Genomic DNA, 57671 nt, shown 5'->3' with positions numbered 1-57671 from the left:
GAACCAGGGCTTCTACCTCGTGAGAAACGGACGAGAAATCGGCGGAGGCCTCTCCTTCGGCCTATTCACGCGACACGCCGATAAGAACTACTTCCGAGGGGAAATCGAGTTCCCCCCCGAACTGGACTACTACTTCGGCATCACGACGAACAAGAGCAAGTTCTCACTGAAGCAGGAGATGCGGGACAAGCTCAATGACTCGATCGACAACATCCCGAACCAGATACACAACCGAACCCGTAATCTCATCAGCGAACTCGAGGCGAAGGCAGAGAAGGAGTCGCGAGACCAGGACCAGACCCTGACGGAAGAGATTGCCGAGGACGCCGACAGGCTCCTGAAGAGCCGGGAGAAACTCGACGAGGACGAGGAGGAGGAGCTGGAGGAGGAACTGGAGAAAGAGAAAGAGGAGAAGATTCAGGAAATCGAGAACGACGATTCGCTCGACGACGAGGAGAAGGAGGAGGAGAAGGACCGAATCAAGAAGGAGTACAGGGGCTACATGGAATACCCCTTCAAGATTACCTACGACACCCTGCCGAGCGGTCAGTTCTACGAGGTGGAGAAGAAGGGGAAGCAGACAAGAGTCATACTGAACGACGGCCACGAGTTCTTCGACGTCTACGAGAAGGCGACGCAGAACTCCCAGGAGCGCATCCATCTTGATTTGCTCCTGATGTCCGCTGCCCACGCCGAGGACTACTACTCCGACAAGGAGGAGATGCAGCGCTACCTCAACGAGTGGCGGACTGAATGGTCGACCGCGCTTCGGGTGTTCCTCGATCAGACACCTGACACGGTTGACGAGGCGATGAAGGAGATTCGAGACCCGATTGCGGGTGACGATTAGGTATAAGAAGGACTGGAGTTTCCACTTATTGAAGGATTCGGACTGGTGGATTTCGACGAGCGAATTAGGGTCCGTCACCACGAGTGGGAACGGGTCCTTGCCACACTCGTTACGGAGCGAATCAATCACGAACAGAAGCCCCGGTCCTTGCAGAACGACCTTGCCGTGCAGCCATTGGACAGAGCGGGACAGATTTTCGATTCGGTGAACGAACGCAATCCGGGACAGAATCCGTCGTTCGACGAACTGAAAGAGCAGGTTGAGGATACACGGGAGAACAATCACCGCCTACCCATCTTCGGCGAAACTCCCCGAAGCGCGCAAATCCTCGAATACGAGAACCTAGTAAGCGAGGCGAATGAAATCGAGGGTGGGATGGAGAGGCTTCGGACAATCGATTGCAAGCGAAGGCATGAACTCCAAGATTCGATTCGGAAGCAGTCGAACTCCTATCGCTCGACACGCATCTCCAAGACTGCTGAGAAGCACGTGGTCGAGGTGGTCGAAGAAATCGAAGACGAGGCCGACACTGAAAGGTCATGATACTCTTATTCGAGTGTCTCGATTAACCGACGGAGTCGAGAGCTTGTCCGAACATACGACGTCGTGAAGAAGAGAGCCTAGCGCGAAGCCAACGATTCACTCACAACTAACAGTAGACAATAACGAGGCAGTCCAGTCGGTTAAGGTGTCATCTCTGAAGGAGATGCAGATATGGCTATGAAAACAATTTCCTCCTGCTACCTCCTACTACCTAGAGCACTCAGAACGACGGTTATGATGAGAGTCCATGATTTTAGTCACGATTCACCTACAGTTCTCTCAATCGGAGGTCCCTGGTCCAAAATGGCGGGGGTGATTCCCCATCATCGGGAGCCGGCCCTTCGAACGGGACGGTCATCTCACAGTGTTCAGGGAGCCATCTTGCCTTGATACGGGTTTCAGATTCGAGATCGACCTCGTCCCGTGCTAACCATTCCTCCTCCTCTAATAAATCGTCGATAGATTCTTCTCCCATCAGAATACCAATCAGCGAGGGAAGGGCAGCAGTCGGAATCATCGCGAGTGAATCTTCTCTCGCGAGACAGAATCCGATTGGTCTATTGCTGTCAGCATCTTCGACGACTAGCAGGTCGACGCCATCTTGGAGATATCCTGTCACCCCGGTCAATATATGGAAGATTTCGTGGCCCAGTGTCAGAATCGACCGGTCCTCTGGCTGAGAGCTAGCTTCGACATAATTCCCATCGGAGTCCTCGACAACCAACCGTCTCCCAGACCCGTCCTCCTCGAGTACAGCATCCGGCGCAATTCGGGCCAGTATCTGTATGAACTCCCTTCGAGTCTTCGTCGAAAGTGGTATCGAATCGTCCAGTGGGCCCCAAACTCTCTGGATGGCATCATGTTGGAGACTCTTACGAATCTCGCCTAGTTCCTCGAGGGCGTTTTCCGTATCCACCGCCTCTCCTGACCGACCTCTGGAAACCTGTGAACGAATCGCGTCACTCACGATGTCGGGTGATTGACCGACTGCGACATCGTACAGGTCCTTTCGCTCTGTCAAGCGAGTATACATCTTAGCTTCGACACTCTCGGGATACCAGAGATTGTAGATGAGGACCTCATCTGCGGATTGGCCAAGCCGAGCGATACGACCGATTCGTTGCTCCAGTTTCGCGGGGTTCCAAGGGACATCGATGTTTATCATAACCCTTGCTGCCTGAAGATTCAGGCCCTCGGCCGCTGCTTCTGAACAGAAGACTACCTTTATCTCTTCATCTTCGAGAGCGTTCTTCACGTCCTGTTTGGTCGCGTCGGTCCGCTTTCCTGCGACGGATATCCATGCTTCATCTCCGGTGTACATGCCGAACCCGACACCCGAATCGCACGGTTGTTTCTTTTTGAATGCATCCAGACAGGCGTCGATGGTGTCGGTGTACCTCGAGAATATCAAGATTCCATCAGCAGGGAGATGCTCCTTGAGAAGTCGAAGCATCGCATCTATTTTCGGATCTTGGATGTGATTCTGTTCGCTGGTCCCCTCCAACCGACCGAGCAGGTCCTTGATATATGTGGTTTCGATACTCTTCGCCCGTTCGAGTTTCCGCTTTTCAGTATCGATATCTTCCAATGACGATTCTTCATCCTCCTCGACATCGGGCTCCTCGAATTCCGAGGTGAGGATGTCCTCGTCGGCATCGTCTCCTGCGGCCATCTTCTCGATTTTCTCGAGGCGATTCTCCAGGCTCCGTATCGCAGAATTCAAACTCGAAGCCGTGCGCTGATGGTATGAACTTTTCGCGAACCCGAGACTGATTTCACTATCTGGGTCCGCGGCCTTCTCTACCTGTCCATACGCATCCCACAGGTACTCATGGAGCCCGTCGTAGAATCGTGCTACCGGCTCCGGGATATCGATAGCAGGTGATTCGAACCGACGCTCGGGAAATCGATATCCGCGTTCTACGAGTGACGTTCGACTATTTCGCAATGTAAGCATGTGCGCGGGATGGAGTAGAACGAGGAGCTGATACGCAGCCTGCCAATCTCCCAGTACCTTGTTCGCCTCGGTGAAGGAAGGATTGCCATCACAATCTTTGGCAATCGCCAGTATCTCCTCTTGGGCAGGTGTGAGGCCCGACGGCTCGTAGTCCATCTCGGTCGAACTCGACCCGATTAGCTTCAACATCCATTGCGCGTTCCGAAGAGAGCTTGCACCGTCTCCCTTGGATAGAATCTCTAGCGACCTTTTATACGCACCCAAATCCTGCCACGGTTCCGGAAGTCCCAGCAACTCGAGCAAAGCATGGTACTCCTCCAAGTTCGTCTGCAGAGGCGTCGCTGTCATCAATAGCAGATGGGGAATCTGGTCGACGATATCAGCGAGAGTCCGCCAGAGCCTCGTGGGTCGGAACGAACCGTCGAGCGTTGGGCGCACTCTTGCTGCATGCGCTTCGTCGACCATCAGAACCTCAGGTCTCCGGTCAGTATCTTGGAAGATGTGCCCCCTCTTCCTCGTTCCGCGGGCCAGCTGTGCCGATATCAAGACCTTCGACGGAGCCTGGGGCCCGACAGGACTGCCGTTCAGAGACCCCTCCCATCGATTACCCTCCGGTGATACATAGCACCGGTCGGTGGAGTCCCATCGCCAGAATTCGAGCCCGAAATGGACGGACAATTCTTCTTGCCACTGATTGAGGAGGTTCGCCGGAGCGAGGATGGTCACCTCATCGACTCCCCCATATTCGAGAAGGTAGGCCAGTATCGCGCCGGCTTCCAACGTCTTCCCGAGCCCTACCTCATCAGCAAGCAATGCACGGACAGGCCATCTGCTCAATGCCTCTACGAACACGCGCTCCTGGTGAGGATACAGTCCGACCCCTTCGAACGAAAGGATTGAGTACGCCGGACTTCTTTTCGCCGTCTCCAAGATGTCATCTACATCCACGACCGATACCTCTGGGATGGCTGCAGGTCTGTCCGGCGAACCGAGTCGGTTGAGAAGCTCGTCGGCGAAGGAATCATCGATATCGACGACCTCGATGTACTCTTGTCCGTTGTTCCAAATCGTATCGAAGCTCTCTACATGGCGCTCTACGAGGGGGCGTTGTCCCTCGTTCCAGTTCCTGAAGACCGTCAGTTCCTCGATGTTCTCCTGGAATCCAGCAGCAGTCTCGTTGGGACTACCGACCCCGACAAGGATGTTGTCCTCGCTATCTCGGAATATCAACCGCTTCTTGTGAAAGATGCCTTCATCCGGTAGTCTGTCATGTGCTACGGGACAAGCTACGCGAATCTGGAGCAATCCATCTTGCATCATCCACGCCAGCGTGGCGAGTCTATCCCGTTGGAACTCTTTGTCGATGGTCGATACTTCGTCGAGCAATCGATTCCTGACAGCCTCGATGACGCTCCCGACGTCGTCTTCGTCCAGCTGTCTGACCTTGAGAACGTCGGGAGGGATATCGTGGATTCCGATGACCAACCGCATCCGACCACCTTGACGCCAGAGTTTATCGATGCCTTCGGCTACCGCGAGCAAGGAGTGTAGCGTGAAGTAGCCGGTCAATCGATCGTACCTCTCAGAGCGACTCAGGGCAGGTTCGACGAACCGATTGCGCACATCCATCCCCCACCCTTCGTAAAGGACATCGAAATCGAAATCCTGTAGCGCCTCACCCGTTTTTTCAGACATCGGATATCACCAGCCAAGTGCATCCAGAACCTGATTGCAGATTTCCTGATCATCGTCTGGGGACTCTCGTTTGATGGCTCCCTGGTCAGCCATCTCCTCGAGGAGATCATGAGCCCAGTCCGCCTGTTTCGGGGACATCTCACCGTCGTTTGATCGCACCATCCCCATCTGGTAAAGGAACTTCCGTGCCTTCCCGGATAGCAATTCGTACTGCTTCGCCTTGGTCGAGAGATGGAAGAACACTTCACCCGGGAGCTCAGAGACTTGCTGCTCTGGTGTCGGTCCACGAACCTCGAGGACCGCGGTCTTCACCACGGAATGAGGCGACTCATCTTCTGACATCTCCTCGAGAGCATCCAATCCAGCCTCGATTTCGCCCACCGAAGCTCCCGCGAAGGTGAACCAAGTCGTCTTCGGTGGGACATCCTCTGCGAGGAGTTCTAGTGCCTCATCTTCCATCGTGGCTAGATTGAGCACAGCAGCCAGTTCGCCGGAACTAGTATCTAACAGCTTCGCAGCCGATTCGATACCAAATTCACTCTCGTAGTATGCTCTCGAAACCGATTGGACCCACTCGTCGAACGGTTCACGCGAAGAGTCCCAGGCATCGACAAGATTCAGCATGGAAGACCCCTCCTCGGCTTCTTGCCCTCTTGTCTCATCAGGTATATCGAAATTATCGTTCTCGCTCATCCTTCACTCACCCATCGTCCTGAAGAGCCACCGGTTACGGATACGACGTGCATCGGCGGGGTCGTACGCCATCTCATCGGTCAGGAATGCGGCGACACAGTCTGCCAAGGCTAACGTTCCCAGCATCTCGTGATCGGATGATTCACTCAGTAGTCGGGAACCAGTGTTGAGTATCGCCTGAAGTTCATCCGTCGAGTCATCATAGATGTAGTCCCATGGTAACTGCTCATCCGGTATCTCGGCCATCTCGTACGAGAGTTCGATTTCCTTTCCGTTCACCACGATGGTCTTGGCTTCGACCTGAATCTGTTCGTCATCTTCCCTGCTAGAACCCGCATCCTCATCGTCCACTCCACCATCTTCGTCCCCGGTGGATTCGTCGACATCTGAATCATCCTCGCCATCCGAGTTTTCTGCGACGTCTTCACTCGACCCCATCGCCTTCTGCAGTCCCCTTGCTGCCTTCCTGAACTTCTGAGGGTCTTTTCCCCGGCTCGCTTCCCGCGAAGCCTTGACGACCGGTTCGAGCACCCCTTCCATCTTCTTCGAGACCATCTTCCATTCATCAGATTGGTGCTCGAATCCACGCTTGTAGAAATTTGGGGGGACGAAATCAAGGTGAATCTCACCAATGATTCTGGACGTCATGAGGTGGACCTTGAACCATTCCTTGTTCCAGGCCTCGATGAGTTGTCCCTTCCGATAGAGGTTCAAACCGAAGTAATCATCATTGTGGGTTTGAGTATCTAGCGCGACCCATCCATAGATTCGGTGTTCCTCATCACCACAGGTGGTGTCAATCTCGACCTTGGACCCCTCGATGAAATCGTACTCAGGTGGCTGTGCCGGTTCACCGTTCACCTTGATTCGATCGCCAGACTCGATGTGACCCTTATATGCTCGTCCCAACTTGTCCAGCACCGGACCTGCCAATGGGTTGTAATCTCGTAGTTCCTTGATTACAATCGCGGTCCCGTGGTCCCGCCGCCCCAATACACCATCTTCATCCGGTTCCCGCTCCTCGATATCAATCGACCACTCGAAGTCGGGGTCACCAGCTCTATCCGACCATTCTTTGAGGTCGAATTCGATGAAGTACTCCTTATCCTCCTCGATTGGACGGGTCGTGACAGACCACCGTTGGCCCAGGCTCGCGCATGCCGTCTTCATTCCGAGCCCGAACATCCCCTTTCTGTCCTCGGATGAGCCATCCTCTTGGTCCATCTTGACTCCGAGGCGTACGGCTTGAGCAAGGACTTCGTCTGTCATTCCCTTCGCATCATCAAGGACTCTGATTTCCGAAGAATCGATGAAAATATCGATTTCGATATCCGATTCCTCTACCTTGGCGTCTATACTATTCGCGACAAGTTCGATGATGGCTTCAGCAACAGTGAAACTGGCCGCCCCGATGTCCTCCATCAATGTTGGGTCTGGACTAATAGATACTGTACGACGCTTAGGCATGTCATTCGATTTTTATCTCGGGCACATATAATTCTACCTTCCAATATCACACAGGTCGACTCGGTTCACGGACCGAATGACATCCTTCCTATCATGAAGAGCGGGGTTTTAGCCTTGGAACTTCCAACATTGTCCAATCATGGTCTTTGGATAGATGGTGAGCGAGCAGACCGGGAAGCCGATTGGGCCGCCCTGAACGACCCTCCCGAAGGCGAACCTCGTGCTGAGAAAACCTACGCGACGACGACTCCCCCACACCAGTTCAACATCGACACGCCGGGACTGACCAAGTGTTCACCATGAAGAAGCCTCACGACGAACTTGAGTGACTGTTCGGAGTCGGGAATTGTCGTGGGGATGGCCACGAGGTCGCCATTCGTCGCAGAATCTCTCGCAAATCACCTGAGGACGACACGCACCGCTCGAAGAATTTCGCCGTCCGAAGGAGTAGTCCTGGGAGGATTCGAACCTCCGTCGAAGCCCCCAGAAGGCTTCATGATTGGCCACTACACCACAGGACTTCACTCGAACGGAAGAGACTGGCTTACTAAATCCTGTCGTTTTCTCCTCCATCCGTCGGCGCATCGAGGTGCTCCTGACGGTGGCAGTTCGCACAGAGTATCTCGCACTTCTCGACCTCGTCTCGGACCGCCGATTCGGCATAGCTGTTCGCGATCATCGCCCCGACGCCGAGGGTCTTCTCCTCGACGTGGTGGAACTGGAGACAGCGCGGATCGTTTTCGTGGCAACGACTGCAGCCACGCTCCCGCTTGTACGCTCGGGTCCAGGCACGGAGGCGCTCCTCCTTCGTTCGTTGCTCTGCGGAGGGGTCGATTGCAGCAGTGTGTTCGCGAGCGTGGCAGTTCGCACAGAGGAGGACACACTTCTCGATTTCGGCGCGAATGTCGGCTTTCGAATACCCGGACGGCACCATCTTGTTCACGGCCATCTCCTTCTCGTGCTCCTCACGGTGGTGGAAGTCGAGGCAGAGGGGACTGGACACGTCACACCGATCACAGCCGTCACTCCCGCGTTTCATCTCGTGAATCCACCGACGGAGCGACGCACGGCGTTCGAGCGTCCGTTCGGTGTTCCACTCCCGATTCCGGTAGTGCCAGCGCTGGTCCACGGAGAGGGATTCCCAGGCTTCGTCGACGTCGTCGGGCAGATCGTCTGGCTTCGAGCCGACTCTCGTCCCGGACGAAGGATTCGTCTCCAGCCCGGCCGCCTCCTTCGCGTCGTTCCACCCGCCCATGGTTCGAATAATCGTCGCCGACGCGGGCCGGAGCCCCAGCTCTTCGTAGGCTGCTTTGGTCGGTGACTCTCCGAGCGTCGACGCTGCTTCACGCAGTGTTTCGATGCATTCTTTTTCGGTCGTCATCGGTCGTTCGTGCCGACGGATAAACTGGCCGTGGCCGCACGCGGTGATCCAGATGTGCTACAGAGACTCACACGTTCGAGGGTGTCGAAGTGGTCGTCGCCCGACCGCCTCCGTTAACGGAATGATAATCAGGGTGGACCACAAGGCACAGGGAGATGAGCACGGAACCGTTGACCGACAGTCTTCGAGAGACCCTCGAACTCTTCGACGGCCCAGAAGCGTGGACGCCCCGAACGACTAGCGAAGTCGCTGAACGTCTCGACCTGGGCAGACGAGCCACGTACGAGCGTCTCGAGCGTCTCGTCGATCGAGACTGTATTGAAACGAAGAAGGTCGGTGCTCGCGGTCGAGTCTGGTGGCGACCTCCGTCAACCGATGGGGGCGGCTACGACGACTCCGGACGCATGCTCTCGCGACTTGTCGACAACGTGCCGGGGATAGTGTACCGTCGCCGGAACGAGCCTGGCTGGTCGATGTCGTTCGTCAACGAGGCCGTCACCGATATCACGGGTTACGAACCGGATGAGGTGACGTCAGGTGAGGTTAGCTGGGGTACCGACATCGTTCACCCTGACGACCGGGACACGCTCCAGGAGGAGGTGGATACCCAACTCGACGAGGAGGGTCGGTTCACCGTGGAGTACCGCATCCAGGCCCCCGACGGAGAGATTCGCCGTGTTCGCGAACGCGGTTACGCGGTCGGCGAAGTGGGCGATACGAGCACTGTCTTGGAGGGTGTCATAACTGACATCACCGAGGCGGAGCAGGCGAAACGAGCGGCGATCGAACGGGAGCAGCAGTTCCGTTCGCTCGTCGAGGCGACCGAGAAGTGCGCAATCTTCATGCTCGACTCCGACGGGCACGTCCAGACCTGGAACAGAGGTGCGACACGGATCAAGGGCCACGAGTTCGAGGACATCGAGGGAGAGCACGTGTCGACGTTCTACACCGGCGAGGAACGTGCGGCCAACGTCCCCGAGGACCATCTCGCGACCGCCGCGGCCGAGGGCGTAGTCGAGGACGACGGGTGGCGCGTCCGGGCTGATGGCTCGACGTTCTGGGCGAACGTCACGATCACCGCTCTCTATGACGACCATGGAGACCTCCGGGGCTATGCAACGGTCGTCCGGGATATGACCGATCGCCGCGAGCACGAACAGCAACTCCGCCGCGAGCGGAATCTGATCGAGAGCGTTCTGGAGACAGCTCCCGTTGGTATTGGTGTACTCACGTCCGCTGGGGAACTCGTTCGTGCAAACGAACGTGCGACAGAAATCCTCGCTATCACCGATGACGAGAACAACCCCTCCGTGGCGGAGGAACGGCAGATATACGACCTCGACGGCAATCCGGTACCTCCAGCTGAACGGCCATATAGACAGGCGTTCGAGACCGGCGAAGCAGTGCTCGACTGGCAGTGTCAAATCCGGGGATCCGACGGCGAACGACGCTGGTTGTCGGTGAACGTCGCTCCGCTAGAAGGGGAGACAGGCGATATCGAGCGAGTCGTCACGGCCGGTGAGGATATCACCCAACTCAAAGAACAGGCCCGACGTCTCGAACGCCAGCGTGACGAACTCGAATCGGAACTCGAGGACGTGTTCGGCCGCATCTCCGACGGCTTCTACGGACTGGACGAGGCCCTCCGGTTCACCTACGTCAACGACCGTGCCGAGTCGCTCCTCGGGGTCGACGAGTCAGACGTGCTCGGGCAGGACGTTCACGAAGCAATCACCCTCACCGACCGTTTCGCTGCCGCGCTCCAGGAGGCCCTCGAGGGACAGGAACCGGTCTTCGTCGAGGACTACTACGGACCCCTGGATGCGTGGTTCGAGAACGCACTTTACCCCTCCGAGACGGGTCTGTCGGTCTACTTCCGTGACGTCACTGAGCGCAAGGAACGCGAGCGCGAACTCGAGCGGTACGAGACGATCGTCGAGACTGTCGACGACGGCATCTACGTCGTCGATCAGGACGGCTGCTTCACCGAGGTCAACGGGGCCTACGAATCGATGGTCGGGTTTACTCGCGAGGAACTCGTCGGCGACCACGTCTCGAAAGTCGTCGGCGAGGACGTCCTTCGGGAGGCACAGGGCCTCGAGGACGAGCTGGCGGCTAACCGGCGAGCGACGGCGTCCCTCGAAGCGGAGATCGGGACCGAAGACGGCGACTCACTGACTGGGGAGGCGACGTTCGCGCTGATGCCGACCGACGACGGGTACGAGCGCATCGGGGTCGTGCGCGACGTCACCGAGCGCAAGGAGCGTGAGCGCGAACTCGAACGCCAGCGCGAGCAACTGGTCGCACTCGACAACCTCAATGGGGTCGTCAGGAAAATCAACGAGGCGGTGATCGAGCAATCGACACGAGAAGAGATCGAGCAACTGGTCGTCGATGCGCTCGCAAACGCGGACTCCTACGAGTTCGCGTGGATCGGCGACATCGACCCCGTCACGGAGTCGGTCGAACTCAGATGTGAAGCCGGTGTGGAGGGGTACCTCGACGACGTGATCATCACCGTCGACTCTGACGATCCCCGGAGCGCGGGTCCCACCGGCCGGGCGCTCCAGACTGCTGAAATCCAGGTCTGCCAGAACGTTCGTACCGACCCGACGTACGAACCCTGGCACGACCACGCTCGTGAGCTGGGCTATCGGTCGTCTGCAGCGATTCCCATCGTTCACGAGGGCTCACTCTATGGCGTGCTCAACGTCTATGCTGCACGACCCGGTGGGTTCGCAACCGAGGAACGTGAGGTGATCGGCCAACTCGGCGAGATCGTCGGCCACGCGATCGCGTCAGTCGAGCGCAAGCAGGCGCTGATGAGCGACGAAGTCGTCGAGCTCGAGTTCCAGGTAACAGACATATTTGAGACGCTCGACCTGCCTGTCTCTGCGGACGGAACGGTTACACTCGACCGGACGATTCCGATCGGCGACGGATCGTACCTCGAGTACGGCACTGCCACGGGCGACGCAATGGCGACAGTCGAAGGGGTAGTCGACGCAGACTCGTTCCCCCACTGGGAGTCGGTGAACGTTCTCTGGACCGACGGTAACGAGACGCGCTTCGAGATCGAACTAACCGAGCCTCCCGTAATCTCGCTTGTGGCAGCCCGCGGCGGCTACGTCGACGAGGCGAGGCTCGAAGACGGCGACTTCTCCATGAAGATCCACCTTGCACCAAATACTGATGTCCGTCACGTCAGCGAGGCGATTCAGGAGTTGTACCCCGGACTCGAGCTGCTGACTCGGCGACAGAAACAGCGTTCTGGGGCATTAGCAATGCACCTCGAGCGAACGCTCGACGAGAAGTTCACGGATCGCCAGCGTACCGCAATCGAAACGGCGTACCGTGGGGGGTACTTCGAGTGGCCACGCGAGAGTTCCGGCGAGGAGGTAGCTGACTCCATTGGGGTCAGCTCGTCAACGTTCCATCAGCACCTCCGAAAAGCCCAGAACAAACTCCTCACAACCGTTTTTGACGAACAGAGCTAGAAAGCACCGACAAACCTGTCCACGGCACGTACCGACTTGCTTAGTCACAGCAAACGCGTCGAGAACTCCATCGATGGGCACGACGCTTCGAGGTATCGTCGCGACCGTCGTCGGCGGCGTGAGCTACCATCCGGTCAGCGGTCTCCGACTCGGTGTCCGCATTGTGGTTCACTTCACGCCAACTGTTGCCGCTATATCTCGAAGCAATCGTTGGTGTTTCGAAAGCTAATATCCAGTACTCACAACGGATTGTGTGGATTTATAACTATTAATTAACCCGAACCTGCCTATTTTGAGTCAATGTATTTCCAGATAGAATATCCACAGTCGGTCGATGGTCGACGAAGAGAACAACCAGACGGCAGGCGGACTGCAAACGAAACGACGGACGTTCATTCAGGGACTCGGCATGGTGTCGATGTCGGACTTCCTGCTGAACGAGGTAAGTGCGGCCGAGACCGAAGTAAGTGCGACCGAGCAGGACAGCATTAGCAGCACCAGCACCACCGGAACGGACCGCACGTTCACCGTCCACGCGATCGAGGTAGACATCGTCTACAACCGGTTCGATCTGCACCAGCCCAACGGCGCGATGTACGTCCTCGAGGAGAATCTCGAGGAAGCCAGAGCAGCGTCCGGGAAGACACCCGACGACGGGTTCGCGATGATCGAGGAGGGTGGGTCCAGCAGCTCCGCTGCGGGCGCCATCGAGCCGCTCGTGATCCGTGCGAACAGGGGCGACACCGTCGAGATCGAGTTCCACAACCACCTCGACGAACCCGCCTCGATGCACCAGACCGGCCTGCCCTACGACGTGCAGACGTCGGACGGCATGTCGGTCGGCTACAACGCGGACACGACGGCGGCTCCCGGCGAAACGGTCACCTACACCTGGGAAGCGGCCAACATCGGGACGCACTTCTTCTACGACGGCGCCAACCAGGCGCTCGACAGCGCACCCGGCGACGTCGACCAGGTGAACCTCCTCTCGCGAGGGCTGTTCGGCGCGATCGTCGTCGAACCGCCGGGCGCGACCTGGACCGACCCCGAGACGGGCGAGGAACTCCGCAGCGGCGTCCGGGCGGATATTCAGGACCCCGACGCCCTGGAGACGAGTTACCGCGAGTTCGTCGTCTTCTACCACTCGCCGTCTGGCCTGTATCCCGACATCACCTGGCCACACAGCGACACGGAACAGCATCCACACGCGATCAACTACCGCTCCGATCCCAGCGGGCAGCGAGTCAACGACAACTGTCCGGACTGCAACACCGAGAAGACGTTCTATCACTCCTGGACCCACGGCGACCCGGGAGGGGGTGACAACATCTACGACGTGTACAAGGGCGACCCCGTCAAGTTCTGCTTCGTCGGCGCCTCCCAGGAGGAAAACCACACTCACCACATCCACAACAGCCGCTGGAAGCAGGTGCCGCGAACTGATGCCGACACGATCGACGCCCAGACGATCGGCCTCGGCGACGCCTTCCAGTCGTACTTCGTCGCGGGTCACGGCCCGGGGTCGGTCCGACCGGACATGACCTTCGAAGAGGCGTTCGAGAACGGCGGGGGTGGCTACATGCACGAGGGCGCCGGAGACGTGCTCTTCCACTGTCACATGTTCCCTCACTACGCCGAGGGGATGTGGGGGACCATGCGCGTCCACGACAAGGAGCGGGACTTCCTCCAGCCGCTGCCCAACTCCAGCGAACTCATCTCGGCGGACTCGAACACGCCCGGCTTCCCCGAGTTCATCGGCGATGCGATCGAGAAGGTAAACGGCGTCGACGATCCGAAGGGCTACATCGCGCCCGAACCGCCACTACAGTCGGTCGACGACCCGCGACAGCCGACCGCGGCCGAGAAGGAGGCGCTCGGCGACGACATCGAACCCGGCGCCCCCTACACGAGTCCGGTTCCCGACGGTGAAACGCCGAACCGGGTCATCGAGTACACCATCGTCGCCATGTCGGCCCAGGTCGCGTACAACGACTCGGGCGAACACGACCCCGACGGGATCGTCTACGTTCTGGAAGAGGCGAACGTCCCGGGCGTGACAGACGGCCCCGTGACGGTCAACAACGCAGAACAGGTTCGTAACGGTGACCTCAACCCCGAGCCGCTCTTCCTGCGGGCCAACGTCGGCGACCTGATCAAAGTCAGGCTGAAGAACGAGGTCGACGGCGCCGGGGCGTCCATCCACCCGCACTTCGTCGGGTTCGACGTGCTCGGGTCGGATTCGCTCGGGAACTGCTACAACTACTACCAGGGAACCGACTACGGCGAGACGCACGAGTACCAGTGGTACGCCGACGAACGTGGAACGATCTACTTCCACGACCACATCATCGCGCTGAAGGAAGGCCAGCACGGGATGTTCAACGCCCTGCTGGTCGAACCCGAGGGGTCGGAGTGGGTCGATCCCTACTCGGGCGACCCGGCGTTCAGCGGCGCCCAGGCGAACATCATCACGCCCGACGACTCCGACGAGGACGACTTCCGCGAGCAGGCGCTCTTCCTCCACGACTTCGTCCCCCTGCGAAAGCCCGACGGCGAGTTCGTCGTCCAGGAAGAAGAGCACAACGTCAACGCCGGGACGATGGCGGTCAACCTCCGGAACGCGCCCTACTACAACCGCGACGACGCGGATCCCGCGTACGTCCACAGTTCGCAAACTCACGGCGACCCGCCGACGCCCGTACTGGAGACCTACGAGGGCGACCCGATCAAGTTCCGCGTCCTCCAGGGCGCCTACGAGGAGCTGCACAACTTCGCCGTCCACGGCCTCCGGATGGACCCCGAGGGATTCGCCCCGGACGACTACGTCTCCCACATGATCGGTCCCTCGCAGGCGTTCACCTTCGACGTCGACCCCGAGACCCTGCAGAACGACTTCGACAAGGTGCCGAACCCCGACGGCGTGCCGGTGCGGGATTACCGGTACGGCTCGACCATCGTCGACGACCTCTGGGCGGGCATGTGGGGGCTCGTTCGGACCTGGGGCGGTACGGTCAGCCACCTGAGGCCCCTGCCGGATCACGGCTCCCCGGCCGCCGCGGTCACCGACGACCAGCTCGAGGCGATGGGCCATCCCTCGCAGTTCTCGGACTTCGACTGGACCGAGGAGGGGCAGTGGGCGAAACACTACTACCACCCGGACGACACCGACCGGAAGACCCCGCCGGACAAGAACGCCCGGCAGAACTCGAACGTCGGCGGCGAACCGGCGCAGACGCCCGACGACCTGCTCGATCCGGGACTCGACGACCTGGTCGACAGCTCCGACGTGAGGGTGCGGGAATACGACGTCACCGCAATCGAGACGGAGATTCCCTACAACGACCACGGCGACCACGACCCGAAGGGCGTCGTCTTCGTCCTCGACCGGTACGTCGACGAGGTCCGCAACGGTGACCGCGACCCACAACCGCTGACGCTGCACGCCAACGAGGGCGACGTCGTCAGGGTGAACCTCACCAACGACCTGCCCTGGGACCTGAACAACGACGACGAGCACCCGCTGATGCGCGTGCGCCAGGACTGGAAGCGATCACACCGGATCTCGCTGCACCCGAACCAGGTCCGCTACGACACGAACACGTCCGACGGCTCCGCGGTCGGCTTCAACTACGACACGACCGTCGGCCGAGGCGAGACGGTCACCTACGAGTGGTACGCCGACGGCGACCTGGGGACGGTTCTGTTGACCGACGCGGCGGACATCCGGAGCAACCGCCACCACGGCGCCTTCGGCCAGTTGATCGTCAAGGAGAGAGACTCGATCGCGCTCGACGCCGTGACCGCGGAGCCCACGCCCGACGCGTTCACGAATCTGGTCAAGACCCAGGGGACCGAAGCGGACTACCGCCAGACATCACTACTATTCGCCGACTCGCAGTTCATCCTGAACCGTCACAACCCGGACCAGCCCATCGTGCCGCCGGGCGAGGACGGCAGTCTCGACGATCCGCCGAACCAGCTCGGCGAGGACGAGGACCACGGCTACGGCGCTATCAACTACCGCTCGGAGCCGTTCCGGTACCGCTTCGATGACGACGACGCCCAGCACAGGGTGTTCAGCTCCGACGTCCACGGCGACCCGAACACGCCGATCCTCGAAGCGTTCGCGAACGACCCCTCGCGCTTCCGGGTCGCCTGCGTCGCGGACAAGGCGCGGTCGGTCACGTTCCACCTCGCGGGCCACCAGTGGCAGCGCTACCAGGGCGTCGCGGAGTCGCCGATCACCGGCGTCGACGCGGACCTCACACCTGGCAAGTCCGAGACGTTCGACCTCCTCGGGGGGACCGCAGCAAACCCGGGCGACTACCTCTACGCCGACGCCAAGCAGCGGCGCAGGCTCGAGTCGGGGATGTGGGGGATGGTCCGCGTCACTGACGGCAACGACGACGATGCGGCCGATCCGCAACCGCTCCCGGACCGAGCCGACGACGTGCCGCTCCGGGACCGTCCCGGATACACCGTCGTCGAGGGGTACGTCACCACCAACGCGGAACTCGACACCGTCGTCGGCGTCTCGGCCAGCGCCATCGGCGCCGTCGGCGCCGGGGGCGTCTACCTGTTCACCGACACGACCGCCGACCAGGTCACCGACCTCTCGAACGCCGACGCGCAGCTACTCAACCAGTACGCCAACGAGGGCGCTGGAGCCGACGTCTCGCTGGTCAACGAGTCGACCCTGGCGATGTCCGACCTCGTCGTCCACACCGAGACCGACGTCAACATCGTCCTCGAGGGGACCGTCCTGGCGGACCTCCTCGAGCAGGAACCCGACTCCGAGCTCGCCGCGTTCGTCCGTTCGACGACCAACTCCCGGGCTAACAGGATCGCACCGCTGAGCGGTATCGGGAAACGGACCACGAAGACCCTGGCGCAGATCGTCGACGACCTGGGTGGCAGCCTGCTGTAACGGCCTCGACCGGCTCTCATCTCTTCGTTTCGCGGTTCAGGGGTGCATCCCAACACGGTCGTCATCGGTCGGTCGTGCCGACGGATAAACTGGCCTGCGCCAGAAGCTGGAAACGATTGGTGGCAAGCGAGGAGCCACCGGAGACAGTTCGCGGACTGGTCGAACGGACGACGTGGTTCACACCGACGAGGGGGAACCGACGGTACCACAGCGAACCCGGATCTTCATAATCGGTTTCAGTACTGCAGTTTCGGTGGTTCGGACGGACGCATCACGGCCAACCAGGGAACCGTGTCTAGCACCGAAGAACCACACGAGAGAGTCGACTGCCGCGGCGTCCGAAGACGTAAACTCGGGTGGGGGCGGTGGACGAGGGTCGACACGACACCGGATTCATAATCGGCCAGAACGGCTCTCACCCGCCGAAACACGCCGAGAGGCGCGCTAGACGACTCTCGACCGATTCATAATCTGAAAATCCTCCGGTAGTAGCTGCAACCACCCCGCACAGACACCGATATAGGACCATCGACGAGGGTAGCACTGGCCAGGTGGTGGGACTCACTCGGTAGGCAGTTCGACGGCATTACGTCGAGTACGTTCTATTGCAGAGTAAAACGACTTATTACGCTCTATTACAAAGTACAACACATGCCGATCAGTATCGACGAGTTCAACGAGCGGTCGGACGAGAGCCTCCAGATCACTGCGGGAACACAGATGGACGAGGTCCTCACGTTCCTCGGGAGTAACTCGGAGCAGGCGTTCACGCAGACGGAGATCGCGGAGGTAACGGGAATCAAGCGTGGGAGCGTCGGTGCAGTGCTGTCGCGACTCGAAGATCGAGATGCCGTCGAGCATAAGGGTCGGTACTGGGCGATTGCAGAAGATGATCGAGTGGCAGCGTATCGAGCAGGGGCGGATGCAGGATCAGCATCGGTCACTGACGACTACTACGGCGAGGACATATAGATGGGAGTGGAGCGTGGAAGCGTCGTCAAAGGTCCAGACTTGGTCGGTCCTCACTCTGCTCGTCCGTGGCTCGTTCTCAGTGACCAAACACACCCATTCGACCAGAACGAGTGCTTGGCCGCGGCAGTGACGACGACCCAGCGTCCGGAGGCAATCGAACTCTCTGCTGAAGACTTCGTCCGTGGCGGAGTTCCCAGAAAGAGCTACGTTTCTCCGTGGGTGGTTGTGACGGTAAACTACCCCACCCTACTCCCTCGGCGCGACGCGCCTCGGTCCTCGAGGGTGGGGCCGCCGATAGAGCGCTGCTCTATCGAGGCCTCGAAAGGCTTCGCCTTTCGGTGGCTTTGGTGTGGACTCCCGGCGATCAGTCGCCAGCAATCGGCCGGTGACTCTCGCCGTTCACCGTCCCACCATTCATACGCACGTCTACTGGTGCGTCTCCGCCCCCCGACTTGGGCGAGGAACGGAGTCTGTGTCGGCGCTTCTGGGCGTACCGTAGCCCGATGTTCTTCGCGCCGTTGTAATCCGCGTTCACCTCGTACCCGCACTTCTGGCACTCGAAGTGTTCCCCGTGACGGTTGTCCTCGTGCGTGGACCCACAGTCCGTCCGAGAACAGCGCTGGGACGTGTAGTTCGGCTCGACTTGCTCCACGGAGACACCACGTTCGGGGCCTTTGTACGAGACGTACTCGTAGAGGCGTCGGAACGCCCAGACGTGATGCCACGTCGCGTTCGGTAGCCGCTCTCGAATGTCGGTCAAGTCCTCGAACACGATACCGTCGCAGTCGTGCTCGACGGCTTCCGAAACGAGTTCGTTAGCGACGGTGTGGATGTACTGTTTCCGCCACGCGTCTTCGCGCTTGCCGAGCCGAAGCAGGGCGTTGTGGGCGGCCTGGGTGCCGCGCTGTTGCATCTCACCACGTCGCTTCTCGAACTCACGACACCAGTGGTCGTAGTCGTCCCCCTGCCAGAAGCGCCCGGTGGAGGAGACGGCGAGACTGTTGACGCCGAGGTCGATACCGAGGACTGTTTGGTGCCCGGTATCTGCCGAACCCTCTGGGTGGTCACCGCCGTCTCCTTCGGAGTCGTCCTTCCGTGTGGTGATGTGGAAGTAGAACTCGTCGTCCACTGCGTCGTACTGGAGCGTACTCGCCCGGAACTCGAACTCCTCGGATAGCACGTACCGTTCGTAGGGCGTCGGGCTGTCCGATGGGAGTTCGAAGTCACACTCGACGCGACCGTTGACAGTCGAGAGCGAGACTTCGTTCCGATAGAACGTGGCACTCCGTTTGTCGTAGAGCATACTCCAGGACGTGAACTCCGGTTGACTCACGCGCTTGCCGTTCTTCCACCGTTCGACGCACCCTTTGGTTGCGTGCACAGCGCGTCGGATGGCTTCCTGGACGAGGTTCGCGGTGAGGTTGGTTTCCTCGCGGAGGTCGTCGTACAGTGCGTCCCGTGCGGTCGTGTTGGATGTGACGCACTCGGTGTACGAGTCGTCGGACCAACAGAACTCTGCGGCACGGTTGGCGCAGTGAAGGAACTGCTGGGCAGATTCGTGGAGGTCGTCGCGGCGCTCGTCGGGAACGACGAGTTTGACGGGGGCGGTACGCCGGACCTCCATATTTTCATATGTGTTCTCGATGATTATTAAACATTCGGGAGTCGGGCCGTCGCAGTGTGCCGGTTGTGTCGTCCCATGTCGGGTTCCTCTCCGGCCTACTCGCTCCCTTCACTACGCTTCGGTCGCTCCGTGAGGCCGGAGGCTCCACCTCGAAAAATGCTGAAAACCGGCGAGACGCTCTTAAACCCTGTCTCTGGCCTTCGATGGGGCAAACCCCGATTATGAACCCGCTGTTCTCTCCCCAAACCAGCACCACAGGTCTGGTCGCCAGGATCTCGACCAGTCCGAGCGAGTGTAGTCCGGTCATCGTGACGGATACACGACCAATCTTCCACAACCGACGAGATCCAGTTTGGCCGCACGAGCGCGCTCCACGACACCGCTCGCGCGAGCTGTGCGGTTCCACAATCGGTGAAACCACCCGCAAGAGCGGCTGTGGACGAGTGTGAAGACCGATTGTGGACCCGAGAGGGAGCGACAAGCTGCGGAGCGACGAACTCGCGATTCGGCCGAAATACGCACAGAGAACATTCACAGGGGGCTAATCGAGGAGAGGAGCCTCTCGACGATTCCCGCTTGCCTGGGAATCGAGTCGACCCACCAATGTTCCACAATCGGCTCCCGTCGTGTGGTTTTGTTCTGCAGGACGTTCGCTGGTCGGCTTGCAGGTCGCACCGACGTCGGCCGAACGGTCGAAACCGGACGGGAGACACGTTCACGACGCAGTTCGGCACTCGAGGACTCGGCCCGATTCCGGGTTCGTTTGGCTTCCACAATCGGATACACACTCGGGTTACAGCCGTTCTTGCGGGTGATTTCACCGATTGTGGAACGACAGAGAAGGGTCGAGCGACTCGATGCGCCGCTGACGTGGCTTCGATGGGGTGAAATCTGAGTGTGGAACGGTGGGCTGAGGACTGCACGCTGAAACCTCCAGCTGGTGATCGGTATCTGAGCCTGTGCTGCATAGAGCGAGCGTAGTCAGCATGTGTCGGACGTCGCCTGGTGAAGACCCGCCAGAGCTCTGCTCCGGGCGCCTGATGGTGATCCGACTCAGCGTCGACGATCCAAGAGGTAGCCTGCTGCAATCGAGAGGCCGCCTACTGTACCGGCTCCGGCGAGGAGGCCAGGAACACCGACGTCCAGTACCCCGTCGTCGGAGCGCGGAGAACCGTCGCCATCTACATCTAATGCGTACAGGTTGTTGTCAAAACTCCCGACGAAGACGGTGCCGTCGGCCACCGTCGGCGACGAGTAGAGCAATTCGTCGGCTTCGAAGTGCCACCGTTCGTCGCCGGTTCCGGCGTCCAATGCGTACAGGTTCGTATCGAGACTTCCAACGAAGACGGGGCCATCGGCGGGGTAGATACCGACCACGTCCCGTGCCGAACGTCGCTGGTCGTACCGAATCCGTTCTCTGTATGCAGCACGCTGTTTCTCACATACCTTCCGCAGGTGATTTGAAGCGTGCAAGATACGCGGCGCGAGTCGCGTACGACGCTCCACCCTCCATCAGATCCTGTACACTACCCCGTCGTTCCCATAGGTTCATGCTGCTCAAACGCGTATAGTGGGTAGTCCTCGTCGTCGTCGACGAAGCTGGTGACAGTCATGTCCGGTAGAGAACACGGATCAGATGGATGGCAGTTAGCCGACAGTGGCCCCGAAGCATACGAACGCTACCTGGTTCCAGCACTCTTCGCCCCCTGGGCTGATCTCCTCGTCGAGTATGCGGATCTACATCCCGGCGAACGCGTGTTGGACGTCGGGTGTGGGACCGGTATCGTGGCGCGGCGCGCAGCGTCGCAGGTCCGTGATGACGGTGTCGTAGTCGGACTCGACATCAACGAAGCGATGCTCGACGTAGCCAGAGAAACTTCGAGTGAGGTTCGACCGGCAATCGAGTGGCGTCTAGGGGATGCGACCGACGTACCGTTCGGCGACGAATCGTTCGATGTCGTGTTCTGTCAACAGGCGTTACAGTTCGTCCCCGACCCCGCGGCCGCTCTACGTGAGATGCATCGAGTCCTCTCGCCGGGTGGACGACTGGTCGTGGGCGTCTTGCGCTCACTCGAGTTCAATCACCCGTACGTCGTGCTGGCGGATGCGCTCGCAACGCACGTGAGTGAAGAGGCGGCTGAAACGATGCGATCGCCCTTCCCGGACTGGGGTGCTACTGCGATTCGCGCGCTCATCGAAGACGCTGACTTTCGAGCGGTGACGATTCTGATCGACATTCGAAGCCTGCGGTATCCCTCGGCCGAGGAGTTTCTCCGACGTGAGGCTGCGAGTTCGCCGCTGGCCGGCCACCTGGCTGAAGCGACCTCGAGCGTCCGAAGTGCAATAATCGAGGACCTCGAAACGGAACTCGAGGAGTACACAGATGATCGTGGAATCGTTTTCCCGATCGAGACCTACGTAGCGATAGCCCGTCGTGAGCCGAGAGAAACCGCGCCTCGCTGAAATCCAGCACCCTCACGTCGAGGAAAGGGGTCGACTTCCTTCCTGCTGTTACCCTCTTTGTGATGGATTCATCCTCCGAGTCGGTCACCGCATTCCTGACCGGACCCGAGTCGTTCGGACGCCCCGTGTCGAACTTACAGTACGAATGCAGTGGGGTCCCGCTTCGATTCGAGAGTGGCAGGGTCCGCCCAGTACAGTCCTGTCTGCCTCGGCGATCGTGAACCGCCTCGGGGTCAAGTGGTTCGAGAGACCGTAGGTCTCTCGTCATCACGGAAGATCGAAGATCTTCCGCACGACCCCGAGGCACTCGGCCTGCTCCGCCTGTAGAGTAGCGTGTCCCATTGTTCGACGAGTGGTACTGTTTTTTAAAGAAAATGAACAGAAAAGTCACCGGATGAGAATACGACGCCGGGTTCATACTCGGCCAGAACGGCACTCAGCCGCCGAAAAGCACCGGTAACACAAAACCGCGTAGTGGACGCTCGTTTCCATCCTACTCTTCTTCTTCCTCGACGGAGATCACGGGGCAATTGACGGCCGCCCCCAGCGCCCGGATGTTCCCGAGGAGCGTGTTGATGGGCCCCTCCTCGGCGAAGCTGCTGATGTCGCCGTCGAGCACCAGGTCGATGATCTCCTCGTGGTCCTCCAGGATAGTCCGGTCCGCCTCGTCGACTTCCCACTGCAGTGGATGGAGGTCCCAGAGCGGACTGTAGAAGAGCGAACAGTCTGTCGGGTCGCTCGGGTCTGCACAGACCTGCTCGGACCGGGTGATGTTGTGGGGCCCGCCGTTGCCTTGAAGAGCCGACTGCAACCCCTGCCCCGGCGGGCCGTTCACGACCGGGAAGATGGCCTCGCGCGCGGAGCTCTCGAGGTCGCGGTCCCCCACAGCTGGTGCCTCGCTCAGGTTCGGTACCAGCGTGCCGCCCTCGAGCGCGGCCACCAGGCCGGGGTACGCGTCGGTGGTCAGGTAGAAGATCTCCCGGAACTCGTAGAAGCCCTGCACGAGCCGGAGGGTCACCGTCATCTCGTCGGTGTCCATCTCGAGGAGCTGGTCGTGCTCTCCGGTGCCGTTCGCCACGTGAGGAGCGTTGTAGACGACCTCTTCGTCCGACGTCGTGATGAACGGGCTGTAGGTGCCGTCACCCTCGGCGCCCGGGTCGGCCTCGTCGGGCGGGAAGCCGGTGTCCGGGTTGGGGACGACGTTGCGGGTCAGCGAGAAGTCGACCGTTCCCTCGAACTCGTTGTTGGGGTTGTTGGGGTTGAACTCGCCGGAGCTCCCGGTCGACACCTGCTGGACGGCGTCAGTTCCGATGACGTGCTTGAGTTTCGCGGCCCAGTTGAGACCGAACTGGTTCGCCTTGCCGATGTCGGAGGACTCCGTGAGGACGTAGTAGACGACCTCGTCGTCTGGCCCACGGCCGCGGAAGAGTGGGAGCGTGACCTCGAGAGCGTCCTCGTCAATCTCGATCGCACTCGGCAGTTCAGTGGGGATACCGGACTGGTGCCCGGGCGTCGCGTGTGCGGCGACGGGGCGACTCCCACCCAGCATGCCGAGGGCGGCGAGCCCGGTTCCAGCACCGATCGCTCCGAGAACCGTTCGGCGGTTCGTCCCCTCGAAGCGCTGTCTGGCTGTGTCGTTGCTTCTCGATTGGTCGACTGGTCCTTGTTCCGTCATTGTCATTCCGGCACTCGTTGAATCGGTCACCTCGATCGAAGGATACGACCCGCGTGACAGAAACCCGGGTACCTTGTGTGGGGATGTCTTACAGTCGCTTTGTTATTAACGAGTTACAGGTTCTGCGATCGGACCGTCTTCTACTAAGGCAACCGTACCGCTCGTGTCAGTCTTCCTGAACACCGGCCGTTAGGGTGGCGGCCTCTTTCGATAACGAGTGACGGACAACGGTAACTTCAAAAGTAATATAGAGAAAATTGGGACGCTTTGTACAGAAATACTAGAATGATGTGCAAATGATTTTGAAAAATCTATAATCTCCTGTCGGTTCTCCATGAAAGTGAGGTCTCTCGTACCAGGGTACGCAGATGAATCGAAACTATGCCCAGAGAATCGACTATCGCTCGTTTCGGGCTGCACTCCCGGACGTTGGCGAGTCCAGCGTTCGTATCGTATAACCTGAATGGGATGAAATGAGGGAGCAACTGTGGCACGTCATCGTCGGTACTAACGGCGGCAAGAAGCGGGCTCGGATCATCAAGATCTTGAACCGCCGTCCTTGCAGCACCAGCCAACTCGCCGACCGCCTCGACGAACACTACAATACCGTTCGGTATCACCTCGAAATTCTCCACGAAGAGAACATCGTCAAACCGAGTGGAAACGATTAAGGAGAGGTATACTTCCTGACTGACGAGTTCGACCAGCACTACGAGGAGTTCGAAGCGATCGCCGACCATCTCGACCTCGAAAACTGAACGCCGGGCACCCCATCGAATCACCCATCACGCACGTCGCGGTCTTCGCTCCCCAGCTATCTGATAAAGGGCTAATGAATGGAGAAGAGAGATGCAACGACAGAAGTCATCCTCCCGGGATATCGAACACATTATAGTCCGAGTTTGGACAATGAGTATCTCCCGACATAGACTTCTTAGTTCTTGGCGGGATTGACAGCGTGGACGAGGTAGTGGAGGACGGGATGCGCGAGTACGTCCGCCTGTGGCTGCTCGAGGTCACTGACAACACCTACCGCGAGATGGCAGCCTGGCGAGACCGTGTGTGAGAACACTTCGGCAGAGCCGGAAGCGGAGAACAGCATGCCTGCTGCCTCAGCCTCGACCAGTCGAGGCGGGCACCGTCCATCAACGTGACGAAGACACGACCAACTTTCCACAACCGACGAGACTCGATTTGACCGCACGAGCGCGCTCCACGACACTGCTCGCGAACGCTGTGCAGTTTCACAATCGGCGAAACCACCCGCAAGAACGGCTGCGAAACGCGTGTAACCCCCGATTGTGAAGCCGGCCGACAGCGAAGAACCGGTGAGCGACGAACTCGCCATTCGGGTGAATGCAGCGCAGAGAACGCTCACAGGTACCGTTTGTGGAGAGTGGTTCTCCGACGACTCGCACTCGCCCGGCGGCCGATTTCACCGTCCGAATCTTCACAATCGGTCCTCGTCGTGCGGTTTTGATTCTGCAGGACGTTCGACGGTCGGCTTGCAGGTTGCACCGACGTCGGCCGAACGGTCGAAACCGGACGGGAGACACGTCCACGGTGCAGTTCGGCGCTCGGGCGGTCGGTCCGGTTCCGCGTTCATTTGGCTTCCACAATCGGATTCATACTCGGGGTACAGCGCTACTTGCGGGTGGTTTCACCGATTGTGAAACGATGGAGAAGGGTCGAGCGGCTCGATGCGCCGCTGACGTGGCTTCGATGGGGTGAAATCTGAGTGTGGAATGATGGGCTGGGGACTGCACGCTGAATAGAGCGTGCGAGCCTTCCAGAACGAGAGGCGACTCCGTCCGGTTCCACGAGGAAGTGAGAGCCGGCGTTAGCGTGCGGGGGTGAGCGCCGTGTCGATATCCCCGCGCCAGGGAGTACCGTGTCCGGGGAGGAGCGTCACCTGCCCCAGTCCTTCGAGGCAGGCGAGCGAGGCGCTGGCCTCATCGTGGTCTTCGTCGGCGGAACCGAGGATCTGCGGCTCTCCCTCCCGCTGGGTGAAGATGTTCCGCGTCGCGAGTCCGTCGCCACAGAAGAGGACGTCGCGGTCCGCGACGAACAACGCACACGACCCGGGGGTGTGACCGGGCGCGAAGAGCACACGCGGTTCGCCTGGCACGGGGAGGACGTCCCCGTCGGTGAGCGGTTCGACGTCGGCGAGCGACGCGACGGACCTGACGCCGTCGCGGAGCATCTCGAGAGCGTAGGCGAAGAACCGTGGCCGCCAGAGGTTCCGCAGGTACCACGCGGGCGGGCTCTGTGGATGGTTCCGAAGGAGGGGCAGGTCGTCCGGATGACAGTAGACGGGGACGTCCCGGTCGGCCAGCGTTCGAGCGAAGCCGACGTGGTCGACGTCCGCGTGCGTCAGCACGAGCGCAGCGACGTCGTCGAGTTCGTAGCCGTTCTCGTCGAGCCAGTGGCCGAGCTGCGACGGGGAGGATGTCAAGTCGTGGTTCCGAGGTAACCCACCCTTATCAGCCAATTGCAGAAAATAACAAAACCCGTAGCAGATGGTACTACGACCATCATCAAGCGGAGCATCGGGGAAACATACGATATGAGACACGAGACACGCGACACGACTGCCAGCTCGGACTCCGAGTCGCTGCGGACGACCCGTCGAACTGCGCTTCGCGGGACGGGGCTCGCCGGATTGCTCGCGATGGGCGTCGGCAACGCCAGCGCCCACGGAGGAACCTCTGGTTCGACCGGTCAACAGGCGCGCCAACAGACGGCGGAGAGTAACGGGTCGGTCCCCGTAGACTACACGAACTACGTACGAGCGCAAACAGACAGGTACCTCGAGAGCTATGCCGAACTGGGTGGATTCGGCGAGTTCTACCACTATCGAACGCCCGTCCCCATCGACGAACAGGTCGTCGCAGTAGAGCATCGCGATGTGCTCCCCTCGATCGGGATCTTCGATCTGACTGAACCAGTCACCATCACCAAACCGGACACTGGTGACCGGTACCAGTCGATGCACGTCGTCAACCAGGACGCGTACACGAAGGCAGTCATCTACGAGCCTGGCGAGTACACGTTGACGCGAGAGAAGATGGGGACGCGGTACGTTCAGGTTCGGTTCCGTACGTTCGTCGACCCGACCGACCCGAACGACATAACGGAAGTGCAGAAACTACAAGACGGGATCGCGGTGAGCCAGCGGTCGCCCGGGACACTAGAACTTCCAGATTGGGACCGGGACTCCCTCGACAAGATCACCGAGGCGCTCAAAGCGATCGTAAACACACGGAACAGGATGCCTGAGCACTCGTTCGGCGACGAAGGCGGGGTCGACCCAGTCGAGTTCTTCATCGGCTCCGGGATCTGGGGCGCACTGCCAGCGTCTGAAAACTTCTTCATATATGGGTCTGTTCCGCAGAACGACGGCGAGACGCCGTATACGCTCACCTTTGCGGACGTTCCCGCCGACGCGTTCTGGGATATCAGCGTCTACAACAGCGACCTGTACTTCGAGAAGAACAGATACGACGCGTACTCGGTCAACAGCGAGAATGCAGCGCGGAATGCTGACGGCAGTGTCACGATTCACTTCGGTGGCGACCCCAGTCGGTCGAACTTCCTCTACACGCCAGACGGCTGGGTCTATTATATCCGGCTCTACAGACCACAGCAGAAGGTTCTCTACGGCTTCTACGAGTTCCCAGAGCCGCAGCCGGTTGCGTGAATCGACGGTCCCTGAGAGGACGTTCGACGAGTCACGGCGAGCAAGTCCGTCACACGACGACGAAGCGAACGGAGTGAGCGACCAGACCCGTCTCGCCCGGTTCGCCTCCACATCCGGTCACTATCGGGAGTTCGACGCCCGGACGCACAGGAACGTCGGGTATTTCAGTCGTTTCTCGTAGGATTCGGGCTTCTTCGCCTGGAACGTCTCTGTCGGCTTCGGTTCGACCACCTCGTCCAGTTGGAACCCGGTTTCGAGGAGTGGGTTGACGACCTCGGAAAACGGCCGGCGATAGAACGGGACGTCGACGTCCTCGCCGGCGGCCGACCACGTCATCCGTTGCCGTTCGACCTCGAAGTAGTTCTCGGCCTCGAACGCGACGTACTCGTCGACCGGGTGTTGCGCCGAGAACACGAGGAATCCACCCGGTCGGAGGATGCGAGCGAACTCCGCGAAGGGCTGTCGCCAGTCTTCGACGTAGTGGAGCGACAGGCCGCAAACGACGCCGTCGAACGCGTCGTCGTCGGCGAACTCGAGGGGCTCTGTGATATCGGCCTGGCGAATCGCTGCCCGGTCGCCGATCCGCCTGCTCGCCTGTTCGAGCATCTCGGTGTTGCTGTCGACGGCGAGGACGTCCGCTCCCCGTTCGAGCAACCACTCTGCGTACCGACCGTGTCCACACCCCGCATCGAGGACTCGTCTGCCCGCGACGTCTGGAACGAGGTCCGTCGTCGCAGGAAACTCGAGGTCCGCGCAGTACGGGTCCTCCTCCTGGGTCTCGTACGTCTGCGCCAATCTGTCGTATGCGTCTGCTACGGTGGGAGTCTCCTCGGGCGGCATGGAACACGAGTGTGTGTCACGCTTCGAGTTAATCGCTGTGATTCCTCGTCCGCGACCGTGACTTCGGGACGACCGCCATCCAGTCCCGCGACCGGTTGAACCTGTAACGCACCGAGGCGTTCACCAGGGCTGTATCGACCGTCCTGTGAGCTGTCCCAGCAGCGAATCGTGACGGGGGTGTCGAGTCGACTACAGCCCGCCCTCGTAGTACTTGTACTCTCGTGGGGCCCCTCGGGGGTCAGCACACGTTCTCCATCCACGTCGGAATCCAGGAGGACGGTGGCCGATGCTACGTTCGGTGTCCCGCCTCCGACAGATACGAGCGATCCGACGGTGCGGGTTCGGTCGACCGCATCACGCGCCCGGCTCGATCTCCCGAATCGTGAGCGAGTACTGGGTGGGGAGGTCTTCGATCCGCACCCTGATCTTCAGCACGCGTTCGTCGTTCGCGAGCCGCTCCATCGTCTCCATCTGTGACCGCTGGAACGACGCGTCACCGGTCTTGATCTCGCAGTAGTACCGTTCCAGCGTCGCCCCGTTCCACCCGTCCCTGGCCGTGACGACACAGTCCGGTGTCCACCGCGTTCTGCCGTCCGAACGGTCGACCGAGAGGGGCCTGCCGGGTTCGACGTCGACGTTCAACCCACGCTCGAGTTCGTCCTCGTCGACGTCCAGGTCCTGCCGGACGAAGTGGATCAGTGCGTGTGGCTTCGGAGCGTCCAGGAGGACTGCCTCGCCGAGCGCACCGTAGAGATTCGCCCCGACGTCGAACGTCCACGCGTCGCCGTCGACCTCGGCTGGCTCTCGAATCGACGGCGCGTGGTCGGCCAGGAGGTACGCGTCGACGTCGTCCGGTTCGTTCTCCGGGGCCGCCTGGACCCTGAGGGAGCCGTCCGACGCGGACAGGTGACCGGCATGACATCCTCCCCGGCGTGAACGCCGGGGTTTCCTCGCGCGGGGGGTATCGACTACCGGCCCACGGAGGCAACTTGCGGGTTCGTATGCTCCTCGTTGGGACGGTGAGAGCGTGGTGACTCCGACCAATCGTGGTCGTCCCACTTGAGGCATACAGGCCGTGCCATCGGCCTTACTACGTCGGTCTGCCGTCTCAGGAACGTCTCGGACGCGACGAGGTCCGCGTGGCCCTCGAAGCCACACTCGCACGCCAGCGTGTCCTGGTGGCGTGTCGTCCGGTCGGTCGCCCCGCAGTTCGGACACGTCTGCGACGTCCACGCCTCCGACCGAACCGCCACCGAGATACCGAACTCCTCGGCGGTGTTGGCGAGTCGCTCGACGAACGCGCGGAACGCCCAGAAGTTGTGTGTCTTCTCGTTCGCCCGGACGGACCAGCTCGTTTCGAGGACGTCCGTCAGGTCGCCGACGTACACAGTCGCGACGCCCTCCTCGTGCAGTCGCTCGACGAGGTCGCGGGCGAGTGCGTCCTGTGCGTGGTCGCGACGCCGGGTTCGCCGGCAGTACAGCCGGTCGATTCGCTTGCTCGACCGCCGCTGGTCGTCCAGTTTGGACTGGAGGCGCGCGATCTCGCGCGTCGTCTCGCGGAACCGCTCGAACAGGTCGCTTCCGTCGTAGAGATACTGCTGGCCGGTCGTGGTCGTACAGGCGACGAGGTTGTTCGCACCGATGTCCAGCGCGGCTTCTTCCGAAGCCAGTGGTTGTGCCAGTCGAGAATTGTCGATAGTGACCGGCTGAAAGGCCCTGAACTCGTCCGAAGCCTCGTCGTAGTACAGTTCTAACCGACCCTGCTTGTCGTACTCTTTCCAGTTCGGGTCGCCCCGAACTTCGAGTCGCAAGCGCTCGCGGTAGCCAAGCCCGTACTCGTCTTTCAGGTCTTGGCCGACCAGAATCTCGAGGCGAGAGTAGTCACCCCACTCGACCGTGTACGACGTGTTGCGGATGTACGTGCGGAGCTCGCGGTCGTCGCCGCTCCCCCAGAAGCCGGGTTTGCCGTTGGCTTCGCCCTTCTCTTGGAGTGCGAAGAACGACCGCCACGCTTCGCGGTTCTTCCGCTCGACCTGCTGGACGGTGGACGCGCCGAGCGTGCCACCGTAGCGCCCGCGGTACTCGCTGATGTCCCAGACGTCGCCGTCCGGGTCGGCGTAGTTCTCGCGGCGCTCGTAGTTGATCTCGTTCCAGAGTGCGGCAGAAGCGTCCAACAGCCGCCGGAGTAACTCCTCGTCCTTCTCGGAGCGAGGGCGGACGACGAACTCGTTGGTCCGCTTCATCAACAGGTCGTTGTCCCCCGAAGACTGATGTATGTTTGGATTCTGTGTGTCTGTATGGCGAAGAACATCCACGTTGTCGTCGACGACGACGTGCACGAACGGTTGAGTCGAATCAAGAACGAACACGGCCTGACGTGGGAAGGGATGTTGCTCCACGCGGCGAACGACCTGGATACCCCGGACTGAGCGGTACCGGCGGCTGTGTCCCTGTTGTCGGATTCACGCCCGCCGTGAACGGCGGGACTCTCTCCTTGATTCAGGTAGCCCTCGGCGTCCGACCGTGACCCGAACTCGAGGAGGCGGCCCTCGGACTCGACGACGTTCCGGAGCCTCCCGTTCACCTCGAGCGCTCCCGACTTCACTTCGACGGAGAATCCCGCCTCCTCCCCCGGTTCGACCGGTTCGGCAGCATACTCGGTCTTCGAACCCCGACGGTCGTCGTCTGCTTCGACCAGTCGCCCGTCCTCGAATCTCAGTTGCGAGGTCTTCGTCCCGTCGTCGCTCATCTGCGTTCCCCGACATCGGAACGAATTGACAAAACTGTTATCGGTATGGACGAGGTCCGCGTCGGCTCCTGCACGGTCGACCCGTTCTGTGCCGCTCTCCCGTACTATCGCTCTCGCGCCGGTTCACGTGGCCGTCGTTCACCCGTCGTCCGTGGTGACGGTGTCGGCGGTGCCCGTCGACCTGCCGACGAGGGGAATCGACCGTTCGGTCTCCCGATACGTCCGCAGGAAGATCCTGACGAGGGCACCGAGACCGAGCGCGACGACGACGCCGTCGACGACGCGTCCCAGGTACGGGATCCGGATCGCCAGTCCCACGAGTATCAACCCGAGGAACAGGGCGGCCCAGCGGTTCTCGATCGGCGACTGTTCGACCCCCACGGCAGAGAGCCCGCGAGGAATCACGTCGAGCAGCCAGACGCCGACGGCGAACCGACCGTAGATGGCGCCGACCCACGAGGCGAGCAGGAAGAGCCCGCCGCCGACGAGTGCTAACGGGAACCCGAAGAGGCTCAGGACCAACAGCAGGAGCAAGAGTGGGGTGACCACCATGACGGCGAGGCCGACGATACCGGTCCGGAGGGCGTCGTGGGTGACCTCGTCGGCAACGCGGCGCGAGAACGCGGGGAACAAACCGACGAGTATCAGGCCGAGCAGCAGGTTCACCATGAACCCGTAGAGCTCCCAGAACGAGACGTCGAACCAGCCGCCACCGCCCGTCTGGGCTGGAGTCCAGACGCTGGGGGGCAGGGTCCAGCGGACGACTTGCTGAGCGTTCGCCGACCCGACGTCGGTAGCGAACACCGTGGCCGGAGCTACCGGCTGTCCCGTCGGGACGGTCCCGTTCCAGAACGCGGTGAGCTTTCGATCGAACACCCCGAGGCTGGCGTTGAACTGCCAGTCCCCGACCGTCGTCCCCAGGACGTCGTTCGCGTCGCCCTGGACGCTCGCGTCGAACGCCGTCGACGCCGTCAGGTTCATTCTCCCGATGCTGAGGATGGCGTTCGCGTTGAACTGTCCGGCTGCGCCGACCTGCCCGGTGACGTTGCCAGGAACCCCTCCGACGCGCCCCCCGAACGCGATGTCGCCCCCGAAGTCGGTCACGGCGATATCGACCTGCTGGGGGACGACCTGTGACTGTGAACCGGTCTCGGACGCACCGGCAACGCCCGCCCCCAGGACGGCTGCGCCGAGAATCGTCGTCACCACGACGGTGACGACTGCTAATCGCGTGGCGGTGGAACCTCCAGCACGTTTCATCTCGCTCGTTACCACCCCTCGTTGCACTCGACTTTGTTATGAACTGATGATTCGTGAGTGGTCGTCCCCCGAACCGGGACGGACCGAGTAACCGAATCGAAACTGCGGTCCCGAGAAGGGCTCCCCATCTCGAAAAATCGACTCACAGAACGGAGGTCCGGCCGGTCATCGGGGATTACCGAGGTGGCCCACATGTACGAAACGAAATAGCAAACGCGACGCGGCACCGCTTCGATTCGGTCAGAATCCGTGCTCTTCGAGCCACTCCCCGAGGGCGACCTTGGCGTCAGCGATCGCCTTCGGCCCGGTGTAGACCGTGACGGGTCGGCTGACCGTTTCAGTTCGGTCAGCGGACTGGGTTTCGTTCATCTCGGTCGTAGATTGTAACTGTAACATATTAACCATTTGCGTACTGCTGGTCGGGGTGTTCGATGTCCGCGAAGTCTCGCAGGACCGTGGAAACGGACTCACGCAGGAACGCGACGACCGGAATCACCACATTCCATCTACTGCAACGACCGACTCGAGAATCGACCCCTGGCCGTGACGAAACCGGCCCGCGTCCGACCGACTTTTGCGGGTGGAGCGCCTGCGTCCGTGCATGCGTGCAGCAGTCTATCACGGGCCGGAAGACATCCGCGTCGAGGACGTTCCCAGACCCGAGGTCGAGGCACCGGGCGATGCCCTCGTCCGGGTCACCCACACCTGCATCTGCGGGTCGGACCTGTGGCCGTACCGTGGCGTGAGCGACCGCGACGTCCCCTCCCGCATCGGTCACGAACCGATGGGCATCGTCGAGGAGGTCGGCGAGGACGTCACGAGCGTCGAACCGGGCGACCGCGTGTTCGCCCCGTTCGTGATCAGTTGCGGGGAGTGCGAGTTCTGCCGGCGGGGCCTGCACACCTCCTGCGTGGACGGCGGGTCCTGGGACGGCGCGAACGGCGGCGCGCAGGGCGAGTACGTCCGCGCGCCACACGCCGACGGGACGCTCGTGCGCGTCCCGGACCGGCACGCCGACGACGAGGACACCCTGCGGTCGGTCCTCCCGCTGACGGACGTCATGGGGACCGGTCACCACGCCGCGGTCAGCGCCGGCGTCGGGCCCGGGAGCACCTGCGTCGTCGTCGGTGACGGCGCGGTCGGACTGTGTGGCGTACTCGCCGCGCGCCGACTCGGCGCCTCGCGCATCGTCGCCGTGGGCCACCACGCCGACCGACTCGAGCTGGCCGGGGAGTTCGGTGCGACCGAGACGGTGCTGGGCACCGACCACGAGGACACCGGTGAGCACGTCGCGGAGTTGACGTACGGCGGGGCCGAGCACGTCATGGAGTGTGTCGGCGCCGCGAGTTCGATGGAGACGGCCGTTTCGGCGGCCCGTCCCGGCGGCACGGTCGGGTACGTCGGCGTCCCCCACGGCGTCGGCGACGACGGCATGCCGATGTTCGACTTCTTCGGCGACAACGTGACCCTCAGGGGTGGCGTCGCGCCCGTCCGCGCCTACGCGGAGGAACTGCTCGCCGACGTCCTCGGCGGGACGCTGGACCCCGCGCCGATATTCACGAAGACGGTCACCCTGGAGAACGTCGCGGAGGGCTACCGCGCGATGGACGAGCGCGAGGCGCTGAAGGTCCTCGTAACGCCCGAGCACTGACCCGTCCGCGACTTCCCGACGGCCGGCACCACGAACACGGCGGTGGCGTCAGCCGCCAGGGCGCCTGAACGTGTACCGGACCTCGTCGCCCTCGACCGTGAGCGAGCCAGCGTCGTGGTCCACGACCAGTTCGACCGCACTGTCCTGCTCGAACTCGTGGAGCGGCATCCCCGTACTGACGTGCCCGTCACGCGTCACCTCGACGTGTGCAGACCCGAAGTCGATTCGGACCCAGCCGTCTCCCGTGGTCACCGTTCCCGGGTCTCCGAACCGCCGAAGTTCGTCGACCACTGCGTTCCACTCCCCGAGCGGGAGGCGCGTCGACATACGGTGTCGTACGACCCTCGGGAACGTAAAAGCAGACCTGCGCCGCGCCGACGCCGTCGAACCTGGGGACGGCCTCGATGGCGCGCCTCGGCAGGAACGCTTTTCCCGGCCGGTGCGAATCCGGTCAGCATGCGCCTCTCTCGTGGTGGACTCGTTCTCCTCGTCGCCTGTCTCGTCGCACTCGCCGGATGTGCAGCGGTCACCGATACGACCGGAACGACCCCCGATAGCACGTCGACGGCCACCCAACCCGGGACCGACGTCGACGTGAACGGAACGCTGGAGGTCCACTTCATCAACGTCGGGCAGTCTGTCAGCACGCTCCTGGTGACGCCGACGGGCGAGACGATACTCGTCGACTCGGGCGACTGGCGGGACGACGGCGAGTACGTCATCGACTACCTCCAGCAGGTCGGCGTCGAGCGACTGGACCACCTCGTGACCTCCCACGCCGACGCCGACCACATCGGCGGCCACGCCGCCGTCATCGAGTACTTCGAGACGCAGGGCGAGGGCGTCGGCGCCGTGTACGACCCCGGTATCGCGTCGAGTTCCCAGACGTACGCCCGGTACCTCGACGCCGTCGAGACGTACGACGTGCCCCTCTACCAGACGCGTGAGGGGGCACAGATGCCCGTCTCCGGCGTCGACGTGTCGGTCCTCGGCCCGCCACAGGACCTCGTCGGCGACGGCGACCGGAACGAGAACAGCATCGTCCTCCGCGTCACCCACGGCGAGACGAGTTTCCTGTTCACCGGCGACGCCGAAGCCGAACAGGAGTCCGTCCTCGTCGACGAGTACGGCGCCCGGCTCCAGTCGACCGTCTTCAAGGCCGGCCACCACGGCAGCAGTTCGAGCTCCGGCGCCCCGTTGCTCGACGCGGTCCAGCCACGCGTCGCCGTGATATCGAGTGCGTACGACTCCCAGTACGGCCACCCACACGAGGAGACGCTCCAGCGGCTGGCGTCCCGGTCGATATCGACCTACTGGACGGCCGTCCACGGACACGTGGTCCTCACCAGCGACGGCACGTCGGTCAGCGTCGCCACGCAGGCCGACGCGACGACGACCGCGACCGAGCTCCGCGCCGCCTCGCCGGTCGACCCCGGGACGGCCGGTGGCGTCACGGTGCGCGAGACCTTCGACGCGACCGGCACCGGGGCCTCGTCGACGTCCGTCGCGGCCGACGGCGGCGGCCTCTCGCTCGTCGACGTCCACGCCGACGCCAGCGGGGACGACAACGAGAACCTCGACGACGAGTACGTGGTCTTGGAGAACACCGGCGACTCTACGCTCGACCTCGGCGGGTGGCGACTGGAGGATAGCGCCGGCCACGCGTACACGTTCCCCGGTGGCTTCACGCTCGCTCCCGGCGAGCAGGTGACCGTGTACACCGGACGCGGGACCGACTCGTCGACCGAACTGTACTGGGGAGCAGACGGCGCCGTCTGGAACAACGGCGGCGATACGGTGCTGGTGACGGACGACGAGGGGACGGTCGTCGTCAGGGAGACCTACTGACGTCGGCTGGCGTGCTGTCGCCTGAAGTGGACCCGATGCCGAGGCGGAAGGCCCATACCGCTCCAGTGGCGACCGGCGGGCATGCGCCGCCGACAGCTCCTCGCAGCGCTCCCGACGACCGCGTTAGCCGGTTGTCTCTCCGGCCTGGGTGAACTGGACGACCGACTGTCGCACGACGGCCGAACGCCGCCCGACGGCGTCGAGTTCGTCGAGTTCACGCACCCGGACTCCGTCCGTGCCACGCGCGAAACCCGACTCGGCGGGGTCGTACGGAACACGGCCGACACCACGCAGGCGGGGACGGTCTCGCTCGAACTCTCGCCCGACGGCGAGCAGTGGCGACGACTCCTCGAACGGTCGTACGAACTCGCCCCCGGCGAGCAGCAGATAGTCGAGACCCCCACGACCACCCACTTCCTCGGCCCGCTACACCTGCGTCTGGTCCCGTTCGACCGACGGACGAGAGTGGAGTCGACCGACCCGACGCTCCCCTACGGCGACGCCTACGTTCTCCCGAACGGAATCCACCTCACCGTCGCGGACCCGACGTCCATCGACTCGTACGAGTACGAGGCGGACGGCCAGCGCCAGACGGCGACCCAACGGGAGGACTGGAACTGGTACCTCGCGACGGTGACCGCCCGGAACGAGGGCGACGAGACCGCCACCGCTCCCTACCGGACCGCGTTCGGGACGATGGGCTACGACTGGAACGAGGCGATCGTGTATCGCGCCGAGGACGCCTACGAGGGCGGCGAACTCCAGCCAGGGGCGTCCCGTTCCGGTGCCGTGCTCTTCGAGAGTCGGTACAACTCGTCCACCCAGCCCATCCGGATTCGTCACCCCTACCAGAACGGGACCGTCGGCGCGACCTGGACCCCACCCTGACCTCGGGCAGACGGCTCCCGTCGGCACGTCGTCGTGGACGATTCGACTCTGCGACCGTCACTGCACCGCCCGTCTCCCCCACCCGTCGTTAGAACAGCCCCTCGATGCCGACGAAATTGAGGAGGAAGAACACGGACAGTGTGACCAGGATGACGACCGCTATGAGCATCAAAAACCCGATCACCGCGTTGAGTACGTTCTCCGACACCATACCTACCCCAACCGTTAAGAGAGGACTGTCCTAACTGTTTCGGAAGCCCATCGAACGAGGGGAGAGCGCGTCTAGCGGTAGTGGAGCGCGGCGCTCGTACGCTGCGACGGACGTTCAGAGGCCGGTTTCGCGGGCCCCAACTGGTTCGAGTGTGCCCTCGGGAGGGTTCGAGAGACGCTCGACGATTCACCACCTGGAACGCCCCATACGGTTGTATCCTGTGACAGTCGTGTTGCATATCATGTCGTCCTGGATCGAGCGGGTACGAACGAATGCACTGGAGGGAAGGGGTCGATGTTCGGATTGTCCGGCGTTCGAAGACGACCGGTCGTGTCGGGTGAATCCCGGGTTGTTCGACCCCCACGGTGAGGTGATGTTCGTCACGATCGAACCGAGCCATCGATTCGACTGGGACGACTACGAGGATTGGGCGGAATACAACGAGGTCATCACGCGGAAGTTCGTGGAAGAGTGGACGGGTGGGCCGATCCTGGCGGAATTGCTGGAGCCGATTGACGGCCTGGATATGGCCTCGGTGTGGATGACCGACGCGATCAAGTGTCCGCCTGAAGGCGGACTCGACGACCAACCCCGGAACGACGAGTTCGCTCACTGTAAGGCCTATCTGCAGGAGGAGATCGAGTACGTCGACCCGGACGTGATCGTAGGACTCGGGGCGAACGCGTGCCGTCGAACGCTGGCAGCACTCGGAGTGGAACGCACGGACATCTCGACTGCGGCCGAATGTGGGCGAATCGTCGACACGGACCCGCCAGTCGTGATCTCGCCCCACTGGAGTCACGGCTGGCTACGTCGCGAGACGAGTGCCTCCTGGGGCGACGGATGGCTCTCGACGCACTCCCACCTTCAGGAGTCTTCGCACCGCAACATGGAGGTCGTCAGAGCGTCGATTCAGGAAGTTCGGTCGAGCGTCGAACCAGCAGAGGAGGTCGACACGACCGCTGGACGAGTGGTGACGGCAGCAGCCGGCGTACATTCTGTCGTTCGGTCGGACTCCCATCGCGGGAGCGTCTGCGAGGCCCTGTCAACCACGAGATGGATGGACTGTCGTGACGTTGCAGACGCGATCGGCTACTCCACGTCCGGGGCATCGAGCGTTCTCTCGGACCTGTACAGGGCCGATTACGTGAACCGACGCCAGAGAGAGACCCACGGGACGGTCGAGTACGAGTATCGATTGAAGTCGGGCGTCGAGGTGCAGTGACGAACTGTGCTATCTATCCGACGACGTCCGACGACGACGCCCCGGTCGGCGGGATTCGTGACTCTGCGCACCTCGTTCGCGTCGCTGTCGTAACCCTCTCGCCCGTCGGTGTTCGGGTCGTCGAGTGTCCTGTTGCATCCCCGTGCAACCTGCACGAGTCGAAATCTGATTAGAACGCCAACATTTCTGCCCGCCGTGGTCCCCGTGAAATATTGGAGAAACTATATTTTGCCCCGTTCGCTGGTTGACAGCATGGGGAAACGTGTAGACGGCCCAACACGACGTTCGTTTCTGAAACGCACTGGCGTCGCCGCCTCCGCGGCAGTCACTGGACTCACGGGGGCGGCCAGCGCCACGGGCAAGCCGACCGACAGGGGGAACCGCGGTGACACCGGCAAGAACCGTCGCCTGAGCCTCAACGTCGACGGTGAAGTGGAGACACTCGACCCGGTACGCCAGTTCGACGCCGCGCCGGGGCAGATAATCGAGCAACTCCACGACGGCCTGTTCGATTACCCGGACGGCGAGACGACCTCCGTCGGGGGACTGGCTGCCGAGTACGCCGTCGACGAGACGTTCACCACCTACACCATCACGCTCGAACGGAACGCCCGGTTCCACGACGACCGGTTCGGGACCGTGACCGCACAGGACGTGGTCTACACGTTCGAGCGCATCAGGACCTCTCCCCGGTCGCGCATCGCGAACTACTTCCTCGGCTACCTCGACCTCGAACAGGAGACGGACGCCGACGGGGAGTACGTCCCGGGAACCCTCGGGGTCGACGCGCTCGACGAGCGAACGGTGGAGTTCAGCCTCGAATCGCCGTTCCACTCCACGCTCGAACTCCTCAGCCACTCCATGTTCTCCATCCTCCCGGAGGGTATCGTCGGGGACGTCCCGGGATACGATGGAATCGTGGACTACGAGACGTTCTCCAGGGAGGAACCGGTCGGGGCGGGCCCCTTCCAGCTCCGGGCCTGGACTGGCAGCGACCTCCATCTCGACAGGTTCCCCCGGTACCACGGCGACACGGCGACAATCGACGGTATCGATTACTCACACGTAGCCGACGAAGCTGCGGGGTACGAACGTGCGCTGGCCGAGCAGGTGGACGTGTTCGGAATCCCGGACGCCGAGTACGACCCCGGTCTCGCCACCCCGGAGCGAACGGACGAGAAGGGTCGAGAGTTCGGTCGGTACGGCCCCCTCCCGAACGGCCGCGAGGTCGACTACGTCTCCGCGACGTCGCTCACGACGTTCTATCTGGGCTTCGTCGTGCCGAACGTTCCCCGCCCCGTCCGGCGAGCCTTCGCCCTGGCCCTCGACCAGGACCGCGTGGCACGGGACCGGTTCGACGGCCGGAGCCGGCCAGCGTACAACTTCGTCCCCCCGAACGTGTATCCCGGCGGGACCGACGGCTACAGCGACCACGCGACGGAGTACCCCTATGGCACGGACGCCAGGGTCGCGGCGGCGAGGGAGGTCATGGAAGCCGCGGGCTACGACGAATCCAACCGCTACGAGGTGCGCTACACGACGTACGAGAGTGACTCGTGGGAACAGATGGGGGAGACGCTCGCGTCCCGTCTCGCAGACGCACACATCGACGTGACCGTCGAGCGCATCGGATTCGGTGCCCTCCTCTCTCGCGGCCGGCAGAACGACCTCGACGCGTTCACCCTCGGCTGGCATGCCGACTGGGCAGGCGCAGACAACTTCCTCCAGCTCCTGTACCCGCAGAACCACAGGCGGAATATCGGCCTCTTCGACTGGGGCGACACGCCAGCCGCCGAGCGAGCCTCGGAGGCGTGGGAGACAATCCAGGCCAACCCCGGGTCGTCGCCGGCCGCTGTCGAGGCGCGCGAGCAGGCCGCGGTGACGATGGAAGAGGCGAACTGGACCGACGCGGTCGCCATCCCCGTCGTCCACAACGACGTCCAGCGGTTCTGGTACGACTGGGTCGACGTCCCTGCCTTCGGCGCGCTCGGCCCGTCCCGGCAGAAGCTGAACGACGTGCGGTTGCGCCCACCGCAGAGTGCGAACGGGAACCGTCCGTGAACTCCCCGAACGGGAGACGCATGTCACTGAACTCATATATTTAAGACCCCCCGGGGTATCTCAGGTCAGTGATGAATGGCCGAACAGACGGTACCACCGGTGCGAACGGGCGAACCCCGACGACGACGCGACGGCGATTACTCGCGGCCAGTAGCGGTCTCGCTGTCGGTGGCCTGAGTGGCTGCCTCGGGCGGGCCGCACGCTCGACGACCAACACCGGGGCGGCCCCGGCCGCGTACTACGCCGGCGACGCCACCCTGGCAGCAACGGCCGACGGTGACGACGAGACCGTCCGCGTGTACAGGGCTGGGCAGACGGACGTCCGGCACGTTCCGTCGACGTTCGGCGGGGGGTCCTGGCTCCTCTCCGCCGACGTCGAACTCGACGGGTGGAGCACGAGCGCCCCAACGAAAGCACAGGACTACAACTCCTCCCGGTCGAACAGACCGAGGACCAGCCGGTGGGACGGCGCTCCCGACGACGATGACTCCGACGCCGACGGCATACAGGACGCCGAGGAAGCACTGTACGGGTACCTCGACGGTGAACCGACCATCGGCGAGCGGTTCATCGTCTCGCTCCCCGACGCACGCCTCCCGGACGACCGCGGCACGGTCGCCGACGAACTCACGCCACGGCGAGTCCTGGAGTACTTCGTCGGCGACCCGGACGGCGAGCGATGTGCGGCCGACGACGGGGCCGTCTCGGTCCACCGGGACCTGGCGTGTCGCACCCTCCTCTCCGCGACGCTCGAGGAAGACCCATCGAACGCCAGAGCCGTCGCCGTCTTCCCCACCTCCGGCGGGGTCGTCGTCACGGGCGCGTCTCCCGAGGCAGAGGAATCGGCACGGCTGGTACTCGTCTCGGAAGACGGGACCACGAACACGCCCCGGACGCTCGACGCGTGGGGGGACGAGCGCGTCGTCGGAGCGGCAGGCGTGACGCCGACGCTCGTCTATCCCCTGGCCGTGACGCCGGCTGACTGTCCGTGTCGGATGCCCGCGCTGTTCTACGTGCGACGGATTCGCCACGACGACCAGTACCTCTACGCCGGTGGCTGGCTGGTCGACGACGGTGCGCTCTACGAGAACGCCGCCACCCTGCTGGTCGGGGCGGCCCCCAGCGACGTCGTCGGGCTCACGCTCTCGGACGTCGAGCGCAGTGCGACGGACCTCCAGTCGCTCATCAGGCGGCGACGGCGGCCCGGACGAACCACGTACGCGAACGTGACGGTGGGCGAGTACGACCCGGACGCACCCACGCTTCCTGACGGTGCCCAGCCGGTGTGCGGTACGGACGGGGGAGACTACTGGCGGGTACAGTCGAGGGACGCACTGGCCCCCGGGACCGGTGACTGTGACGACACCGACCGGAACCGCCCGCCGACGTGCGTCGTGACGGCGCTGGATGCCCCGGTACTCCACCTCGTCGACGCTGCCGAGCTCTCGACCGAGGTGAAGTTCAAAGCGGGTGCGGAACTGTCGAAGTCGGTCAACTGAGGGCGAGGGACGACGAGGGACCGGGGGAAGGCCCCGACCGAACGACTTTCGTCGACCGCAGCTGGCGCTCGGCGAACACGCGCCAGCGGAGGCCTGATACCGGATAGTATCACTTCCAGATACAATATAAAAGGTAGGTATGTCAGGTGTCGATTGCTATCGGCGTACCGTTCCCAGCCGGTTCAGCAGGCCGAACTACGGCCCACGCGGGTGCGAGCCCGGGGCACCTCGCGGTCGACGAAACCGGGACCAGGCTCGGTGACGAACGCTACTGTTGTTACGCTGCTGCCGGTTCGGGCCCAGCTCGCTGCGCCCCGTTCGTCGCTACCGGGCGTGAACCCGAGTTCCGTCGATGTCTGAGCCGTCCCTCGACGAACGTCGTGAAGAACAGCCCGTCGACGACGGACCAGCGACGAGCTCCTCGGCGACGAAGCGCCGTGCTACAGGCGGCCGACCACCGTCACACCAGTCTCCGGTTCCACCCGACACACGCGAGAACCGAACCGTTGGCGAACATATCTGTTACGAGTCAAAACGACGAAATACATGGTTTCCATACATTTTTGACCGCTCTTGCCCGAACACGGGAAACAAAATTCGGTGGTTGTGTCGCCGACCGGCGAGTCCGCGACTGCTGTGGTCGGCGACTGGAACCGCCCGTCGACGACCCGCGCAGACAGGAACGGCGGCTGGAATACAGCCCGGGTGAAAATTCCGCACGAACCGAATCTTTTATCAACTAACTTCTGGTTGTCTGTGATACACAGTCACGTGGTAGCACGGTCCACCAGCGATGGGGCTTCCCGTGTCGACCCGTAGCGACGTGGCTGTCGAACGCAGGAGACGAGACCAATGACAGAGGACGACACTTCACCCGACGACGGTACAGAACGCTCGAACCGAGACGCGGCAGCGGACGAAGCAGAGCCTGGGAGTGCATCCGAACGCGACCGCCCGACCGACAGCCTGACGTCTATCTCTCGCCGGAGCACGCTGAAGGCGCTTGGCGCGTCCGGGGTCATCGGCAGCGGCGTCGACGTCGTCAGTGCGATCGCGGACTCGAACGTCCACAGCGTCGGTGCCGGCAGCTACACCACCGAGTACCCCGGGGATAGCACCGCGGACATGCCCCCGACGTCGGACGAGTTGCGAACCACCAGCAACGTCGACCAGCCGATCCCGACGAACGGCGTCTGGAGCGGCCTCCACTTCGCGTACAATCCCTACTCCGAGGACTGGCACGAGTACTGCAACGGGGCGACCGTCACCTACCCCTACTACGCGGACGCCCGTGCGGACGGCTTCCGGCTCCAGATACCGAGCACCTGGCAGGGCTGGCGCGACCCCTGGGACGACCTCGAGAACGAACCCGCACCCATCGAGGAGGCGGACTTCGTTCGGATGGACTACCAGGAAACGCCCCGACTGGTAATCGGCAACACCGCAGCATCGTCCTACAGCGACACCCGCACCCACGACTACGGTGACTGGCACAACGTGGCCCGGTGGGGTGACGACACGTCGGTCCCGATGGACGTCACGCAAGTCCGGGGCTGTCCGTTCGTCTTCGTCGAGTACGGCGGTGGCGGCGCGGAACTCTCCGTGCTGGACGAGAGCGACGCCGCACTGGACGATGCCAACGTCTCCGTCTTCTCGGACCAGGGCAACGTCCTTGGACTCACGGTCGAACCTACCCAGTCGGGTCACTCGGTCCAGCACTTCGGCCTCTACGCGCCGGACGGCGCCACCTGGTCCGGCAAGGGGACCGACACGCTCACGTCGAACCTGGCCGGTGCAGGCTACCTCACCGTCGCCGTGCTGCCCGACGGCACCGAGTCGACGCTCGACGCCTTCGAGCAGTACGCGTACAACGTCGTGCGCGACACCACCGTCGACTGGAACTACGCGGAGGCGGACTCGGAGGTCACGACCACCTACTCCTACACCCTCGAACAGAAGGCCGAGAGCACCACCAGTGGAACGCTGTCGGCCCTGTTCCCGACCCAGTGGAAGCACACGAGCGCGTCGTTCACCGGCGACGAGTACTGGTCACCCCGTGGCACGATGAAGGTCGTCGCCGGGTCGTCGTTCTCGACGACGCTATCCTATCCGGGAATCCTGCCGGTCCAGCCGGACGTCGGCACCTACGACGGGGCACAGCTCGACCAGTACCTCGAAGACCTCCGGTCGGACTACGGCCCGTACACCAACCAGGGCGTCCCCGCATGTGCGTACTGGAGCGGCAAGGACTTCATGCGGAACACCCAGGTGGCCCCCATCGCCGACGTCCGCGGGCTGACGGCCGAGCGAGACTACTTCCTGCAGGCCCTCCGCGGCCGGTTGTCGACGTACCTCGACGTGACCAACGACGACTGGACGGTCGACGGCGACAGCTTCTCGACCGCCGAGGACGAGGAGGTCTTCTACTACCACGACGACCTCGGCGTCATCCAGTCGTATCCCGACTGTGAGTTCGGTGGCGCCTTCGCCGTCAACGACCACCACTTCCACTACGGGTACCTCGTGAACGCCGCGGCGGAAGTCGCCCGACAGGACCCACAGTGGGCCGACGACTACGGCCCGATGGTCGAACTGCTGATCCGGGATTACGCCAACTGGGAGCGCCCGGACGAGTCCAACCCACTCGACCCGTCTACGTACCCCAGGGATTCGTTCCCGTTCCTCCGCACCTTCGAACCGTACGCGGGGATGTCGTACGCAGGCGGTATCAACGGGAACGACTGGGGCAACAACCAGGAGTCCTCCTCGGAGGCCATCGCTGCGTACGCCGCGATGGTCAAGTGGGGTGAGATAACCGGCAACACCGAGCTCAGGGACGCCGGGATATGGATGTACACCCACGAGGTCAACGCGGCTCGCGAGTACTGGTTCGACGAGGACGACGACTCCCTGCCGGCCGGCTTCGGGTCGAACCTCGACCCGAACGAACTCGACACCGAGGGCTCCGGACCCTTCAAGTACTGCTCGCAGACCTGGGACGTCGGCTCCTGGCGGTCGGTCTACTGGGACACCTCGGACCCGATAGAGCTGTACGGCATCAACCACCTCCCGATCGGTGGCCACTCCTTCTACCTGGGATACGACCAGGCCTACAACGAGAACAACTGGGACCGCCTCATCACGGCGCGCGACCAGCTCGTCGGCGGGCCCAGTCCTTACGACCGGTGGCCGGACGGCTGGGCGGCCGCCGCGTGGTGCTACCGCGCGATGTCGGACCCCTCGCGCGCCATCGACCCGAACATGGCTGGGGAACTCCCGATCAGCCCCACCGGGACCTCCACGCCGTACGTCTACTACTTCTTGCACCACCTGAACGAGATCGGAACGCCCGAGCCGTCGGTGACGGCGGACACCCCGTTCTACCAGGTGTTCCACGACAGCAGTAGCGGGACGACCACCTACGTCGCCTACAACGCGTCGTCGTCGGCGACGACGGTGAACTTCTCGGATGGCACGTCGCTGTCCGTGGCCGCCAACTCGGTGGGGTACACCACGTCGGGGAGTGGTTCGGGGACCCCACCGACGGTCGACAGTCTGTCCGCAAGCGAGGTCGAGACGAGCGACTCGGACGCCGAGTTCGACGTCTCCTGGGACGTCGGCGACAGCGACGGCGACCTCTCCACGGTCGACCTCACGCTGACCGACGACAGCGACGGCAGCACGGAGGACACCGCGACCATCGGCGTCAGCGGCAGCGACGCGACGGGGACCACCCGGCTGGTCGCAGCCGGTGACGATGGCTCGGGTCATTCCTACACCGTCGAGTGCGTCGTCACCGACGGCGCGAGCAACACCGACTCGGCGGTCACGAGCGTCAGCGAAGACGAGAGCACCAGCGGCGGGAACGCCCCCTCCGTCGACAGTCTCGCCCTGAGCGAACGGAGTCACAACGGCCCGCACGCGGACTTCGACGTCTCGTGGACGGTGTCGGACGCGGACGGCGACCTCGACGCGGTCGACCTGACCCTGACCGATACCGACGACGGACAGGTCGAGGACACCACGAGCATCGGCGTCAGTGGCGGGTCCGCGTCGGATACGACGTCCATGCGGGCCTCGAAAGCGGAGAACGACGGCCACACCTACGAGGTCGAGTGCGTCGTCACCGACTCGAACGGCAACACCGGTACTGCGACCGCGACCGAGGTCGAAGACGGGAGCTAGCCGCGTTCGGTCGCGCCGGAGCGCTCGCCCTCGGCGTGACGCCCGCGGGAACGGTGCTGCCTCGACACCTGCTTTTCGTCGGCCGCACCTGCCTCGACAGGGGTTCACCGACTGCCGACGAACGAGAACCGGCCGAATCCACCCGTCCGGACGGTGACTCGCTCGACCCGTGACTGCGATAGCGTCGGGACACCCGCGATGGCGGTGTGCATACCCCGAACCAGTCGAAAGTATGTTGTGTATCGCTCGAAACAGAGATTCCAGAGAACTGGAGGCCGACGACTCGCCCTGGTTTCACCGATATATATCATAAAGTAATATTTTACCGAAATTCTATACGATGTGGCGACCGACCACTGGAACGGACGCTGCCAGCGGTTGTTACAGTATTATTGTTGTAACGCCCACCGGGAGCGTGGCCCGGACGTTTCTCATCGCCAAACAGCCGGGGTGCCGTTTCCGCACCCTCACCCTTGCTCGATCTCGATCTGGTTCGCCGCTCCTCTGACGCTCGCCGCCAGTTCCTCGATGCGGTCTTCGTCCAGCCGCGACGCGTGTCCACTGACGACGATTGCACCCATGAGCCCCCCCGACACGTACTTCACGGAGGACGCGACCGAGCGTGCGCCCAGCACCTGCTCCTGGTCGTTCACGGCGTACTCCCGTTCGCGGATCCGGTCGAGTTCCTCGCGGAGCAGTTCCGGGTCGGTGATGGTCCGCGACGTCATCGGGTTCAGTCCCCGGTCGAACACGGCTTCGCGTCGCTCGTCCGGCATCTCGGCCAGCATCGCTTTCCCGACCGCGGTCGCGTGCAGTGGCGCCGTTCGACCGACCGGGGTCGTGGACTCTATCGCGTCCGGGCCGCCGCGGGCCGCGTGCACGAAGTGGACCTTCTGGTCCTCCTCGACGGCGAGATGGACGACCTCACCGGTCGATTCCGCGAGCGAGTTGGCGATGGAGACGCCGTAGCGATACAGGTCGAAGCTCTCCCGGACCCGGTTCCCGGTCGTGAGGAACCCGAGGCTGGCGCGGTACCCGTCGCCGTCCTGCCGGACGTACCCGAGTCGGGACAGCGTCGAGAGGTGCGTGTGGACGGTGGTCTTCGAGCAACCGAGTGCGTCGGCCAGTTCGGTGACGCCCGCACCCTCCCGTTCGACGAGTTCGTCCACGATCGCGAACGACGTGCGAACAGATTTGATCGAGCGCGGTTCCGTGTCCCTGCTTGCCATAGCGTCCCTCTCGCGACGACGACCATAACTGTTTGGGATTGCCAAACGGGTCACGTCACAGCATCCCGACGCGTCTGTCGGGTCTGTGGAAATCTATTTCAACGAGTGGCGAATAGCGGGAGGGTGATGGACCCAGTAGTCGTCGTTGGCGGCGGCATCATCGGCGCCAGTCTCGCCTATCACCTCCGCGACCAGCCCCGCCCTGTCGTCCTCTACGAACGGGACACACTCGGCTCCGGAACGTCCGGGGACTCCGTCGCACTGTTCGTCTGGCATCAATCGACGCCGGACCGGTCGAGCCACGAACTCCGGGCGCGTTCGTGGGAGCAATACGAACCACTGGTCGAGGACGGAACCCTCAGTTTCGAGCAGATCGGGACGCTCGACGTCGCCAGGACCGACGACGAGGTCGAGTCGCTCCGGGAACTCACGGGGACGCTCGCGGACTTCGGCACCGAAGCGTCCTTCCTCGAACCGGACGCACTCGCCACCCACGGCATCGACCCCGACGCCGTCTCGGGCGCGATGGCGACCCCGGACGACGGCTACCTCGACCCGTCGGAGATCATCCAGCACTACGTCCGTGAGGCAACCGCCGCCGGCGTCACGGTCGAGACGAAGACCGCAGTCACGGACATCTGTACCAGCGACGGCAGCGTCACGGGCGTCGAGACCGAGGCTGGGACGCGGCCGGCACACGCCGTGGTGAACGCGGCGGGACCGTGGGTCCCGACGGTGAACGACATGGTCGGCGTGTCGCTCCCGGTCCGGCATAACCGCGGGCCCGTCGTGGTCCTGCAGAAAGACGACTCCTTCTCGCTCCCGTTCGTCCAGTTCGGCGACGGACTTTACTTCCGCGGCGAGGGGCGGAACCAGGCGTTCGCCGGGAACTTCGGCGTCGACTACGCGGACGCGGAGGTACTGGACCCGATGGCCGGCCGGTCCATCGGCCACGAGTTCTACCTCGAAATCGACGCTCGCATCGAAGCGGCGATCCCCCGGCTCGACGGCGTCGAACTCGTCAACGAGTGGGTCGGCGTCCGGACGCTCACACCCGACGGCGCACCGATCGTCGGCGAGACCGACGTCGACGACTTCTTCGTCGCCGCCGGGATGAACGGGCTCGGCGTCACGCTAGCGCCAGCGGTCGGCGCGTTCCTGGCCGCCGTGATAGGAGGCGAAGATGTCGATTCCGACCTGGAGTCGTACCTGTCCCCGGCGCGATTCGCCTGACCGTCCCGCAGCTCTCTGCTGCCAGTCGAGGCGACCTACCGATACGTGCCAGGAATGTTGCTAGGCCCTGGCATGAGGGACAGTAACATTCATATACCTCTACTATCATGGTCATTCTGTATGTTAGAAGGCACAGTCTGGTCGTTACTACCGGTCGTGGTGGCGCTCGTACTCGCATTCGCGACGAGAAACGCGGTGTTCTCGCTCCTCGTCGGCTCCGTCGTCGGGGTCGTGATGCTCGGGAGCGACCCCTTCACGGGGACCGTCCAGTTGATGCAGGACGCACTGGGCAGCGGCTGGTTCATCTGGGTGGTCATGATCCAGGTCTTCGTCGGCATCTTGATCGCGTACTTCATGCTCGCCGGCGTGACCGAACGGTTCGCCGAACTGGCGTCCGAGCGCGTCGAAACCGACCGGGGCGCCCAGGGGATGACGTGGTTGCTCGGGGTCCTCGTGTTCTTCAGCGACTACTTCAGTCCGCTGCTGTCCGGCCCCGTGATGCGGCCGGTCACGGACGAACACGACGTCTCCCGCGAGAAACTCGCGTACCTGCTCGACTCGACGAGCGCAGCGGTCCCGACCCTCATCCCGATCAGTGGGTGGGCGGTCTTCATCGCGGGGCTCATCGCCGAGCAGGGGAACGTCGCGGACAAGACCGTCGCGCTCGACGTGTTCGTGAACTCGATCATGTACAACTTCTACGGCATCTTCTCTATCGCGTTCGCCGGCATCATCGCGGCCGGCGTCATCTCCGACTTCGGTCCGATGGGGAAGGCAGAGCGTCGCGCACGCGAATCCGGGAAGGTGCTCCGCGACGGGGCGAACCCACTCGTGGGCGTCGAGATCGAGGAGATCGAAGCGAAAGAGGGCAAGACCGCGAGCCTGTTGCTCCACCTCTTCGTGCCGGTCCTCATCATCCTCGGCATCAGCATCGGCACGTTCGTCGTTCTCCAGGACGTCAAGATACTGGCCGCGTTCATGGCGGCGACGACGTGGCTCGGCGTCGTGATGTACGCCCAGGGGTACTTCGACGACGTCACGGACCTCATCGACACCTCCACGGACGGCATCAAGGGCGTGTTCCCGGCCATCATGGTGCTCTCCCTGGCGTACATGATCAACGAGATCACCGGGCAACTCGGCGCTCCCGATTTCGTCATCGGCGCGAGCCAGGGCTGGCTGACGCCCGCCCTGTTGCTCTTCGTCACGTTCGTCACCGGCGCGTTCATCTCGTTCTTCAGCGGAACCTCGTGGGGGACGTACGGCATCATGATTCCCATCATCGTCCCGGTCGCGTTCAGCATGAACGGCACCACCTTCGGCCCGGTCCTGTACGCCGCGGTCGCGGCCGTCGTCGGTGGCGGCCTGTTCGGTGACCACTGTTCACCGCTCTCGGACACCAGCATCCTGTCGTCGTTCGGTGCAGCGTCCGACCACATGGACCACGTTCGAACCCAGCTCCCGTACGCCATCGCCGCCGGCGGAGTCGCCGCGGTCTCGTACGCCGTGCTCGGGGTGGTCATCGCACCCTGAGAACGTCGTTCGTGGAGTTCCGGGGTGTGGCGGCTCCCTGCTCGGCAGGACGCCTCGACCCCGAGTGATTCTCACCCGCTCTCTGGTCGGGCCACCGAAGCGGTGTCGCGGTGGCTTCGACTGGCGGAGATGCATGCGAACACTTTTTGCGCAATCGACGAATCTGGGCGTGATGACCGAGCAACGGTACGACGCCATCGTCGTCGGAGTCGGCGGAATGGGCAGTGCAGCGACCTACCAGCTGGCCAGACGCGGGGTCGACGTCCTCGGTCTGGAGCGCTACGACGTTCCACACAGCCGGGGGTCCTCGCACGGGGACACGCGGATATTTCGGCTGACGCAACACGAACACCCGGAGTACGTTCCACTCGCGAAGCGAGCGAACGAACTCTGGCGGGCGCTGGAGGCGGAATCCGGGACGGACCTCCTGACGAAGACGGGGTCCGTCCACGCCGGGCCCGCTGGTGGCTCGATGGTCGCAGATTCCATCAGGTCCTGTGAGGCGCACGACCTCGACTACGAGTTGCTGACGGGGGCCGAACTCAACGACCGGTTCCCCGGCTACGACCTCCCCGACGACCATCGTGGCGTCTATCAGCCGGACGGTGGGTTCCTCGCCTGCGAACGCGCGATTTCGACGCACGTGAAGCAGGCATTCGAACACGGTGCGACGATCCGTGCCCGGGAGGCTGTGGAAGACGTCGACGTCGGAGAACGCGGCGTCACCGTGTCGACGACGCGCGACAGGTACACCGCCGACAACCTCGTACTCACTGCGGGTGCGTGGGCCGGCAAGTATCTCGACGTCCTCTCGGGCAAGTTGACGCCACAGCGCCGCGTGCTGGCCTGGTTCCGCCCAGCGGAACCTGAGCACTTCCGTCCCCGAAACTGCCCGGTGTTCAGCGTCGACGTTCCGGAGGGGAACTGCTACGGGTTCCCGCTGTTCGAGCGTCCGGGATTCAAGATCGGCACGACGCCGGAGGCTCCCGACGTGATAGACCCCGACGGGTGGGACGACGAACCGACCATCGAGGACGAGGAACGGCTTCGGCGGTTCCCGGAGAACTACTTCCCCGGGGCAGCGGGTGAGACGATGCGGCTCGCGACCTGTATCGTCACCAACTCCCACGACGGGCACTTCTACCTCGACACCCTGCCAGAGTACCCCCACGTGTCGGTCGCCGCTGGCTTCACGGGACACGGATACAAGTTCTGCACCGTCGTCGGCGAAGTGCTGGCCGATTACGTGACCGAGGGGGACACCGAAAACCCCGTCAGCGTTCACCAGTTCGACGGCAGACTGTAGTCGTACAGAGCAGTCGTGGCTCGTGCCACCGCCATACGTCGAGGTACTATCCATGGGGCGAACATCGCTCTTCCGATCAATCCGCTGCTCTATCTGGTGACTACCGGGGAGTAGCTACGACGCACAGACCCTGCTGACCCGTCATCGACAGCGGGAGTCCCGTAAGCCGGGACCCCGTACCCTGGTTCGTAGCCGGTCCCGGGATTCACAGCGTGCTGGTTGTCCGTCGACGATGGTCCCTGTCACGATGGCTGGAAGTCACCGTGTTGCTCGTCTCCCGACGAACCCCTCCACTCTAGTAAAGATACTGACCGAAAACCCGAGAACCCGGCCAGGCGTTGTAAGAGACACCTCGTACATAGTTTTATCCACACTATAGTAAGCTCTCTAATTTTGAAAATCACACGATTATGTGCGCATCTAACTCTGGTTAATCATATAATTGGGGAGATATTATTAGAAATGTACATGGCTGCCCCTGTGGTTGAAAAAATAAACTGAAGGCTGTTTTATCTGTAGGCAGCCAGTAACTTTGATTGAATCCTTATGAATACCGTCCCCAGTGCTGTCTCGGTACGCCAGTTCGAGCAGCGACGAGGCGATGGTCGAGAACCGAGCGGGTTCTCCGGCAGTACGCACCTGACCGCCGTCTCGACGATTCGTGCGACCGGCGATCCCTCGTTCATCGAGACCGAGGCCGGTTTCTTCACCTGACTCGTCGACGTGGAGGATTACGGCAGGCGCGTCGATACCGACCTCAAACAGACCGAAGACCGGGATACTGCCACTGAACCACGTTCGTCCCCACAAAACGGAGGGTACGACCGAGACGGGGACGCAGGCTCGAACTCTTCGACGTGGAATTCGACAGTCCGAAGCGTCACTCCCCGTTCGCTGCACGCCAGACCTTCTCCGGCGTGAGCGGGGTGTCGACTTCGGAGCGGTCGGCGTCGAACGGCTCCAGTGCGTCGAGCACGGCGTTGATGACCGCACCGTTGGCCGCGATGGGACCGGTCTCGCCGACACCCTTCGCCCCGAGCGGGTTGCCGGGCGCTGGCGTCGAGATGGGGTCGGTCTCCATCGTCGGCGCGTGGAACGCCTTGGGCATCGCGTAGTCCTGGAGCGAACTGGTGAGCATGTTGCCGCTGTCGTCGTAGACGACGTCCTCCCAGAGCGCCTGACTGATGCCCTGGACGATGCCGCCGTGGAGTTGTCCCTCGACGATGGTCGGGTTGACCTGGTTGCCGACGTCGTCGACGGCGAGGTAGCGCTCGAACTCGACGTCGCCGGTTTCGGGGTCGATCTCGACGACGGCGACGTGGGTCCCCGCGGTCATCGCCAGCTCGTCCGGCAGCCAGTAGGTCGTGGCCTCCAGGCCGGGGTCGCCCGGGAGGTCGAACGCCCGGTGGGCGTCGTTCGCTACCTCCTGGATAGTCACCGAGCGGTCGTGTGCGCCCCTGATGTAGAACTCGCCGTCCTCGAACTCGACGTCTTCCTCGGGCGCTTCCAGTCTGTGCGCGGCGATCTCCCGCGCCTTCTCGACGATGTCCTGTGCGCTTTCGACGAGGGCTGACCCGCCGACGACGAGGGACCGACTCGCGTGAGTCCCCGTGCCGTCGTTGATCTGCCGGGTATCCCCTTCGATGACCTCGATGTCCTCGATGGGGACGCCGAGGTTGTCGGAGATTATCTGGGCGAAGACGGTCTGGTGACCCATCCCGAAGTCCTGGGTGCCGACGTACGCGGTCACCTTCCCGGACGTGTGCATCGTGATGCGACCGCTCTCCCAGTGGGTCTTGAAGATGCCCGCCTTCTTGCAGATGTCTGCGGGACCGACGCCGCTCACGTGGGCGTAGCACGAGAGACCGATGCCGAGGTAACGGCCCTCCTCGCGGAGTTCCTCCTGGCGGTCGCGGAGTTCGTCGTAGTCGACGACGTCGAGCGCCTTGTCGAGCGCTTTCTGGTAGTTCCCGCTGTCGTACGTCTGACCCGTGACGGATTCGTAGGGGAACGCGTCCGCCGGAATCATGTTCTTCCGACGGAGTTCCGCCGGGTCCATGCCGACCTCGTCCGCCGCGGCGTCCATCAGCCGTTCGATGAGCGTGATGGCACCGACCTCGTGAACGCCACGGTACGAGTCGAGCGGGGTCGCGTTCGTGAGCGCCCCGCGGATCCGGGCGTAGAGTTTCGGGAGGTCGTACTGGCCCGGAATCAGGTCCACGCAGAATATCGTCGTCAGCATGTGGATGTGCGAGGAGACGTACCCACCGACGTCGGCGAGTCCATCCGCGCGCACGCCGAGGACGTTCCCATCGTCGTCGAGTGCGATGTCGGCGTCGAAGTTCAGGCCGCGACCGTGCGACGACGTCTGGTGGATCTCCGTGCGTTTCGCCTGCCACCTGACGGGCATCTCCAGTTCGCGGGCACACCACGGGACGAGCGCTTCGACGTCGTAGTTGTGAATCTTGGCGCCGAACCCACCGCCGACCTGTGGCACCTGGACGTGGATCTTCTGTTCCGGATGCCGCAAGATGCCCGAGAGCGCGTGCCGGTCGGAGTGGGGCGTCTGCGTGCTCATCTGAATCGAGAGCTCGTCCGACCCCGCGTCGTACTCGGCGATGGCCGCACGGGGTTCGAGCGCGTCGGGAATCAGCCGTTGCTCGTCGATGGAGACGCTCGCGACGTGGTCGGCCTCGTCGAAGACCTCGTCGAGTTCCTCCTCGTCACCGAACTCCCACTCGTACCCGAGGTTGTTCGGGCGGTCCTCGTGGAGCGTCGGTGCGTCGTCCTCCAGTGCCTTCTCCGGGTCGGTCACCGCGTCGAGTCGCTCGTAGTCGACGTCGATCGCAGCCACCGCGTCGTGAGCGATGTAGCGCTCCTCGGCGACGGCGATGGCGATGGGTTCACCCTGGTAGCGGACCCTGTCCTTCGCGATGACCGGCCGGAACAGCTCCGGCGGCACCTGGATGTAGTCCGTCGACATCGACGGAATCTTCCGCGGCGGTCGGGTACTCGCCTCCTCCTCCATCGTCTGCTTCGTGTAGACGGCGATGACGCCGTCCAGCTCCTCTGCGGCACTCGTGTCGACGTCGTCGATCTTCGCGTGCCCGTACTGACTGCGGAGCACCGCCGCGTGGGCGGCGTGTGGCATCTCGATGTCGTCCGTATACTTCGCTCGACCGGTGATGAGACCCCTGTCTTCCGTCCGGTTGACTCTGGAGCCGATAGCACCGTCGTCGTCCGTCTCGGTCGTCCTGTCCTTGCTAGCCATCGATTTCACCTTGTGTTCTGTCTCTGGTTCGTTCGCCTGTTCGTGAGCCGGTACGTGCTCTACCCGGGATGTCACACCACCTCCGGTTCGGGCGTGGTTCCGACGCGGTCGGCGGCGGCTTCGATGGCACGTCGAGTGAACACGTGCAGGAGCTGGGTGCGGAACTCGGCGGAGGCCTGGATGTCGTCCATCATCATGAACTCGTCCAGGTCGTCGGCCGCGACCTGGGCGGCGTCCTCGATGCCGTCTTCGTCGTCGAGCGAGACGCCGACGAGCGCATCCTCGGTCGGCTCTAACCGCACTGCGTGGTCCATCACGCCGTTCGCCGCCAGCCGCGCCGACGTGACCTCGTCCCCGTCGGTTTCGAGCACCGCGGCGACACCGACGAGTGCGTATCCCGAGGAGGGACTCGGCTTCTTCACGTACGCGCTCCCCGTGTCCTCGTCCTGGTGCGGGATTCTGACCCCGGTGAGGAGTTCGTCCTCGGCCAGGTCGGTCGCGTACATCCCCTGGAAGAAGTCGTCCGCGGCGATGTCGCGTTCACCGTCGGGTCCCTGCGCGTGGATGGTCGCGTCCGCTGCGAGGACCGCCCCAGGAAGGTCGGACGCCGGGTCCGAGTGGGCGATGTTCCCACCGATGGTGCCGCGGTTCCGAACCTGGATGTCGCCCACCTCGTGGGCTCCTTCCGCGAGGACCGTCACGTCGGCCCACAGCTGTTCGTTCTGGGCGATGGTGGCGTAGGTGGTCAGGGCGCCGAGTTCGGTCTCGCCGTCGCGACGGTCGATACCCTTCAGCGACTCGATATCGCCGATGTCGACCAGGCCCCCGGGGTTCGCCAGCCCCGACTTCATCGTCGGTAGCAGACTGTGCCCACCTGCGAGGATCTCGGTCTCCGGATTCTCGGCTTTGAGCTCGATCGCTTCCTCCACGCTGTCCGCACGGTGGTACTCGAATTGCGAGGGAAACATCCTAGTCGTCCCCCTGGGCCGGTGCGTCCCGTTCGCCGAGTTTGTCCGCGGCCGATTCGACGGCGTGGACGATGTTCTGGTAGCCGGTACAGCGACAGAGGTTGCCTTCGAGTCCCTCACGAATCTCCGCTTCGCTCGGGTCGGGGTTCTCCGCCAGGAGCTGTTTGGTCGTCATGATCATCCCGGGCGTGCAGTACCCACATTGCAGGCCGTGTTCCTCGTGGAACGCCTCCTGGATCGGGTGGAGGTCGCCGTGGCGCTCGGTCAGCCCCTCGACCGTGTCCACTTCCGCTCCGTCTGCCTGGACCGCGAGCAGCGTGCACGATTTCACCGCGTCGCCGTTCAGGTGGACCGTGCAGGCACCGCACATGCTGCTCTCGCAGCCGACGTTCGGCCCCGTATAGCCCAGTTCGTCCCGCAGCGCGTGGACCAGCAGCGTTCGCGGCTCTACGCTCAGTTCGTGTTCTGTTCCGTTCACCGTGAGTGTGATGTCGTGTTCCGTCATTGCTCACCTCGGTTCGTCACCGTCGTACAGTTCGTTTCGATAGCACCGATGCTGGGCTGTGGAACCCCGGTGGAGTCCCGCAGGGTCGTCGACGGCGACTCTCGTCGTCGATACGAGTCGGTCGGGTTCATACGAGTTCCTTGATGCGGCCGGTGAGACCCGAGGACTCGTCGCCGACGTCGCTCAGCTGGGTCTGGACCTGGTCGAAGAACCGATTGACGACCCGGTTCGCGACCGGGTTGACGACCCGCTGGCCCATCCGCGCGATGCGACCGAAGACGTGGGTCTCGGCCCGCCAGTCGATGTCGACGGTGCCCTCGTCTTCGTGCTCGACGAGCGTCATCCCGGAATCGAGCTCGAACGAGCTGTCGGACGCGCTGCCGCTCCCGGACGCGTCCATCTCGGGGAAGTCCCGCCTGTCTATCGTGACCACCGTGTCGAACGTCGGTTTGACGCTCCCGACCCCGATCTGGACGCGGGTCGCGTAGTGGCCGTCCTCGACGAACGCCCGGTCCGCCACGTCCTCCGGCTCCGCGTCCGGAAGTATCGGTGGATCTTCGTCGCCGGCGGTCGCGGCTAACTCGTCGAAGTCGACGTCGTCCGGGTCGTCGACGTGGACGAGGTACTGACAGCCAGGCAGTGCCTGCTTCACCATCACCGGGTCCGATAACGACAGCCAGACCTCTTCGCTGGTTACGTCCTCTAGCGTGAATGTTCCGCTGAACTCCATGTACAGGCTCTCCTCACGTGCTCCCGGGTACTCGTTTGGTAGTCATTGTCTCGTTACCGATGTGGACACAACGGAATATCGCGTTAAAAAGGCTTGCCCCGCCTTGTCCGGGTTTGAAACCCCTCCACGGCACGAGCGGTGCCCGACTGTGGCCACCGCTGCTCTGTCGCAACTCGCCTCGCGGGGTCGTGGGTCTCCCTTCGTTCCCGGTCCGTCGTCCGCCCGCTATCGAAATCGACGGCGAACTGTCTTGGTCGATTGTTACAATAGACCTCGAGTCTCGAATTCACGACAGTGGACTCACATGACACGAACCTGTCGGTCGTGTTCCAGAACGAAATCGACGATGACTGTCGTCACTCGGACAGCACGTTCCCCAACTATCAAATCAGTCACCAAAATGCCTGTGCTCGAGACGGACAGATATCCTGGTCGAGTGCGCTCCCCGGAACGTCCGAAGAAGGTTGTTTCAGGTAGTGAGGGCGTGGAGCGGCCGGTTCCACGACTCACTGGTGGCCGGTCGGCCGAGCATCTGCCAGTATCTTGTGATACTTGTTCAACACTGTGCCGTTCAGCAGCCGCATCAGTCGCTCTGGTCGAACGCCGGCCTGGCAAGGTGACCAGACAGTGTCCAGTGCACAATCATGTACAATAACCGCCATCTGGACGCAACAACCTATTTCGGGATTTGTGGTGTTTTACCATGCGAACCTTGCCCACAGATGAGCACCATAACGTCCACACCACCGAACCGCGTCCAGATACTCACCGACGAGGGCCACGTCCGGGACGGCGAGCGCGTTCCGGACCTCACCGACGACGAACTCGTCGAGATGTACCGCAACCTCTACCTGGCCCGGCGCTTCGACCGCCGGACGGTCAAACTCAACCGCCAGGGCAGGATCGGGTCGTTCCCGCCACTGTACGGCCAGGAGGCCGCCCAGGTGGCGAGCGCGTGGGCGCTCGACGGCGACGACTGGGTCGTCCCGAGCTACCGGGACCACGCCGCGCTCATGGTCCACGGGCTCGACCCCG

41 protein-coding genes and 1 tRNA gene (2 of these 42 only partly in view) are annotated in these 57671 nt (G+C 62.7%); 19 read left to right on the top strand and 23 right to left on the bottom strand.

Annotated elements, in window-relative coordinates:
- Together ACSC1W_RS16455 and ACSC1W_RS16450 are read left to right on the top strand one after the other, a co-directional pair.
- On the top strand, window positions 1-850 hold the final stretch of the coding sequence (locus tag ACSC1W_RS16455) for an ATP-binding protein (protein WP_435348681.1). The gene continues 881 nt to the left of window position 1, outside the view; only the last 850 of its 1731 coding nucleotides appear in the window; its start codon lies off the left edge, out of view; its stop codon occupies window positions 848-850.
- Window positions 851-895: 45 nt separating this feature from the next.
- On the top strand, window positions 896-1393 hold the full coding sequence (locus tag ACSC1W_RS16450; RefSeq protein WP_435348680.1) for a hypothetical protein: 498 nt from the start codon (window positions 896-898) through the stop codon (window positions 1391-1393).
- Window positions 1394-1661: 268 nt separating this feature from the next.
- Here ACSC1W_RS16450 and ACSC1W_RS16445 read toward each other — a convergent pair whose 3' ends face one another.
- The 5 genes from ACSC1W_RS16445 to ACSC1W_RS16425 all read right to left on the bottom strand — a co-directional run bounded on the left by ACSC1W_RS16445 (window position 1662) and on the right by ACSC1W_RS16425 (window position 8586).
- Window positions 1662-5045: a helicase-related protein gene (locus tag ACSC1W_RS16445; protein WP_435348679.1), complete on the bottom strand. Its 3384-nt coding sequence runs from the start codon at window positions 5043-5045 to the stop codon at window positions 1662-1664.
- 6 nt (window positions 5046-5051) lie between these two features.
- A complete protein-coding gene (locus ACSC1W_RS16440) occupies window positions 5052-5738 on the bottom strand; it encodes a hypothetical protein (protein WP_435348678.1) in 687 nt (228 codons plus the stop codon).
- A gap of 3 nt (window positions 5739-5741) precedes the next feature.
- The gene (locus ACSC1W_RS16435) at window positions 5742-7160 is read right to left on the bottom strand and encodes an ATP-binding protein (protein WP_435348677.1); all 1419 of its coding nucleotides are present in this window, start codon (window positions 7158-7160) and stop codon (window positions 5742-5744) included.
- 493 nt (window positions 7161-7653) lie between these two features.
- Window positions 7654-7726 (bottom strand) — tRNA-Gln (locus ACSC1W_RS16430).
- Between the two features lie 26 nt (window positions 7727-7752).
- Window positions 7753-8586, bottom strand: coding sequence for a homing endonuclease associated repeat-containing protein (locus tag ACSC1W_RS16425; RefSeq protein ID WP_435348676.1), 834 nt, complete (start codon window positions 8584-8586; stop codon window positions 7753-7755).
- A gap of 155 nt (window positions 8587-8741) precedes the next feature.
- On the opposite strand from ACSC1W_RS16425, the gene ACSC1W_RS16420 reads away from it, so the two are divergent.
- The 3 genes from ACSC1W_RS16420 to ACSC1W_RS16410 all read left to right on the top strand — a co-directional run bounded on the left by ACSC1W_RS16420 (window position 8742) and on the right by ACSC1W_RS16410 (window position 17982).
- Window positions 8742-12083: a PAS domain S-box protein gene (locus ACSC1W_RS16420; protein WP_435348675.1), complete on the top strand. Its 3342-nt coding sequence runs from the start codon at window positions 8742-8744 to the stop codon at window positions 12081-12083.
- A gap of 334 nt (window positions 12084-12417) precedes the next feature.
- Window positions 12418-17010, top strand: a complete 4593-nt coding sequence (locus ACSC1W_RS16415; RefSeq protein ID WP_435348673.1) for a multicopper oxidase domain-containing protein — start codon at window positions 12418-12420, stop codon at window positions 17008-17010.
- 651 nt (window positions 17011-17661) lie between these two features.
- Window positions 17662-17982: a MarR family transcriptional regulator gene (locus ACSC1W_RS16410; RefSeq protein WP_435348671.1), complete on the top strand. Its 321-nt coding sequence runs from the start codon at window positions 17662-17664 to the stop codon at window positions 17980-17982.
- A 364-nt stretch (window positions 17983-18346) separates the two neighbouring features.
- Here ACSC1W_RS16410 and ACSC1W_RS16405 read toward each other — a convergent pair whose 3' ends face one another.
- Together ACSC1W_RS16405 and ACSC1W_RS16400 are read right to left on the bottom strand one after the other, a co-directional pair.
- Window positions 18347-19606 (bottom strand): RNA-guided endonuclease InsQ/TnpB family protein, encoded by a 1260-nt coding sequence (locus ACSC1W_RS16405; RefSeq protein WP_435348670.1) that lies wholly within the window; start codon window positions 19604-19606, stop codon window positions 18347-18349.
- 1053 nt (window positions 19607-20659) lie between these two features.
- On the bottom strand, window positions 20660-20983 hold the full coding sequence (locus ACSC1W_RS16400; RefSeq protein ID WP_435348669.1) for an outer membrane protein assembly factor BamB family protein: 324 nt from the start codon (window positions 20981-20983) through the stop codon (window positions 20660-20662).
- A 234-nt stretch (window positions 20984-21217) separates the two neighbouring features.
- On the opposite strand from ACSC1W_RS16400, the gene ACSC1W_RS16395 reads away from it, so the two are divergent.
- Complete coding sequence (locus ACSC1W_RS16395; protein ID WP_435348704.1) at window positions 21218-22069, top strand: class I SAM-dependent methyltransferase; 852 nt, start codon at window positions 21218-21220, stop codon at window positions 22067-22069.
- Between the two features lie 493 nt (window positions 22070-22562).
- Here ACSC1W_RS16395 and ACSC1W_RS16390 read toward each other — a convergent pair whose 3' ends face one another.
- The 3 genes from ACSC1W_RS16390 to ACSC1W_RS16380 form a co-directional block, all read right to left on the bottom strand.
- A complete protein-coding gene (locus ACSC1W_RS16390; protein WP_435348668.1) occupies window positions 22563-23744 on the bottom strand; it encodes a DUF7482 domain-containing protein in 1182 nt (393 codons plus the stop codon).
- Window positions 23745-24055: 311 nt separating this feature from the next.
- The gene (locus ACSC1W_RS16385; RefSeq protein ID WP_435348667.1) at window positions 24056-24484 is read right to left on the bottom strand and encodes a hypothetical protein; all 429 of its coding nucleotides are present in this window, start codon (window positions 24482-24484) and stop codon (window positions 24056-24058) included.
- Between the two features lie 1100 nt (window positions 24485-25584).
- Window positions 25585-26199, bottom strand: coding sequence for an MBL fold metallo-hydrolase (locus tag ACSC1W_RS16380; protein ID WP_435348665.1), 615 nt, complete (start codon window positions 26197-26199; stop codon window positions 25585-25587).
- A 111-nt stretch (window positions 26200-26310) separates the two neighbouring features.
- Here ACSC1W_RS16380 and ACSC1W_RS16375 point away from each other — a divergent pair, with 111 nt between their 5' ends.
- Window positions 26311-27444 carry a DUF1214 domain-containing protein gene (locus tag ACSC1W_RS16375; RefSeq protein ID WP_435348664.1) on the top strand — a complete coding sequence of 378 codons (1134 nt, stop codon included), beginning with the start codon at window positions 26311-26313 and terminating at the stop codon, window positions 27442-27444.
- 120 nt (window positions 27445-27564) lie between these two features.
- On the opposite strand, the gene ACSC1W_RS16370 is transcribed toward ACSC1W_RS16375, so the two are convergent.
- Window positions 27565-28284 (bottom strand): class I SAM-dependent methyltransferase, encoded by a 720-nt coding sequence (locus tag ACSC1W_RS16370; RefSeq protein ID WP_435348663.1) that lies wholly within the window; start codon window positions 28282-28284, stop codon window positions 27565-27567.
- 354 nt (window positions 28285-28638) lie between these two features.
- Window positions 28639-28980: a hypothetical protein gene (locus ACSC1W_RS16365; RefSeq protein WP_492764727.1), complete on the bottom strand. Its 342-nt coding sequence runs from the start codon at window positions 28978-28980 to the stop codon at window positions 28639-28641.
- On the opposite strand from ACSC1W_RS16365, the gene ACSC1W_RS16360 reads away from it, so the two are divergent.
- The gene (locus tag ACSC1W_RS16360) at window positions 28975-29220 is read left to right on the top strand and encodes a hypothetical protein (RefSeq protein WP_435348661.1); all 246 of its coding nucleotides are present in this window, start codon (window positions 28975-28977) and stop codon (window positions 29218-29220) included. The two genes, ACSC1W_RS16365 and ACSC1W_RS16360, sit on opposite strands and share 6 nt — an antisense overlap.
- A gap of 32 nt (window positions 29221-29252) precedes the next feature.
- Here the strand turns inward: ACSC1W_RS16360 and ACSC1W_RS16355 are convergent, their stop codons facing one another.
- The 4 genes from ACSC1W_RS16355 to ACSC1W_RS16340 all read right to left on the bottom strand — a co-directional run bounded on the left by ACSC1W_RS16355 (window position 29253) and on the right by ACSC1W_RS16340 (window position 32662).
- Window positions 29253-30527: an RNA-guided endonuclease InsQ/TnpB family protein gene (locus ACSC1W_RS16355; RefSeq protein WP_435348659.1), complete on the bottom strand. Its 1275-nt coding sequence runs from the start codon at window positions 30525-30527 to the stop codon at window positions 29253-29255.
- Entirely contained in the window at window positions 30527-31033 is a 507-nt protein-coding gene (locus ACSC1W_RS16350) for a DUF8081 domain-containing protein (RefSeq protein ID WP_435348658.1), read from the bottom strand. Before ACSC1W_RS16350 ends, ACSC1W_RS16355 begins: the two co-directional genes overlap by 1 nt.
- 138 nt (window positions 31034-31171) lie before the next feature.
- Window positions 31172-32293 carry a DUF8173 domain-containing protein gene (locus tag ACSC1W_RS16345; protein ID WP_435348657.1) on the bottom strand — a complete coding sequence of 374 codons (1122 nt, stop codon included), beginning with the start codon at window positions 32291-32293 and terminating at the stop codon, window positions 31172-31174.
- 240 nt (window positions 32294-32533) lie between these two features.
- The gene (locus ACSC1W_RS16340; RefSeq protein ID WP_435348655.1) at window positions 32534-32662 is read right to left on the bottom strand and encodes a hypothetical protein; all 129 of its coding nucleotides are present in this window, start codon (window positions 32660-32662) and stop codon (window positions 32534-32536) included.
- Between the two features lie 232 nt (window positions 32663-32894).
- On the opposite strand from ACSC1W_RS16340, the gene ACSC1W_RS16335 reads away from it, so the two are divergent.
- Window positions 32895-33944 carry a zinc-dependent alcohol dehydrogenase family protein gene (locus ACSC1W_RS16335; protein WP_435348653.1) on the top strand — a complete coding sequence of 350 codons (1050 nt, stop codon included), beginning with the start codon at window positions 32895-32897 and terminating at the stop codon, window positions 33942-33944.
- A 48-nt stretch (window positions 33945-33992) separates the two neighbouring features.
- Here ACSC1W_RS16335 and ACSC1W_RS16330 read toward each other — a convergent pair whose 3' ends face one another.
- Window positions 33993-34271, bottom strand: a complete 279-nt coding sequence (locus ACSC1W_RS16330) for a hypothetical protein (protein WP_435348652.1) — start codon at window positions 34269-34271, stop codon at window positions 33993-33995.
- Window positions 34272-34400: 129 nt separating this feature from the next.
- Between ACSC1W_RS16330 and ACSC1W_RS16325 the strand changes: the two genes are divergently transcribed.
- Together ACSC1W_RS16325 and ACSC1W_RS16320 are read left to right on the top strand one after the other, a co-directional pair.
- Complete coding sequence (locus ACSC1W_RS16325) at window positions 34401-35792, top strand: lamin tail domain-containing protein (protein ID WP_435348651.1); 1392 nt, start codon at window positions 34401-34403, stop codon at window positions 35790-35792.
- An 81-nt stretch (window positions 35793-35873) separates the two neighbouring features.
- Window positions 35874-36680 (top strand): hypothetical protein, encoded by an 807-nt coding sequence (locus ACSC1W_RS16320; protein ID WP_435348650.1) that lies wholly within the window; start codon window positions 35874-35876, stop codon window positions 36678-36680.
- An 88-nt stretch (window positions 36681-36768) separates the two neighbouring features.
- Here ACSC1W_RS16320 and ACSC1W_RS16315 read toward each other — a convergent pair whose 3' ends face one another.
- Complete coding sequence (locus ACSC1W_RS16315) at window positions 36769-36891, bottom strand: hypothetical protein (protein ID WP_435348649.1); 123 nt, start codon at window positions 36889-36891, stop codon at window positions 36769-36771.
- A gap of 241 nt (window positions 36892-37132) precedes the next feature.
- Here ACSC1W_RS16315 and ACSC1W_RS16310 point away from each other — a divergent pair, with 241 nt between their 5' ends.
- The 4 genes from ACSC1W_RS16310 (at window position 37133) to ACSC1W_RS16295 (ending at window position 45861) form a co-directional block, all read left to right on the top strand.
- Window positions 37133-38116 (top strand): uracil-DNA glycosylase family protein, encoded by a 984-nt coding sequence (locus tag ACSC1W_RS16310; protein WP_435348648.1) that lies wholly within the window; start codon window positions 37133-37135, stop codon window positions 38114-38116.
- A gap of 252 nt (window positions 38117-38368) precedes the next feature.
- Window positions 38369-40177 (top strand): ABC transporter substrate-binding protein, encoded by a 1809-nt coding sequence (locus tag ACSC1W_RS16305; protein ID WP_435348647.1) that lies wholly within the window; start codon window positions 38369-38371, stop codon window positions 40175-40177.
- A 71-nt stretch (window positions 40178-40248) separates the two neighbouring features.
- Window positions 40249-41676: a hypothetical protein gene (locus ACSC1W_RS16300; RefSeq protein ID WP_435348646.1), complete on the top strand. Its 1428-nt coding sequence runs from the start codon at window positions 40249-40251 to the stop codon at window positions 41674-41676.
- Between the two features lie 852 nt (window positions 41677-42528).
- The gene (locus ACSC1W_RS16295; protein ID WP_435348645.1) at window positions 42529-45861 is read left to right on the top strand and encodes a glycosyl hydrolase; all 3333 of its coding nucleotides are present in this window, start codon (window positions 42529-42531) and stop codon (window positions 45859-45861) included.
- Between the two features lie 467 nt (window positions 45862-46328).
- Here ACSC1W_RS16295 and ACSC1W_RS16290 read toward each other — a convergent pair whose 3' ends face one another.
- Window positions 46329-47090: an IclR family transcriptional regulator gene (locus tag ACSC1W_RS16290; RefSeq protein ID WP_435348644.1), complete on the bottom strand. Its 762-nt coding sequence runs from the start codon at window positions 47088-47090 to the stop codon at window positions 46329-46331.
- Between the two features lie 126 nt (window positions 47091-47216).
- Between ACSC1W_RS16290 and ACSC1W_RS16285 the strand changes: the two genes are divergently transcribed.
- From ACSC1W_RS16285 to solA, 3 genes are all read left to right on the top strand, one after another.
- Window positions 47217-48323 (top strand): NAD(P)/FAD-dependent oxidoreductase, encoded by a 1107-nt coding sequence (locus ACSC1W_RS16285; RefSeq protein WP_435348643.1) that lies wholly within the window; start codon window positions 47217-47219, stop codon window positions 48321-48323.
- A 120-nt stretch (window positions 48324-48443) separates the two neighbouring features.
- A complete protein-coding gene (locus tag ACSC1W_RS16280; protein ID WP_435348642.1) occupies window positions 48444-49856 on the top strand; it encodes a Na+/H+ antiporter NhaC family protein in 1413 nt (470 codons plus the stop codon).
- Between the two features lie 172 nt (window positions 49857-50028).
- Window positions 50029-51162 carry an N-methyl-L-tryptophan oxidase gene (gene solA / locus ACSC1W_RS16275; RefSeq protein WP_435348641.1) on the top strand — a complete coding sequence of 378 codons (1134 nt, stop codon included), beginning with the start codon at window positions 50029-50031 and terminating at the stop codon, window positions 51160-51162.
- An 880-nt stretch (window positions 51163-52042) separates the two neighbouring features.
- On the opposite strand, the gene ACSC1W_RS16270 is transcribed toward solA, so the two are convergent.
- From ACSC1W_RS16270 to ACSC1W_RS16255, 4 genes are all read right to left on the bottom strand, one after another.
- Window positions 52043-54433, bottom strand: a complete 2391-nt coding sequence (locus ACSC1W_RS16270) for a xanthine dehydrogenase family protein molybdopterin-binding subunit (RefSeq protein WP_435348640.1) — start codon at window positions 54431-54433, stop codon at window positions 52043-52045.
- Window positions 54434-54504: 71 nt separating this feature from the next.
- Complete coding sequence (locus tag ACSC1W_RS16265) at window positions 54505-55401, bottom strand: FAD binding domain-containing protein (RefSeq protein WP_435348639.1); 897 nt, start codon at window positions 55399-55401, stop codon at window positions 54505-54507.
- Window position 55402: 1 nt separating this feature from the next.
- Entirely contained in the window at window positions 55403-55906 is a 504-nt protein-coding gene (locus ACSC1W_RS16260) for a (2Fe-2S)-binding protein (RefSeq protein ID WP_435348638.1), read from the bottom strand.
- Window positions 55907-56033: 127 nt separating this feature from the next.
- Entirely contained in the window at window positions 56034-56636 is a 603-nt protein-coding gene (locus ACSC1W_RS16255) for an SRPBCC family protein (protein WP_435348637.1), read from the bottom strand.
- A gap of 722 nt (window positions 56637-57358) precedes the next feature.
- Between ACSC1W_RS16255 and pdhA the strand changes: the two genes are divergently transcribed.
- Window positions 57359-57671, top strand: the 5' end (the start) of a protein-coding gene (gene pdhA, locus ACSC1W_RS16250; protein ID WP_435348636.1) for a pyruvate dehydrogenase (acetyl-transferring) E1 component subunit alpha. It continues 797 nt past the right edge of the window; 313 of the gene's 1110 nt are visible here — the first part of the coding sequence; its start codon is at window positions 57359-57361; the stop codon falls past the right edge of the window.

This window comes from Haloarchaeobius marinus (assembly GCF_051207415.1).
Taxonomy (GTDB): Archaea; Halobacteriota; Halobacteria; order Halobacteriales; family Natrialbaceae; genus Haloarchaeobius.
The sequence above is the reverse complement of the archived record's forward strand: the minus strand, read 5'-3'. Positions and strand labels throughout refer to the sequence as shown.

Coding starts and splice junctions, on each gene's coding strand:
- ACSC1W_RS16305 (WP_435348647.1), top strand. CDS start 38,369: ATGGGGAAACGTGTAGACGGCCCAACACGACGTTCGTTTCTGAAACGC.
- ACSC1W_RS16315 (WP_435348649.1), bottom strand. CDS start 36,891: ATGGTGTCGGAGAACGTACTCAACGCGGTGATCGGGTTTTTGATGCTC.
- ACSC1W_RS16300 (WP_435348646.1), top strand. CDS start 40,249: ATGAATGGCCGAACAGACGGTACCACCGGTGCGAACGGGCGAACCCCG.
- solA (WP_435348641.1), top strand. CDS start 50,029: ATGACCGAGCAACGGTACGACGCCATCGTCGTCGGAGTCGGCGGAATG.
- ACSC1W_RS16265 (WP_435348639.1), bottom strand. CDS start 55,401: ATGTTTCCCTCGCAATTCGAGTACCACCGTGCGGACAGCGTGGAGGAA.
- ACSC1W_RS16260 (WP_435348638.1), bottom strand. CDS start 55,906: ATGACGGAACACGACATCACACTCACGGTGAACGGAACAGAACACGAA.
- ACSC1W_RS16425 (WP_435348676.1), bottom strand. CDS start 8,586: ATGACGACCGAAAAAGAATGCATCGAAACACTGCGTGAAGCAGCGTCG.
- ACSC1W_RS16255 (WP_435348637.1), bottom strand. CDS start 56,636: ATGGAGTTCAGCGGAACATTCACGCTAGAGGACGTAACCAGCGAAGAG.
- ACSC1W_RS16420 (WP_435348675.1), top strand. CDS start 8,742: ATGAGCACGGAACCGTTGACCGACAGTCTTCGAGAGACCCTCGAACTC.
- ACSC1W_RS16280 (WP_435348642.1), top strand. CDS start 48,444: ATGTTAGAAGGCACAGTCTGGTCGTTACTACCGGTCGTGGTGGCGCTC.
- ACSC1W_RS16395 (WP_435348704.1), top strand. CDS start 21,218: ATGTCCGGTAGAGAACACGGATCAGATGGATGGCAGTTAGCCGACAGT.
- ACSC1W_RS16405 (WP_435348670.1), bottom strand. CDS start 19,606: ATGGAGGTCCGGCGTACCGCCCCCGTCAAACTCGTCGTTCCCGACGAG.
- ACSC1W_RS16335 (WP_435348653.1), top strand. CDS start 32,895: ATGCGTGCAGCAGTCTATCACGGGCCGGAAGACATCCGCGTCGAGGAC.
- ACSC1W_RS16390 (WP_435348668.1), bottom strand. CDS start 23,744: ATGACGGAACAAGGACCAGTCGACCAATCGAGAAGCAACGACACAGCC.
- ACSC1W_RS16375 (WP_435348664.1), top strand. CDS start 26,311: ATGAGACACGAGACACGCGACACGACTGCCAGCTCGGACTCCGAGTCG.
- ACSC1W_RS16345 (WP_435348657.1), bottom strand. CDS start 32,293: ATGAAACGTGCTGGAGGTTCCACCGCCACGCGATTAGCAGTCGTCACC.
- ACSC1W_RS16350 (WP_435348658.1), bottom strand. CDS start 31,033: ATGAGCGACGACGGGACGAAGACCTCGCAACTGAGATTCGAGGACGGG.
- ACSC1W_RS16295 (WP_435348645.1), top strand. CDS start 42,529: ATGACAGAGGACGACACTTCACCCGACGACGGTACAGAACGCTCGAAC.
- ACSC1W_RS16270 (WP_435348640.1), bottom strand. CDS start 54,433: ATGGCTAGCAAGGACAGGACGACCGAGACGGACGACGACGGTGCTATC.
- ACSC1W_RS16355 (WP_435348659.1), bottom strand. CDS start 30,527: ATGAAGCGGACCAACGAGTTCGTCGTCCGCCCTCGCTCCGAGAAGGAC.
- ACSC1W_RS16410 (WP_435348671.1), top strand. CDS start 17,662: ATGCCGATCAGTATCGACGAGTTCAACGAGCGGTCGGACGAGAGCCTC.
- ACSC1W_RS16370 (WP_435348663.1), bottom strand. CDS start 28,284: ATGCCGCCCGAGGAGACTCCCACCGTAGCAGACGCATACGACAGATTG.
- ACSC1W_RS16325 (WP_435348651.1), top strand. CDS start 34,401: ATGCGCCTCTCTCGTGGTGGACTCGTTCTCCTCGTCGCCTGTCTCGTC.
- ACSC1W_RS16415 (WP_435348673.1), top strand. CDS start 12,418: ATGGTCGACGAAGAGAACAACCAGACGGCAGGCGGACTGCAAACGAAA.
- ACSC1W_RS16290 (WP_435348644.1), bottom strand. CDS start 47,090: ATGGCAAGCAGGGACACGGAACCGCGCTCGATCAAATCTGTTCGCACG.
- ACSC1W_RS16330 (WP_435348652.1), bottom strand. CDS start 34,271: ATGTCGACGCGCCTCCCGCTCGGGGAGTGGAACGCAGTGGTCGACGAA.
- ACSC1W_RS16285 (WP_435348643.1), top strand. CDS start 47,217: ATGGACCCAGTAGTCGTCGTTGGCGGCGGCATCATCGGCGCCAGTCTC.
- ACSC1W_RS16440 (WP_435348678.1), bottom strand. CDS start 5,738: ATGAGCGAGAACGATAATTTCGATATACCTGATGAGACAAGAGGGCAA.
- ACSC1W_RS16340 (WP_435348655.1), bottom strand. CDS start 32,662: ATGAACGAAACCCAGTCCGCTGACCGAACTGAAACGGTCAGCCGACCC.
- ACSC1W_RS16310 (WP_435348648.1), top strand. CDS start 37,133: ATGTCGTCCTGGATCGAGCGGGTACGAACGAATGCACTGGAGGGAAGG.
- ACSC1W_RS16385 (WP_435348667.1), bottom strand. CDS start 24,484: ATGGTCGGCGATCGCTTCGAACTCCTCGTAGTGCTGGTCGAACTCGTC.
- ACSC1W_RS16320 (WP_435348650.1), top strand. CDS start 35,874: ATGCGCCGCCGACAGCTCCTCGCAGCGCTCCCGACGACCGCGTTAGCC.
- ACSC1W_RS16435 (WP_435348677.1), bottom strand. CDS start 7,160: ATGGAGGACATCGGGGCGGCCAGTTTCACTGTTGCTGAAGCCATCATC.
- ACSC1W_RS16445 (WP_435348679.1), bottom strand. CDS start 5,045: ATGTCTGAAAAAACGGGTGAGGCGCTACAGGATTTCGATTTCGATGTC.